The organism is Nostoc sp. JL33, assembly GCF_017114985.1.
Lineage (GTDB): Bacteria > Cyanobacteriota > Cyanobacteriia > Cyanobacteriales > Nostocaceae > Nostoc.
Genome location: NZ_JABXKP010000074.1, coordinates 1 through 57,671 on the forward strand (window position 1 = coordinate 1; position 57,671 = coordinate 57,671).

A 57,671-nucleotide genomic window follows, 5' to 3' on the forward strand; every position below is an offset into this window, starting at 1 on the left:
AATCAAGGTTAAAAACCATATCTTTCGTAAGGGCACAGCATTGCTGTGCCCCTACAGCATGATCTATTTACGTAGTTTACCGCCGTAGGCATCGCAGGATAATTAAGAAAAGCCTGAAAACTTCCTCAATAGAATTTATTGCAGATCACGATGCATTTGTAAAGTGCGTAAGTCCTAATTATTTACCATCCCTGGAGTTAGCATGTTAAATAGACAAATAGCGTATCTTGGGAATCTCTCTCCACATCATCTAAAAAGACTACTCAAAGAAGTTCAACTTAAATCCGAACCCTAACTATTGCTTATATAAATACAGTATTATTTATGTCTATGTGTACATAGTGTCAGCTAAATTTGACGATTTCTCTATAAAGGTATTAATTCTTAAGGATGAATTTGGTAAATATCTATTATTCTCTGTCCAAAAAGCATTAATTAATTGCTATAAATATTATTATGAGAAAGCTTTGAGCACAGAAATGAAATTTATGTCACTTAATTGACTTTGTTGATTAGAAGCCTAAGAGGTTATTTGAAAAGTATTATTGCTAACATCATCTAAGCCTCCCAAACCTAACACACTGAGACCCCCTTGCCTTGTACGAATGGGGGTTTAAAAGCCTCTCGACCTTTCTCTTAGACGAATGGAAGCGGGGTTCTTAGTATACTTTGCGACTTTTCTAACATCCTCTAAACGCAGTTATATGCCAGTTTTTTCTGTGAGAGCAGTTTATAGGCAATAGTTACTATCGACTAAGTAGGCGAGAATAAATCAAAGTAAGTTAAGTAATGTAAAAAATCTTGAGATTACTTCGTAGTGTTCGCGTAGCGTCTCGTAGAGAGGGCTTCAGCCCTGATTTTAGGACTAAAGTCCTGTTTACGATACGCTACGCGTAGCAAGATCCCCAAAGGGGTACACTACAAACCTTTAATTATTTACACCGCTCTACTTAGTCTCCCGCACAAGTAAGTAATTGCAATGCGTTAGAGCTTATTGATGAAATCTTCTATAAGTTTTACTAATTGTGGCTAAGAGTAGCTATAAGAATTTAACTTTAAATAGTGATAAGATCATATGGTTGAGCCTCAACAAGATCACATTTCAGTAGAAGCTAGTTCTCTTCCCCCTGTCCCCATTCAAGAAATCTCAGAGGATAGGGCATTAACAGAGACGGTACTTTTCCCAACGCCAAAACTGTTTCTAAAAATTTCTAAGTTAGAAATTCGCCAAAGTCTCAGGGCGTTAACTTATGAGAGTGTCTTTGCTGCGCTTTTTTATAGTATTATCGGTGGCGCATTGCTCAGTAATTTCTTGCTAGAGTTAGGTGCTGGCCCAGTAGAAATTGGTCTGCTTGCCGCTATTCCTCAGATAGTGAATCTGCTTCAACCACTGGGAGCGTATTTGGTAAACCGAAGTACGAGCTTCCGGTGGTATTTCATGTGTATTTTCACCCCATCGCGGCTGCTATGGTTGATTCTTCTGCCAGCGATTTGGTTGGTTAATTCATCTGATATCACTGGGCACCAAGTAGTACAGTTGACATTGGCAATTCTCTTAGTAGCTAATATCATCGAAGCTTTTGGTCGTGCGCCTTGGCTTGGGTGGTCAGCTGTGTTAGTACCTCAACAGTTGCGGGGGCGATATTTCGGCTTTCGCAATAGTATTCTCGGCTTAACTAACCTTGTTACTGTGCCCCTGCTAGGTTTAGCGGTATCAGCTTGGCCTGGTGGAACACTTCAAGGTTATGGTGCAGTCTTGGTTATAGGGATCATACTAGGGATAATCAGTATCGCCTCTCAGTTCTGGATGGCTGATGTAAACCCACAGCTTTTAAAAGTTGCAGATTCAGACACATCGCAGCCGCAGCCTCAGGGAATAGATTTTAGCTTGTTTAAAGATGCTAATTTTTTGAAGTTTGTGCTTTACCTGAGCATCTGGTGCTTTGCTGTTAACATCAGCGCTCCTTTCTTTAACCTCTATATGCTGGATAACCTGGATATAGATATTAGTGTGGTAACGATTTATCACGCCTTAGGAACTGGTGCGAATATGTTAATGCTGCTTTTGTGGGGCAAGCTGGCCGACCGGATTGGAAACCGTCCGCTACTACTATTAGTGGGAGTGTTAGTGGCGGTAACACCTCTACTGTGGCTGGCAGTTGGAAGCGATCAAATTTCTTTTTGGATCTGGTTACCCCTATTGCACGTACTAGCTGGCGGGACGTGGGCGGCAATTGATTTGTGTACTAACAATTTGATGATGGGAATAGCACCATTGCGTTATCAGTCGAATTATTTTGCGATCGCAGGTGCAGTTGCTGGTATAACTGGAGCAATGGGTATCAGTCTTGGTAGCTTTCTAGCAACTCTGCCTGGTGTTGCGGGTTTGCTAGGGCTGTTTGTTCTCTCAGGCTTATTACGAATGGCTGCACTTGTGTTTTTGGCTTTTGTTCAAGAGCCACGCTCAGTACCAGTGAGTCAGTTAATGCGAGTCCTGTTTCCCATCAGGCAGTCACCTAATTTGATTGAAGTAGAGGAATAAGTTTTTAACTAACTATTAATAGGGGCAGGGGTTGCCTTTCTTTACCTGCCTTTACCTGCCTCTAATATAGGACAATACCCTTGGGTTAAGCCTCAAATCCTTTGTAGAGACGTTGCAATGCAACGTCTCTACCATACCTAAATAGGACTTACGCAAAAACCCTCTCAAACTCTCATTCCTCCGTGACCTCTGCGCCCTCTGTGGTTCGTTTTCCGTTACCCGTGCGTAAGTCCTACTAAAATCAATACCAAAAATCTTTAACCCAAGCGTTTTGTAAACTACTAAGGTAACAGTGGTGCTATTTAAGGGAGCCATTGTAATCCCTTATTCTGTAATTTACGCTCGATATGCTGCATTTCCTGGATAGTTTCTCCAGTAACGATCGCATAAATATCTGTGTTGATTTTTCCGTATTTGATTTTCTCTAAAGCCGACAGAATGATTAAATTCTTGCGATCTAGTTCTGGTTTTAAGGCGACTAAAATTGAATCCAGCGTACCTTCCATGCGGTAGTCACTGGAATATTTAGCTACTCCCTTTCCAAGGGAGAGTAGGGTATTACGCTGCAAGCACAACGGAGTCGAGCCATTGACTCGGAAGTTGGCATCGATCGCATAAAATTGTCCGTCTTTATCTTCCAGCACATCAAAACCAATCACGCCGAAATAACCCTGTTTGTGAGCATACTGACCAAGGTTAGCAATCATCTCAAAGAACTTGCTCATGTCAGTGTTGCGGTAGTCAATCAGTCCCCCCAAATAGTTGCCTTCTGGAGTAACGAGTTGGCCGGTAGTGCCGATGAGGGTTATCTCTCCTAATTTGTTGACATAGAACTGTACGCAGTAATTCTGCACTTCATTCTTGACGAACTCCGAGACAATAATCGTATCGAGCAACTTAATATTGAGATATTTCCTAATTTCTTCAAGGCAGTAATTCAAATCGCTGGCGCTTTTGATGATGTAAGTGCCTTCTCCTGAGAGTCCGTGCGAGGTTTTAATTAAATATGGAAATTGTGGTAATTGAATGTCTTCGAGATTTACTTGGTGCAGATTATAGCTCTTGTATTTCGGACATTGCACCCCCAATTCGGCTAGGGTTACTTTGCTGAGTAAGCGGTAATGAGTGTCTGGATCAACAGCGTGTTTTTCTCTTTTGAGGTGATCAAAGGGAAATAAACTAATGAGTTTGTCAAAGCGTTCGCTGTGGCTGAGGTCATCCAGATAAGTCGAGCAATCCATCATTTCAATATTGGAGTGGCTGAAGCCAAAATGCTCTTGCCAATATTCAAGCAGCGACTTTGGCGGTTGTATAATCACAATTCCAGGAATGCGATCGCCTAATACAGCCAGATTTTTCCAAGGTTCCTTCTGACAAATCTTGTCGAAGGAGGTTTTGGTGGCTTCACTACTACCATCTTGAATAAAATATTTTTTCCGGTTAGGGTAAGCAGCCCAACTGGCAGTTGCAGGGTAATTTAAAATAAACCCATAACCAGAAGATGCATCTGTGATATCTTCAGCAAACAGATCAGAAAGAGTACTCCCTTGAAAATAATGAAAGTCGTATTTTGACATCTACTCCTCCGAGAAACCGCATCCACAAAGGAATGCGGTTGTTTATATTAAACAAGTTTTCTGAATTTCCAAGTAATATGATGTCCGGGCAATTAAGCATAATAAATACCCGGAACCCCAAAGAGCCAAAGCTACGCTTTAGCTCCCCTCCCCGCCTGCGGGGAGGGGTTGGGGGTGGGGTTCTTTTATTATGAGTAATTTGGCGGACATGACATAACACTAACTTGGAAAAACAAAGCTATATATTCAAACTTGAAAACTCAGATGTAATTTAGCTTCATTAATCACGCATTACCTTAGCGTAGCCCATTACGAATTGGTATGAGTTATTTCTTGGTAAAGACAGCTACCTTGTCTTGTCCTTCGGTCATATAAGCGCAAGCCATGTGTGATGAATTATACGCCCAGCCAACGCGTCCTTGACGGTCTATGAGGATGCACCCGGCTTCACCTTTCACCTTAGAAGCTAAAGTGTCAATTGCCATCTGTGCTGCTTCATCTGGGTGTCTGTCTTCACTTAAGAAATCGATCGCAGTTTTAGCCAAAACCACGGGGATAATTGACTCGCCATCACCTGTTGTTGAGCAACCGCCGAATTTATTATCAGCGTACAAGCCACAGCCAACAAGCGCAGTGTCACCAACGCGACCTTGTTGCTGCTTCGTAATGCCGCCAGTTGAAGTGCCAGCAGCTAAAATGCCGCTAGCGTCCAAAGCTACACAACCTACTGTGTTGGGGCGATCAATAACTTTTTGATCCTCCTTCCACTCCTGCCACTGTTCATCAGCTATCAAGTTTTCTTTTTTACACATTTCGGCTCCGCAGTCTACGGCAAAGCGTTCTGCGCCTCGCGCTACTAGCAGCCTGGGTTTTTCATCCATAATCTTCCGTGCCACTGAGATTGGATGACGGATGCCCTGAACTGCTGCAACTGCTCCCCAACATAATGAGCCTTCCATGATCGCCGCGTCTAACTCCACCTCTCCATCGCTGTTGAGAGTTGCACCAAGACCAGCATTAAATGTCTGGTCAGTTTCCAGAACTCGAATAGCTGCTTCAACAGCTTCTGCGGCTGTACCTCCACTGATTAGCACTGCCCAACCAGCTTCTGCTGCTGCTGTACAGCCTGCATTGTTGGCTGCAACTTTGTCGTCTGTGATCGTTTTTGCTCCACCGTGAACAATAATGGTTGGTGTCATATAATTTATTCTTGTTAGTATGAATTTTGTGGGACTGCGATCGCCTTAACTCTTTCGTCAATTAGTTGCAGCGATCGCATTTTTAAAGTCTCTAAACCCAAGCGCTGGCTTGCTGATATAAACACAGCTTCGGGATACTCTTGTTGAACTCTAGCCAGGGTTTCGCTATCTACTTGGTCAACCTTGTTAAAAGCAATCAAACTTTTTTCTGGAATCTCAGGCATTTCTTCGAGTATTTCCAGCACACTTGCAATATGGCTTTCCCAAGCTGGATGGGACAAATCCACAATATGAATCATGGCCGAAGCCTCAACTACTTCCTCCAATGTGGCGCGAAATGCATCCATCAGTGGTGGTGGGAGTTCGTGAATAAACCCTACAGTATCTGTGAGCAAAATCGACCTGCGTTGTTGTGTTTCTGGTTCTGTAATTACCACCTTGCGGGTTGTTGGGTCGAGGGTAGCAAATAGTTGGTCTGCGGTGTAAACTTCTGCATTAGTTAACACATTTAACAAGGTAGATTTTCCAGCATTGGTATAGCCAACTAATGCCAGAACCGGAATTTCTTGCTGTTGTCGTTGTTGTCTAATGCGGGCGCGATGTGCTTGTAATTGGTTTACTTCTTCCTGTAGTTGACCAATTCGCCGTTGAATTATTCGCCGTTCCGTCTCTAGTTTTGTTTCACCAGGGCCTCGCGTACCAATCCCCGCACCTAATCGAGACATTTCCTGACCGCGACCGCGCAGCCGAGGTAACATATATTCGAGTTGCGCCAGTTCTACTTGTAATTTACCTTCTTGAGTGCGAGCGCGTTGAGCGAAAATATCTAGAATTACTTCCGTGCGGTCTACAACTCGGATGCCAATTTCCTGTTCTAAGTTGCGGGCTTGAGATGCTGAAATATCTCGGTCAAAAACGATTAGATTAGCTCTTAGTTTTTGAGCCAAAAGGGTGATTTCTTCAATTTTTCCCTTACCAACTACTGTTTGGGGATGGATGCGCTCGCGCTTTTGCCGCATTATATCCAGTACAATACCCTTAGCGCTTTCCACCAAACGTACTAGTTCTGCCAGCCCATCTTCAAACCGTTGCACAGATACATCTTCTGTCTGCACTCCCACCAGCAGCACCCTATCTTGGTCAGAGACAATTTCTTGAGATAGGAATATCCCATCCCCAGCATCAGCAATTTCTCTCTCCCATTCGTGAACTAGATCATCAAATTCTTGTTCGGTTAAGTCATCCAAACTTAGAGGAGGTGAAATAACCCAAGGACTCTCTGGATCGGGGAAAAGGTAAGTTAGAAAAGCTTCTTTTACTTCGCTATCAGTTGCGGTTAATATTACAAGAGCATCTAAGCGCTGACGCATCATTGCAATTAACGATGCTTCATCAGGTGGTTGTGATTTCAATTGAGTAGCAACACAACGGATTCCGCTCAAGCGTTCGGCACTGCGGCGAGGTAATTCTTCAGGCGGAATTTGAGTTTGATTTGGTGTTCCTACAGCAATTCGGATAACTTGCCCACGCCGATTGATATAACAACAAATTGGGTGATGAATTTCTTTAGTAATTGCAGCTAAGGCTTGGGCAAATTCCGGCGTAATTAATCTATCTGCTGGTTGATTTTCCTCGTAAAGCCGTTGTAATTGTTTTATTTGGCTAGCTTTTATCCCTTGAGTATTGCCATAAATTTTTTGCATAAATTAACAGTTGCTAATTTGCTTTTTAGCTATCTCTCTTATATTCTGCCCTGTTAAATTTTAATTAACTCTATCAAACGAAATAAGCAAATTAGTTTATTTTTAATCTTAAAATAACGTTACTAATTCTATATAGAAGTGATCAACCAACATCCATAAAAATGTAAATTTGTAAATACCACTTTGGTTTAAATATTAAAACTATTTTTTCTGCCTGCTAGTGCGATCGCACTTTTAAAATATTCAAATAGCGGTTGTAAATAAGTATTTTTTTAAAATTACCATTAAGTAGGTGGGAAAATTTATAAGTATGTCAACTTACTTTTTGCTGTGCATCTACCGCGAATATAATAGTGAAAGCTTTTGTCTCTACCTATGTCTCTGTTGATGCCATTGCCAAGCATGAGTGAGGATTTCATAGGGTTTGGGATAGTGCGGACACCAACCTAAAACTTTAATTGCTTTGTCGCTGTTAGAGGATGTTTTAAAAGTCCTCTTCTGGGTAACAAAACGTTTTAGATCCCCCTAAATCCCCCGATAAATTGGGGGACTTTGATTCCGGTTCCCCCCTTTTTAAGGGGGGCTAGGGGGGATCAATAAGTGCCTAAAATCACAGCAAACTACTTTTAAAACATCCTCTCACCAACTAAAATAGATGGGTCAGTAAGTTGGCAATCGCTATTATCTACAACTTTTCCAGTATCCAGGTTCTCGACACAAAAATTATCAAAATTAAAACGCTTTAGACAGTCCTGCTTGTTTTAAAACTGCGTTAGCTGTATGGCGTGATTTGATATAACTATCTACTACAAAACGACGGTCTGTAATTGGACTATACCAAATTTCATGGTCTCCCTTACCTTGCCTTTCAAAGTAGCACCCAGCTTCCACAAGCATCTTTTTTAACTCAGGAGTAAAAGACACACTCATTTATGAAGCCACCTCTATCAATTCTTGTCGATGGCTGGTTAATTCAAAGCTGATAGAACCCACATAATCATAAGGCACAATTTGATTCAGAAAAAGGAGTTCTGGAATAATTTCTCTGAGCTTTTGCGTAAGAGACTCAATCGTAGAAGCTTCTGTTACCAATCCTGGCACGTTTTCACTAGTTGCTACCCAAACTTCTGCATCTTTATCCCAAAATGCATCAACCTTCAATGTGTTTTGTGTCATGATCGAGCGCTAAACACTAATTTACGATAGTAATTCAAGTTTAAAACAATAAACTGCGATTCAAAGGTGTTCCTCTAGCTTTTGTCAAAACATACTCAGTTGAACAGGCTCATGCTCATTATAACCATGAAGTATAACCAATCGCCTTGCTTCATAACGATTGCGTAATTCTTCCAAAGCTTGAGGGTTTGCACTGCGAATGTTTGGATCTCCGATAAAGCACTCGAAGTGTTCTTGATAAAACTTTTTCATAGGTTTGCTTATAAGTTCATGAGGGTTACAATTTCTTGCTGCAAGAACTTCTATTGCAGGAACAACAACAATACCCGATTGCTGAGAATAGAGAAAAACAAAGGAGGCTGAGGAATGTGATAACATCTTCTCACATTGTTCTTTAAGTCGAGAAAATTCTTCACTACTAAAAGTCTGACTTGGTTCAATACGCTTCGACTGGGCTAAAAATCCTTTTGCAATTCGATAACCCTCAACTGAAAGCTCCAATGCAGCTAAGAAGTCAGCACCAAATTCATTTTCTTGGCTTCCTCGTCCTCTATCTGTAAGTGTCTTAACAGTCCATCTCACTCCTGCTGTAGTTTTATCATTCAGTACATGCTCCATAACACCTAGTAGTCTGTCAGTAATTGCTGGCTCTTGTTCAATTCTTCCATCACGCATAGCTTCCAGAGTTTGTTTTTCTACTTTTCCAATATTAAAAACAAGATTAGTAATAAGCTTTTTATTAGCGAACATCAGGAGTAAATTTCAATGACGAGTTTTAATGTTTTAGCTTATCCTATTATTCCCAACTTCAGTGAAATATAACTCACAACTCAAGGATGAAACTATCCCGCAGATGAAAGTCAGCTTCCGCGCCTTGATGAGTTAACGCCCAATAAGTTACCTCACCATTTCTGTGTTTAATAACGGTAGTAATGCCAACTTCAATAGCTTGTTCTGCCGAGATGATTTTATCCAAATCTACATCCAACACAAGTGTTAAACCATCAGCTTGATTTTGAACATTAAACGGTAGGTTTTCAAAAGCTGTTTCCTCTTGCATTTGTTGACGGTATCCATCAAAGCGATAGACATTCCAGTGTCCGCCGGGGGAGAGGTTAAATTCCCAATACCGTGTAGAATCTTTGATGCCAACGAAGAACTCGAAGCAGGTGTCTTCCCAAAGTTGATGCTTGCGTGATGGAGTATTTGATGGTGGATCTATCGCAATTTCTTTGAAATCGCCCTCAAGCATATAGCGGATGGCAAGTTTATTACCATTTCTGGAAATATTACCTGAAATTTTCAAATTAGGCAGGAATTTTGTAGAAGGGAAGGGTTGCAGGCAAAATGTCTGGTCATTCATTTCATGCCTTTGATAATATTGCAAATCTGCGTTTTTTGAGATTCAATACTTTCGGTAAGCTTAAACTGGACGATCGCTCTTGCCAAGTTATGTTCTGAGTGCTTAACTTTGAAGTAGACATTCCCTGCTAAATAATCAGCAAAAAATCTCAGTCCTAGTTCAAAGGTGATGAGACGAATTGCATCGTATATATATGCATAGTCATTCTCAGTCAGAAATGCCTTGGCCACAGAGAGATAACCCTGTAGGATTTCCTGACACAAATCAGTGTCGAAATAAACACTTTCGCAATTTTCAGTTTCTTCTCCAGCCGGATTGCAACCCGATCGCAGGCAATCACCAATATCGTAATGTACCAGACCGGGTTTAACAGTGTCGAGGTCGATGACGCTGACGGCTTGCTGGGTAGCAGTGTCAAACATGACATTATTGATTTTTGGATCACCGTGCATCAGACGCAGGGGTAGTTTGCCTTCAGCTTTGGCATTTTCTAGGATATATGCAAAAGTTTGGCGATCGCTAACAAACTGCAAACAATAATTAACTTCCAAAGATTGACTAGCACTAGTTTTCGCCAACACTTCCTCGTAATGCTGAAGATAAAGCGGTGTAATATGGAACCCTTCAAGGGTGTCGGCGAGTTTTTCTGCTGGCAAATCGCTGATCAGATTGTGGAACATCCCCAAGGCATAACCGATTTCTTTCGCATATGAGCGATCGCGCATCGTATCAAAAGACTGGGAGGCTTCAATAAAGCTAATCGCCCGCCAAAAAGAGCCGTCTCCATCCCTCCAGTGATCTTGAGCATCCTTGGTTAATAGTACGCGTGGTACTTCCCAGCGACGATTCAGGGGTGTGTGCTGTAACCGTTTGTGAACATGCTCGGTGAGGGTACGCATATTTTGCATAATCAGTTGTGGCTGACGAAACACCTGCGTATTGATGCGTTGCAGGACAAAATGTTGTTCTTCTGAGCAATCCAGAGTTACTAAGAATGTGTCATTGATATTACCACTTCCAAATGGTTTAACGCCTGTAACCTTCCCCGATTGGGCAAATTGGTTAGCGATGGCTGCGCCCGCCGTTCGCGTAGCGTCTCGCAGAGAAGGCATCGTAACTAAATTTTCTGCCCCCTGTGTATTGAATTCTTCTGTCATGTTTGTGTTTGACCTCCTTACGTATATTGCACAAAGGCAATAGGGGATATCCTAGCGCAAGTGTCAAGATAATTCATAATTCGTAAATAAATATCACCTAATTGATTGTGATAAATGTAGTTTTTGAACACGGTTATAAATTTTTACCAGAAATTACGGTATGAATGGTATTTAGAGTAACTAGGATTTCTATCAAGTTCGCTTAAATTTGAGCATAATGCTAGAAAAACGTCTATGTAACCCACTGATGGGTCTTTTCGCTGTGGGATTAGTTCTACAACCGATTGCCACCCATTCCCAGATTGTGACAGATGCTTTCAAGAATGCACATTTATTCAAGTTGTCCTTAGTAATAAGTCAAGTTAGACCCGGTGGGAGTTGTGAAGCAAACGAAAACTTAAGTTTATTCGCTGATACTTTTATTAGTGCCTGCCGCAAAGCATCAATTAGACGTGAGTTTCCCAGCGAGTATTTAAACTCTTATTTAGAAGATATCAAAAACGACAGATCAGCCACCGGTAAAAGGGCTTGGAAGTTATTAAATGATGGTAGATTCAAGAAGTAATCTTGGAGAATATTGAATGAAACCTAAAAGTGCAGATAAAACAGAATCCTTTTACATTGCAGTAATTCTTTATGAATCATCCTCCAATGCACCGGATTATCAACCGTTGTATCAGGAGTGCTTTGTGCTGCTCAAAGCTAGTTCTTTAGAGAAAGCTCAAGAAAAGGCTATAAGTTATGCGAAAAAAGAACAAGTCAGCTATAAAAATGAGGATGGAGAAACTATTACCTGGTCTTTGAAACAGGTGATAGATGTGAATTCAGTATTGGATGATGACTTTGACTCAACTAGTGATGGTGTTGACTTATACGCTAGACATTTTCGTAATTATGAGGCTTACCACTCATTTGAACCATTCTTGTCTGAAGAGGAATTATAAACCAGTGCTATTTCATTCTCATCTAGCCCGCCTCAAAATGAATTCTGAGTCTAAATATATGTTGTTTAATGTGGGGATTGAATTATGGATGTTGAAGAATTGGTAGTTCGATACGATGAGGGAGAGCGGAACTTTGCTGGTGTTAGACTTTACGTTGGAGACAATAACCTCAAAGGGATCAATTTGCAAGGAATTAACGTGCGTGGTGCCGATCTCATTGATGCCAATCTCGCTGGTGTCGATCTCACTAGAGCCGATCTCACTGGAGCCATTTTGGAGGGAGCGAATTTGGAAGGTGCTATCCTCAGAAAAGCTGAATTGTATTCTGCTAACTTGTTCTGGTGTTGTTTGGTTGAAGCTGATTTGACTGATGCCGTCTTGACTCACATGAATGCTACTTGTGCCAATTTCCGAAGTTGTAAGCTGCCTAGTTTTGGTTTCTCCCATGCTATTTTGAAGAAAACTGACTTCCAAGATGTCAATATTTCCAGAGATGTTATCTGTCGCCACGGAAATTTGATTTGGAATACTATTATGCCCGATAGGACTATCGAAAAGGGTCCATATATTGGTAGCTTCCCCGGTCGTTGAAGCCTTAATGAATCAAGCATTTTGCAGAAAGTTAGTGGCTTCACCAGTACTAATGGAGCCGAAATACCTGCCTTCGATCCTGAAAGCGATCGCCTGTTTATCGTTGCTGACAGTATAGTTGAAATTTATAGTGTCAATAATACAGGTGCGCTGACCTTGGCTGGTTCTTTGATAACCGGATTTACCCCCCCCGGAGGAACATAAGCCATTCCCAACAGCGTTGCAGGTATTGAATGACAGATATTGACTTTTGTCAGTTGTTCGATGATCATAGTTGTATCACCACAGTGGAGAACTTACTATGTTGTCGCGTCAACTGGGAAAAAACGGTTCAACAATATCGGCAGTTGGGCTTGGCTGTATGGGCATGTCTGATGTTTATGGGCCAGCCGATCGCAAAGAAAGTATTGCAACGATTCATGCAGCGCTTGATGCAGGCATTAATTTACTTGATACAGGCGACTTTTACGGCATGGGGCACAATGAACTGCTGCTACACGAAGCTCTAGCAGGACGGCGGCGGGAAGATGTTTTTATTGCTGTTAAATTCGGGGCGCTGCGATCGCCTGACGGCAACTTTATTGGCTTCGATGGTCGTCCTGAAGCCGTGAAGACTTCACTTGCCTATACATTGAAACGACTGGGAACCGATTACATTGACCTTTACCAGCCAGCCCGGCTCGATCCGACAGTCCCCATTGAAGATACCGTTGGGGCGATTAGCGAAATGGTGAAAGCTGGATATGTTCGCCAGATTGGTTTATCTGAAGTGGGTGCAGATACAATTCGACGTGCTCATGCGATTCATCCGATCACCTGCCTTCAGATCGAATATTCGCTCCTGAGTCGTGGCATTGAGGATGACATTCTCCCAACAGTTCGTGAATTGGGCATTGCTGTCACCGCTTATGGAGTCCTCTCACGGGGGTTGTTGAGCGGTCACTGGTCGAAAGAACGCTCTGAGCAAGCGCAAGACTATCGAGGAAATCTGCCCCGCTTCTCTGGAGAAAATCTGGATCGGAATTTGTTGCTGGTCGAAGCCCTTCGCCTGATTGCCCAAGACCAGAATGCGACAGTTGCTCAAGTGGCAATTGCTTGGGTGCTGTCGCGGGGGAACGACATTGTGCCGTTGATTGGAGCGCGGCGTCGCGATCGCTTAAATGAAGCGCTGGGTGCGCTGGATCTACACTTAAGTCAGGATGATCTCACCCGGATTGAGGCAGCAGTGCCACTGAATGCCGTGGCTGGCGATCGCTATCATCCAGATCAAATGGCGATGTTGGATAGTGAAAAAAGGTAAAATACCCGTAGCATGAATGATTCAGCTTTGACACCGGAGCGGATTCTCGACGCTGCCGAAGAGGTTTTGCGTCGTTACGGTCTGGCAAAGGCAACAGTCGTGGATGTGGCTCGCTTTTTAGAGGTGAGCCACGGCACAATTTATCGGCATTTTCCCAGCAAGGTTGCCCTGCGCGATGCAGTAGCAGAACGGTGGCTGCATCGGGTTTCCACACCATTAGCAGCGATCGCCGAAGAACAGGGTTCCGCCGTTGAACGGTTGCGCCGATGGTTTGAGCAACTTATAACTCTGAAACGTCAAAAAGTCCTGGATGAGCCAGAGTTGTTTGCAACCTATTCTGCGATCGCCCAAGAGGCGCGAGGGGTAGTTCAAGCTCACATTGATCAACTGGTAAGGCAAGTTGCTGCGATCGTCGAGAGCGGTATTTCTAGTAACGAGTTTCGGGTAACAGATCCGCAGGTAGCGGCGAAGGCAGTCTTTCAAGCAACAGTTAGATTTCACCATCCAGCCCACGCATCCGAATGGAGTGATCCAGACATCGACATGGACTTTGCCGAAGTATGGCGCTTGATACTTGCTGGTCTTGTGGTGGGATGAGTTAATCGTTTAGTGGTTGTCAGTCTCCAGTTGCTCCCGTTGCTTACCATACTCCCGCAGCTGCTTCAAGAGGTCTTCTTGGGATGAATTAGGAATAGACAGACTGGGGGTTGGTTGAACGTTGGTGTCGGTACTGGCAAAATTAGCAGGTGAAGGATTAATTATGTAAACGGGTAGGGACTTGTCATTAGACATCGCCTGTTGGGTTGGCGCTGGGGTAGGAATTAGATTATTTGGTTTGCTCACAGCAGCTTTTACCGAATCTAGAGTACTAGCAACTTGCACTTGTTGCTGCATCTGTTGTGTAGAAGATACTAAACCACTTAGACCATTCACCAATCGTCGCAAATTTTGGCGGAAAGTCGGATCACCTGTTAATTCATCCAAATCAGATGTAATTTTTTGGCTATTTTCAAACGTTACTCGTGCTGAATCTAAAGTTTGTTGCAGCAGCACCAGATTCTTTGGATCATTTAAGCTTTTGGAAGCATCGCGTAAATTACCTGAGGCTTGGGCTGCATTTGCTGAAAGAGTTTCTAAATTGTTGAGTAATTGTCCTTGAGTCAATCGATTGACAGATGGTGATAAGCTACTGACTGTAACACGCAGTTGGTTGCTGGTTTCGGTGATATTGTTCAAAGCACCAACCAGCGCCGAACGATTTGTTGTCAACAGATTATCCAGGTTGTTCAACAAACGATTTGCTTGAGTTGCAGTTGTACCGAATTTATCTAAAGTTTGAGTTGTGGATGCATTAAGTTGGTTTGTCGCCCGTTGCACTGAATTAGCAGTGGCTGAAAAGGTATTAAGTTGTTGTCGTAAGCTTTTGGTCAAACCTCGGAGATCCTGACTTAGCTCACTAAAATTGGATGCTGCAACTGTTGTAGTTTCTAGAACCCTATTGACATTTCTATAAAATTTTGGGTCATTGTATGCAGAGGCTAGGTCAGTTGAACTGCGAATTAGTTCATCAACACTGATGCCAACCTGACCTTTTAACCGAGAGCCATTACAGATTATCAGACTGGGATCACAATTTTTATCTAGGGGTTTAGCAATCACAACCCCAGCAGGTAAGGTTGCTTTTGGTGTGATGTCGATAATACTTTCGCTAATTAACCCGCTTTGATTAGCTTCCACCACTACATTCCGGGGGATAATTAAGTCAGTTTTGGCAATTTCAACCTCTACATCAATGGCATTTGGCCCTGGTCGAATCTGGGAAATAGTTCCTACTTTAACGCCACGATAGCGAACTGCTGCTCCCTTTTGCATTCCGCCAGCGTTAGCAAATTCCACAATAGCTTTGTATGAACGACCAGCAGCAGTGAATCTATTTAACCACAGAAAGAGTAATCCAAATACCCCTAATCCTAGCAGGACTAATAATCCTACAGAGCCTTCTCTAAATGTTCGCCCAGACGCGAAGCTGCTTGTCATAAAACCTCGCATTTTTTTGCCTCCACCAACAACGAATTAGAAGTTATGAGTTATAAGTTATGAATTATGAGTTGAATTTAACTCCTCACTTCTCATTCTTAATTCCTCACTTCTCATTCTTAACTCCTCACTCCTGACTTTATAACTCTTCACTTTTAAGTTTCTAGGCGACGAATTGAATCGGCCCTTGCACACTTCCACTGATAAATTGTCTGATCAACGGATTTTCTGTGTTGTGTATTTCAGTAACTGTACCCTGCCACTGCACTTTACCTTCATAGAGAAATATAAGTCTATCAGCAGTACGGCGGGCAGTGCTAGCTTGGTGGGTAACAACGGCATAGGTACCACAATTTCCATGTGAACTTTGCAAATAACGGATTAAATCTTCGATTACTGTTGAGGCAATCGGATCAAGTCCGGCTGTCGGTTCGTCGTATAGTAGAACTTCTGGGCCTTCTGTGAGGCTATCGGGGTTAGACATAACTGCACGGGCAAAACTTACCCGTTTTCGCATTCCCCCTGAAAGTTCGGCTGGGTAGAGGTGGCCTATGCCTGGCAAACCTACCATATGCAATTTTTCTTCTACCAAATCTCGAATGCGCGATCGCGGTAGGTTTGAATTTTGATAAAGTAAAAATCCCACATTCTCCTCCACCGTCAGCGAATCAAATAGCGCCGCCTGCTGAAACACCATGCCAATGCCAACCTGCTGGGTACCATCCTCAATCAAACCCTCTCGCCGCACTCCTTGCACATAAATTTCTCCTTCATCGGGACTAAGCAACCCCGCCATTACCCGTAAAATTGTTGATTTACCAGTCCCTGATGGGCCAATAATCCCCAGTGCTTCTCCCCGGTAAATGGTCAAGTCTACATTATCTAGAACTTTATGGCTACCAAAGGACTTAGAAACACCTTTCAGTTCAATCAATGGTTCAGTCATTAGTTATTAGCCATTGGTAAGCCAGTGCCTTGGGCGGTTCCCCGATTTGTAGCCCTACAAGAGTGATGTCATAATTATTATATTCGTAGGGCATTGTGTAGTACATTATAAGTATATGATTACCATTCTGATTAGCAAACTTTATTTTTTTAACATAATATTTAGTTATTTGCGATGTTTAACGTCCCAGAATCCCCTCAACCCAAAGCTGACAAAGACACCGTAGTAATCTAACGTCTCAGTAAAGGTAAACTAAGATTCCGATTTTCTGTGGACATCAGTAAAGTTATATAATAGTATATCTATACTAATCGGTGCTATAACTCCTCAGAGAAAAGCTACGAAAATGAAAACTAATTAACAGGTTGATGCAATATCTAGCAATTCTATTTGATTTGTGAAAATCAAAAGGTTGAGATTCCCGACTTATATAAAAAGCCGGGAATATTGTTGTTCAGCAATGATTAAGTAGAGCTATAGAAATATTTAGTTTACTACCAATTCAAAGTTCTTGTAAGTAGCATTGGCAAGTGCTAAAATTCTTCACTAATATTGTAACAATTACTGAGAAAAATCTAATTAGAGATTATGAATAGTAACTCAGAGCAGTTTGCAAGTGATAATTCCTCTGGTATTTGCCCGGAGGCGCTGGAATATATGATTAGGGCAAATCAAGGTAGTGTTCCAGCTTATGGAAATGATCAATGGACTCAAAAAGCCACAGATTATTTTCGAGAACTCTTTGAAATTGATTGTGAAGTATTTTTTACCTTTAATGGTACAGCCGCAAATTCTTTATCTTTAGCTGCTCTTTGTCAATCATATCACAGCGTCATTTGTCATGAAACATCTCACATAGAAACAGATGAATGTGGCGCACCTGAATTTGCATCTAATGGTTCTAAACTGTTACTTGCTCAAGGTAAAAATGGTAAGTTAACATCAGAGGCGATAGAGGCAATTGTCACTAAACGTACTGACATTCATTATCCCAAATCTAAAGTTATTAGCGTCACACAATCAACTGAATTAGGGACTTTATATTCTATTGAAGAACTTCTGAAAATTAAAGAAGTTGCGAAAAAATATAACTTAAAGATTCACATGGATGGCGCTCGTTTTGCAAATGCAGTTGCGGCTATGAATAAAAGCCCTGCTGAAATTACTTGGAAAACTGGAGTGGATGTGTTGTGCTTTTGTGGTACAAAGAATGGAATGGCATTAGGTGAAGCGATTCTTTTCTTCAATAAAGAGCTAGCAGAGGATTTTGATTATCGATGCAAGCAAGCAGGTCAGCTAGCCTCAAAAATGCGGTTTATCTCTGCTCCCTGGTTGGGTTTATTGGAAACTGGTGCTTGGCTAAAAAATGCCAGACATGCTAATCAATGTGCTGAATACTTAGAAAATCAACTATTAAATATAGAAGGTGTTGACTTGATGTTTCCTAGAGAAGCCAACGCCGTGTTTGTTAAGCTACCGGAAGAAGTCATTCACGCTTTAAAAGCAAAAAAATGGCAGTTTTATACATTTATTGGTGTGGGAGGAGTACGTTTTATGTGTTCTTGGAACACAACAAAATCAAGGATTGATCAATTGATAGGTGATATTAAAAATGCAATTTACAAAGATTAAAGTATGAGAAACCTAAAATAATCGAATAAGTAATAAGGTTTGTAGTAAGGGCTGGAGCCGCTTACAATAAGCCAATTTAATTAATTTTACTTTGTTGTGATTAGTTTTTATAAATCTAGGCGTAGGTTTTTGGCGCTAACCCTTCAAAACTGTTTAGCAGCACAGATAGAACAGACTGCCCAGCGTTGGAGTTCGCCGGGTGGGGTGGGAGATTGACACTGGGGACAAAGGGGTAAGCCATGCGATCGCGATCGCATGATCTTAGTCCAATGTCCAAAAGCAGCATTTACATCATTAGTGGGTGTAGCATCAGGGCGGCTAATCTCATCACCAAGGTAACTGGGATGCTCATGGGGCGAAACCGTTTGTTGCTCTTTTCTGTCCACAGATGCATTTTGCCAGCTAGCAGTAGAGAAGCGAATATCAACCAAAGGTGTTGGCAGCTTTTTATTCAACTTTAAAAGCAGAGAGGAGCGACTAAAAGTTAGGTTTTGCGCCCAAGCAGCACTAGAAGTTGCTACCCACAAAACATCGCGCTGAATCGACAATGGGCGAGTATGTGCGGCAACTACTGGGCCAACAACTTCTGCCCAAAACTTGAGCAGGCGTTGAAATGGTTGCTCCTGCCATTTAGCCTGCTTTTCCAGAACACCTAAAATATCATTAATTGATTTCAACGACATCGTTAAAACTGGGGAGTGGGTGAATTGTATACCCATTTACTTCACTATTCATCTGTAAGGTGAACGATTGGCTCTAGGTTTAGACAATTGTATCGATTAAACTGCTCTTGTCTATCACTCCTGTAGCGAATTAGGCGATCGCTTTCAATTACTCGTACTTTGCGATCGCCTCATAGAAGATCCTTCGGCAACTTGACGCTGAACATTAACAGGTAGCCTGGAAACCACGTTTACCACCAGAACCGATGAAGTAGCTGTGGGAAGCACCTCAAAATAACGGCATAATAAAACCACAATAGAGCATAAAATATGCAAGTTAAATGAAATAGGACTACAAAGAAAATCAATGAGAGCAATCAAAATTATTGTTGAAAAACATAATGACGGTTACGTAGCCTATCCCTTGGGTATCAAGGGAGTTGTAGTTGGCGAAGGTGACACCTATGCAGAAGCACTAGCTGATGTTAAATCTGCTATCCACTGCCATATAGAGACATTTGGTCAAGAGGTTTTAGAAGAGGAATCACCAGTGTTAGAAGCTTTTGTGGCGGAAGCTGAGGTTCCTATTTAATGGTTAAATTTCCAGTAGATGCACCTAAAGCTAAAGTAATTAAAACATTGGAATTTCTTCGATTTACTATTATTAGGGAGCGAGAGCATATTGTTATGGAGCGAGAAAACGAAGATGGAACAAAAACTCCACTGACTATGCCTAACCACTGTCAAATTAAAGGTTCGACGTTGAGATCCATCTGTACTCAAGCGGGTATCTCAAGAGAGGATTTTTTGTCTGCTTATGAGCAAATCTGAAAGGCTGCATTCCCTTTTCACTAAAAACACTCTAAAAGATACAATCACAAGTGAAAACAAGATGATATGCGATCGCTGTGCAAACTTCTACTTTTTACCTCTGAACTCCAAACTTCAAGCTCAGAACTCGGAACTCCGAGATCAGAACTCGACACTTCAGTTTTATAGAGAGGATTGGGGTTTAGAGAAGAGTTTTACCTACTTTCTAGCATCTCACCAAAAGAATGGGTCTGAAGCCCCGTCCTTCTAGGACGGCTTTTTCTTAGACTTCAAGCCACGAATCAGCTCTCTCAAAACGTCCGTTTTTGTTCTGCCAACAGAGTTGCAATACTCTTCAAGGATCTCAAATTCAAACTCTTCAATCCTAAAATCTAATCGTTTCTTCATGTAACTATCCGGCTTTATGCTGTACAATAGTAGCATGAAAGCAAGATACCAGTACCGATTCTACCCAACAGATCAACAGCGACAGAGCCTAGCTCAGTTGTTTGGATGCGTTCGAGTTGTCTGGAATGATGCGTTGGCTATCTGCAAGCAAGCTGAGAAGCTTCCCAAAAACGGGGATCTTCAAAAAGCTGTCATTACCCAAGCAAAGAAAACTGATGAACGTTTATGGCTTGCTGGTGTGTCTGTAACTCCTTTGCAACAATCAGTTGCGGATTTAGGAATTGCCTACAAAAACTTTTTTGATTCCCGGAAAGGGAAGCGAAAAGGATCAAAAATGGGTTTGCCTAGATTTAAGAAAAAGCAGGGTAAGCAGTCAGCAAGATTTACGTTAAACAGTTTTTATATTAAAAGTGAATCTGTTTATCTCGCCAAGATTGGAGATGTGTCGCCTATCTGGTCTAGAGGATTGCCATCAAGCCCTAGTTCAGTAACGGTGGTCAAGGATGCAGCAAACCGCTATTTTTTAAGCTTTGTCGTAGAGATTGAGCCTGTTCAAGTTGATGCCAAAAACCAAAGCATCGGCATTGATTTAGGACTCAAAACATTCGCATTTATGAGCAATGGTGAAACGGCTAAAAGTCCTGACTACTCAAGGCTAGACAATCGCCTAAGACGCAAGCAAAAGCAACTTGCTCGTCAAGTCAAAGACTCTAAGCGGCGTGAAGTAACGCGATCGCAAATTGCCAAGTTGCACAATCAGATCTCAGATACTCGCAAAGATTTCTTGCACAAGCTATCGACCAAAGTGGTGAGAGAAAACCAATCCATCGTTTTGGAAGATTTGAATGTGTCAGGAATGGTCAAAAATCGCAAACTCTCTAGAGCAATCAGCTTGCAGGGGTGGCGAGAATTCAGGCAGTTGTGTGAGGCAAAGTCTGAAAAGTTTGGACGCAAGTTTATGGTCATCAACCGATGGGAACCAACTTCTCAAATCTGCTCTGATTGTGGTTTTAAGTGGGGCAAGCTTGATCTAAAAGTGAGAGCTGTAACTTGTGTGAGTTGTGGCTCAACTCACGACAGAGACGAGAATGCAGCTAAAAATATAAACAAAGTCGGCATCGGGCATGGGCACGACTCTAAACGGACACGGATCGACCGTAAGACTGCTTCGGCAGCAAGTTGAGATGATGTGTCAAGAATCTCCGTGCGTTCACGCCGGAGAGTATGTCAACTCATACCTCATGCCCGATTCCCAATTAATAATGAGTTGCCGATTTGCGATGATGTACAGCTGTAACGCCATCACTATCTAACAATTTGCCATTCTCCACAGTGGCATAAACTAGCCAGTGATCGCCAGATTCCATCCGGTTTTGTACGGAACATTCAAGATATGCTAGGGCATTTGTAAGTATGGGAGAACCGTTTTCAGCTTCTTCGGCGGCGACATCAGCAAATCTGTCTTGTCCTGGGCCAAAGGGTTTGAGGAAGTGCTTCATCAATCCCAAATGATTCCCTTCTTTGAGAATGTTAAGGACAAATTTGTTTCCCGTATGTGTCAGTGTTTCTACTGCGCGGTCTTTAGCTACAGCTATGGTTAAACCAGGGGGACTAAAGCTAGCCTGAGACACCCAAGAGGCTAACATGGCACTGGAGCGATCGCCTTCTTTTGCTGTGAGAACACAAAGAGAACCGACAATCCGACCAACCGCTTGTTCTACACTTGTTGCAGGTTGACTTGGCGAGCGCACTTTTCTAGCTTTCTTCAGTGCTTGGGCAAAGTCGGTTCCGGCTTCTTCACACAATTGTAGAGTAGCATCGTCGGGTTTGAATTTTACGCGGATGGTGCCAAAACCAAACCGATAGCCAGCATCTTTTAATCTACCCTCAATTAAATCAACCGCTTCCCCACTCCAGCCAAAGGAACCAAAAACACCAGCGAGTTTATTGTTAGTAGCGGTGGATAGCACAATTCCTAAAGCTGTTTGCACAGGTGTCGGTGCATGTCCGCCAAGGGTAGGAGAACCGATGATGAAACCACCAGCTTTTTCCACAGCAGCACGGATTTCTTCTGGTTCAGTAAATTCGCAGTTAATCGATTCTACGGCAACTCCAGCTTTTGTGATCCCACGAGCGATCGCTTGGGCTAATGTTGCCGTATTTCCATAGGCTGATGCATAAATCAACGCTACTGTCAAGTCAGCAGATGTTTGCTGTTGACTCCATTGGCGATAAGCTTTGGTTAGGTCGATTAAGCCATAGCGCACCAAAGGCCCATGTCCATTGGCATACATTCGCACGGGAAAATCAGCGAGTTTATCCAGCGCTGTTTCAACTTGACGGGCGTGGGGAGCCATGAGGCAATCAAAATAATAGCGCCGATCTTCGTTATATATTTCCCAGCCTTCATCAAATACCTGATCTCCGCAAACATGCGCCCCAAATAACTTATCTGTGTACAGAATTTCTGTTTGGGGATCGTAGGTGCAAAGTTGATCTGCATAGCGGGGGTTGGGTGTGGGAATAAATTGTAAATTATGCCCGTTGCCCAAATCTAGAGTTTCGTCGCCTCGCATGATCAGAATTTGCAAATCTGGGTTTTCCAGCGCCCCACGTAAATTTATCGCACCTGGATTAGAACAAACAAAAGTGATTTGCGGGGCAATTTTCAACAAAGCTTTTAAAGTTGCAGCGCGGTTAGGATTTACGTGCCCCAAAATTACATAATCTAACTCTTCGAGATGGAAACGCTGCTGCAAGGCTTTTAAATAAATTTCTGTAAACGTTTCCCCTGGAGGGTCAATAATGGCAGTTTTCTCGCTTTCGATTAAATAAGAATTAGCAGTTGTACCCTTAGCAAGGGCATATTCAATTTCAAATCTGAGCCTTGACCAACTGCGCGATCGCAGTATTCTTGTATTTGTAGCTATTGGATAAACTTGAACATCACGAGGTTTATTTTCTGGCATGGCTGAAACAATTTTAGATTTTAGATTTTACATTTTGGATTGTTAATTAAAGATCCAAATTCTGGATATTAAGTAGGCAGGGCTATACTACAGAAATGCTTTATTCAAAGGTTATGGATTTTGGATTATTAATCTAAAATCCAAAATCCAAAATCCAAAATTAGTAGTGGTTTCCAACTTTACGGTGATGCACAGCAGTCAAAGCTTCTGGTTTAGAAACTCGTCCAGCGTAGACGGTGCTGTATACTGCCCAATGGTCGCCACAATCCATTCTACTAACAACTTCGCACTCCATGTAAGCGAGGGCGTCGTTGAGGATGGGGGCACCATTTTCGGCTGGCTGGGTTCTCACACCTTCAAAGCGATCTGCACCAGGGGCGAACCGTTTCAAAAAGTGCTTCATTAGTGGTTGGAAATTGCCTTCTTCTAAGATGTTGAGAACAAAGCGATCGCCTACTTGCATGAGTGATTCAATTGCCCGATCTTTGGCTACTGCAATGGAAAATCCCAAGGGTTTGAAGCTGGCTTGAGCAACCCAGGAGGCTAACATCGCACTGGAAACATCGCCTTTTTTGGCAGTAATAATATATAGTCCGCCGCTAAGTCTACCTAATGCTTTATCTAAATCAGCACCAAGGGATTTCATGGCTTTGATGCTGCGATCGCGTGTTACCCATTGCCCTAAGTCTGTACCCGCTTCTTCACATAGCTTGTAAGTATTTTCTGTGGGTGTTTCTTTAATCCGAATCGCTGGAAAAACCGTTGCCAAACCCAAATTGCGGAATTTACTCACCAAAGGATCTATCGGTTCATCATCGCCACCGCCAGTTTCAAACACGCCGATAGCTTGCTTTTCTTTGGCAGATCCTAAAACTGTGCTGAGTGCAGATTGGATGCTCGCAGCGCCAGAAGCCGGAGGTAGACCAACGATTAGCCCAGCACAACGGCTAACTAGTTCCCGCAGTTCTTGTAAATCGACTTCAGATCCCAAATCGACAATTTCCACGGCAACACCAGTTTTACCGATGCCGTTGGCAATTGCTTGCACCAGGCGATCGCTATATCCGTATTCGGAAACGTAAAATATCCCAACTGCTGTTTCTGCCTTGGTTTGTGTTTGGCTCCAAGTGCGGTAACGTCCAACTAATTCCTCAACATTATGGGATAATAATGGCCCGTGTCCTGTGGCAATCATCCTGATGGTTTTTAGTTCCGCCATCCGCTTCAGGGCAGACAAAACAGACCGTGCATTCGGCCCCATCAAGCAATCGTAGTAGTAATGAAAGTCTTCTTCGATAGCTGCTAAGTCTTCATCAAAGGTGCTATCTGAGCAATAGTGCAACCCAAAGGCATCGCAGGTATAGAGAATTTGGGTTTTGTGGTCGAAGCTGAAAATGGTATCTGGCCAATGTAAATTTGGAGCAATCACGAATTCAAATTCATGACCATTGCCCAAATCTAAGCGATCGCCATTTTTCACAATCCGCCGTTTGAATGGCTGATGTACGAAATCCTCAAGAAACTGAATCGCCACTTTAGAGCCGACAACGGTAATTTCTGGAGCCATTTGCAACAAATCTTTAACTAAACCACTGTGGTCTGGCTCGGTGTGGCTGATAATCAAATAATCAATATCTGTTGGCTTGATTAGTCCGGTAAGCGTATCAAAATATAGTTCACGAAACTTTTCGTGGGAGGTATCAACTAAAGCAGTCTGCTCCCCACGGATGAGAAACGAGTTATAAGTAGTACCGTTTTGCAAACCAAACTCAATATCGAAGCGATCGCGATCCCAATCCAAAGAACGAATAGCCGTCGTCTCTTGAGCGATTTCCACCTGCTGTAGGGTGAGCCGTTTTTCAGTTTTTTCGGTGAGCGCTACCATAACCCCCCTCCTTAACACAATGAGTATTTGTTCCTCTAGTTTTATTGTGACACGGCTTGAATGTTAATTTTTATTAAAAAACCTATAGCTGACTTAAAAAAGTTAAAACAGTGAAACCGCAGAGGCACAGAGAGGAAATTTGGCTAGCGTTGGAAATTGGGAATTCCCGGCTGCATTGGGCGTTGTTTATTGGCGAGACGCTTTACTCAGCTTGGGATAGTGACTATCTTCCTGAGTCTGTTATACAACACCTGGCTGAATGTCAAACCCTGAATGATTTACTAGAGAAAATTTTTCCACAAGGTGAATCTCTAACAAACACTTTGCCCCTCTGTCCTCTCTTCGTCGCCTCTGTAGTTCCCAGTCAAACTGCTATTTGGCAAACTTACCCAAATACTCATGTTATTACATTAGACCAAGTGCCGCTAAAAGGTGTTTATCCCACACTAGGAATTGACCGCGCTTTAGCTTTGTGGGGTGCGGGAAAAACTTGGGGTTTTCCAATGTTGGTGATTGATGCTGGGACAGCGCTAACTTTTACGGCTGCGGATGCTAATCAGTGTCTAGTTGGAGGTGCAATTTTGCCGGGATTAGGTTTGCAATTTGCAACTCTCGGTCAAAAAACAGGACAATTACCATTAGTAGAAGTGCAAAATATTGCGTCTCTACCACCACGTTTTGCACTTAATACTACAGAAGCAATTCAAAGTGGAGTTATTTATACAATATTAGCTGGTATTAAAGATTTTATTGAAGCGTGGTTGCAGTTATTTCCTGATGGGAAGATTGCGATTAAAGGAGGCGATCGCACTTTATTAATTAACTATCTGCAAACCTTATATCCTGAAATTGCCGCACGATTAATTGTAGAACCAAATTTAATCTTTTGGGGAATGCGGGAAATAGTAAAACTGCTCTCAGTTATACCCAAAGAAGCTTAGATTTATTAAAACAAGTCGTAATTCATAATTAATAATTGAATTAGTTAAAGTATAAATCCCCAACTAATTCAATTACACCAATCTTATAATTTTGTGGGAGATTTAAACCCGAAAATTACGAATTACGTTAGCGTAGCGGGGCGTAGCCCATTACGAATTACGAATTAATTAATTAGTGGGTCGGAATTCAGCTTTTATCCTCTGGGCAATGGAAGTAGCTTCACGGCGAATCCTCTCAGGGTCAAGCGTGAGCATCTGACGTTTTTGCATTAGAACTTGCCCATTTACAATCACAGTATCAACATCTTGGGCATCTGCTGCATAAACCAGATGGGAAATGACATCGTAAAGCGGGAGCAAGTGTGGTTCTTTAAGCTGGACTTGAATTAGGTCTGCTTGAAGTCCCACCTTAATTGCACCAATTTTATTTGATAAGCCGAGTGCTTCTGCACCGCCAAGTGTTGCCATACGCAAAACTGTCTTAGCCGGTACAGCAGTGGGGTCAAGGGTAGTCCCTTTATGGATGAGGGCGGTGAGGCGAATTGCCTTCCACATATCAAGAGTGTTATTCGACGCCGCTCCATCCGTACCTAGACCAACCTTAATTCCGGCTTTCAGCATCGCCGGAATCGGCGCAAAGCCAGAAGCCAGTTTCAAATTCGAGTCAGGATTGTGGATAACACCAACACCGCGTTTGGCCAGCAGGGCGATTTCACTTGCGTTAGGCCAGACAACGTGTGCGGCAAATACACGCGGCTCCAGAAAACCCAGATTTTCTAGATGTTTTACTGGGGTTGCATTATAGCGCTGCTGCACATCTTTAACTTCAGTTTGTGTCTCTGCCAGGTGAATCGTCAACGGGACATCGTATTGACGCGCAGCCTGAATAGCCTGTCCCAGATGCTCTGGCGAGACGGTGTAGGGAGCGTGTGCAGCAATAGCTGGTACTATACGTTCGTTCTTGCCTTTCCAACGTTTCACAAAATTTATCGCCGAGGCAAAGGCATCATCCCATCCTTTGAAACCAGGGCTAGGAAAATCTATTGACGAGGGCGCAATAATGGCGCGTAAGCCGCATTCATTAACGACTTTGGCAGCGACATCCGGCTGAAAGTACATATCAACAAAGGTTGTTGTACCACCACGTATCATCTCCCAGCAAGCAAGCTGTTCGCCAACGCGGACAAAATTTTGATCAACGAATTTCCCTTCTGCTGGGAAGATGTAATTCTGAAGCCAATCCTCTAACGCTAAGTCGTCTGCAAGACCGCGAAACAGAACCATTGCTGAGTGAGAGTGACCATTGACAAGACCCGGCATCAACACCAGACCCTCGCCTGGAAGCGTCCTGTCGGCTCTGTAAGATGCCATGATTTTGTATTGTGTGTCTACCGCAACAATTTTGCCATCCCTAATGGCGACTGCCCCATTCTGAATGACGGGTTGTGCCTTGTTCATAGTAACGATGAAATCGCTACCCACAATCAGTTCTACTCTTTGCTGGCCTTGATTGCCGAAATTATAGTTACTCTGAGCAATAACTATCTGACCGAAAAAGACAAACAACGTCGTACAGACAAAAAGAACTAACAGCTTATAGGATTTTGTCAGATGATATTTCACTCTAAAATATCCTTGTTGGATTTTTCTGGTGACTTTATCATCCGTCTAATTGCTACCAATTTCACAATTAAAAATTGTGTTTTATACCAATCTATTTCTAAACATTCTTCACACTTGGTAGTCGTAAATAGGGCTATTTCATAACTCTCATCAGAGAAAAATCAAGGGCAAAATCTGAAAATAAAATCTCGAATCTCGATCGCCACAACCCCAGCACAAGATTCTGGTAAATCGTTTCCAGCATGGGCAATCATTTTCAACTCAACTTTCGGCATCAGTTGAGTATAAACCCGGCTCTTGGCTAAAGCATCGGGTGTATCTTGGCCACCTTGTAAAATCAAAACCGGGACATCTATCATGTAAAGCTGCTTTTGCACTAATTCCGCCTCAATTTCTGCTTGTCGCCGTTTGAAAAGTAACTGGCAACCTATGGGGTAACGCAACAACTCTTGACGTAATTGCAAGTCTTGGGCAATTTTTTCATGCCAACCCAGAATTTTACTGAAGGGAGTTAGCGATCGCAACAATTTTACTATTAGTGCTGGATAATTCAATAATCGCCGCATTTTCCGGCAATACTCTTCTTGTCCTGCTATCTCTACACCCTCTGGTGCTAGCAATACCACACCATCAACTTTTTCTGGATACTTTAAGGCATAACTAGCAGCAATCCAACCGCCAAGAGAATGCCCTACTAAATATACTTTTTCTAGCTTGACAGCTTGCACGAATTCAGCTAAACACTCTACTTGTAAATCTATCGAATGGTGGATATTCGGATTTTCTGATTCACCAAACCCTAACAAATCAGGTGCGAAGCAATGGAAATCCTGTGCAAGAGACTCCATCACAGATAACCATTGACTGCTCTCATTCCAAGCACCATGTAAAAAAATTATAGGAGTTTTTTCACCGACTTCACGCCAGAATATCAGCCCTTGAGAAAGCTTTCTCCGGGAGTTACGGAATAGTGTATCCATTTTAAATTACTAGTTAACTTTTAGCACCATAATAAATAGTCATTAGCATCTGACAAAAAACAAATCACTAATGACAAAATATTATTATGCCAATGTTGTCAAGCCCTTCAAGTAGTCTTGCAACTGCCGGGTATGGTCGTGAGACATCTGTCCTGAAGGTAGGAAATTCGGACAGAAAGCTTGGATTTCCATGACTTCCAAAGTATCCTTAATCTCCATTGTCCCATGCACCTCGGCTTCAACCACAATACAAATTGAATGGATTCTGGGATCGCGGTCTGGTGCGGAGTAAACTCCTACCAAACGATTAATTTTCACCACTTCTAACCCCGTTTCCTCCATCAATTCTCGGCGGACTGTGTTGGGAATATCTTCTCCCCAATCCACCATGCCTCCAGGCAATGCCCAAAGACCATCATCACGTCGCCGAATCAGTACTATCCGGCCATCGGGTAAAATTGGGATGATACTAGTGCCAGTAATGGGATGACGAAATATAATACCCAATACTGTTTGTCCAATACGCCATAAGCTACGTGTGGACTGGACAGCTGCCGGAAAAAAAGCAATAACGTTCAATCTTCAAAATTTATGTATTGTATTCCATAGTTCTCTACCACTTACATAGACTCAACTGATAAAATTTTTATTGAGTTTTGTTTTATACAAAGATGTTTGTGGGTTGAGATTTTATTCTCACGATTTACGTAGAATATTGTTAATTCTAACATCAAGTTTCAAGAGAAGCACTGTATTCATATATACATAATATTTTTTAAATCAGAAACCTTTTCAGTTTATAACTAACATTAGCCTTGCGTAAACCAGCTATCACTAATACTTTTTCAGCACACATTCAAAAAAGTAATCTGAATGATAAGCTATAATCCATAATTCAGAATTGAGAAGAGAAAATTAAGCGGAGTTTAAGACCGCCACCTAAATTCTTGATAATATGGATTGGTTTATTCCCAGAACAACAACTAGTTAGCTAATTTACCGAAATTAATGGGTTTAAAGCCCTGTCCTTCTAGGACGGCTTTTGTTCTATCAGTGATCGAAGAAACTCCCTGATAATATCTGTTTTGGTTCGCTTTGCTTTTTTTGCGTATCGCTCAATGGCTTTCATCTCTTAAGAGTGAAACTCTAACGTGCAACTGTTTTTCAAGCATTTAGTGTACTAATGTGCTACACTAATTATAGTGGAAAGGTAATCAACCACTTAAAAAACCTAGCTGTTGAAAGACAAAGCACGCTTACCTTGACAATTAAATCTATGCGGTTCTACTGCATTGTTCTAGTTTGTTCCTAGCAGTAAGTAAAAAATTTATAGGAGCTAGACGACTCAGATTTTTGAAACAAATAGTTTCAAACCTTCACAGGACTTGCACGGCAGTTGCTTGGCTGTCGGCATAGCCGCCCAACGCACTGCCTCAGCAATGCAACTAGGGTAGGGCATACCCAAAGTTAACGCTTGGGGAGAGTCCCACCTCTGGGCTAGGTAACGCAAGGAACCTAGTTTAAGTGGTCTCGTTGAACCAAGAATCCCCGTCCATTTATGGCGGGGAGTGTCAAATGTCTTTGATGGATTTGAATCTAAGAAAAGGTATTTTTCCTCTAGGTGGTGGGAATAATTATAAATTTTTATTGACACAATAAGGTTGAATGCGGTAGACTAGTACATTGTTTAAAGCGTATTGATTGCTGCACTAGGCTACAAATATCAATAACATTGGTAACTGATATTGCCTACGTGATGCCTAGTTGCTACTTTTTTGTTGTTTATTAATGAGGTGAACATGGCCAAGCGCCGTAACCCGAAAAAAGAAAAGGCGCTACGGAACCAGGCGTATGCCAGAAAGTTTCGTAAACGGACTACGACAGGAAGAATGCAGAGAAGGTTCCAACAAAGACCACCAAAGAGTGAGGAAGAAGAAGGCGCAGCAGCAGCTGACACTGAATAAGCTGCCTGCTTAAATCCTTGTTATTTGGTTTATTTAGTTTTTAGGGCGCACATTTGTACGCCCTTATTTATTACTCGACAGCGATTTGAGCGCGGGCGGTTATGAGTGCTTTGCTTACTTGTAGAAAGCCAGTACCACCGTAACTGTTGCGGGCTGCCACAACTTGACGAGGGGATATTGCCTGATAAATATCTGCTGCAAATGCCGGATGTATTTGTTGCCACTCCTCTAATTTCAAATCTTTCAGGAGTTTACCTGCGGCAATACTAGTTTTTACCACCTTACCCACAAGGTTGTAAGCTTCCCGGAAAGGGACACCCCGTGCTGCCAGATAATCTGCTACATCGGTAGCATTGGAAAAATCTTCCGTCACGGCTGATGCCAAGCGCTGGGTACGAAATTCCAAGCCTTCCCTAAGCAAAATCGTCATCGCTTCTAGAGAGGCTTTGATTGTGTTGACGCTATCAAATAGACCTTCTTTATCTTCTTGTAGGTCTTTGTTATATGCCAGGGGTAGCCCCTTCATAATTACTAACATCGCTTGGAGATGACCGAATACACGTCCTGTTTTCCCCCGCACCAATTCTGGTACGTCGGGGTTTTTCTTTTGGGGCATGATACTGGAACCCGTGGCACAGCTATCTTTGAGGGTGACAAAACGGAACTCTTCAGATGACCAAAGAATGACTTCTTCTGCAAGACGGCTGAGGTGAACCATAATCAAGCTAGCAGCACACAAGAATTCGATCGCAAAATCGCGATCGCTGACTCCATCAAGGCTGTTAGCATAAATATCGTCAAAATTCAAGAGTTTGGCTGTGTAGTGGCGGTCAATGGGGAAAGTCGTTCCCGCTAAAGCACCGCATCCCAAAGGTGAGATATTGACGCGGCGAGAAACATCTCCTAAGCGTTCCCAGTCGCGTTGCGCCATTTGAAAGTATGCCAAGAGGTGATGAGCTAAACTCAGGGGTTGGGCGCGTTGTAGGTGAGTATAGCCAGGAATCAGGGTTTCAACGTGCTTTTCGGCTATATCTAATAAAACGCCTTGAAATTCTCGCAATTCGCTTTTGATTTGCTGGATTTGGTCGCGGAGGTAGAGTCTGGTATCGGTGCCAACTTGGTCATTACGCGATCGCGCCGTATGCAGCTTTTTACCGACATCGCCGACAATTTCTGTCAGTCGTCGTTCAACTGCAAAATGTACATCTTCAGCATCAACACCAGGCTGAAATTTACGCTGGCGGTACTCTTGGCGAATTTGCTCCAAACCGGCAACCAGTTGTTCTCCTTCTTGTTGGGAGATAATGCCCGTGTGAGCGAGCATTTTAGCATGAGCTTGAGAACCCGTGAGGTCATATTCTATTAATTCAATATCAAAACCTATACTGGCATTAAAACGAGCGATCGCTGGATGCAACGCTGATTCAAATCGCTGGCTCCAAGTTTCTTCTTTGGTCATAAATATTATGAGGGGAGTGGGGAGTGGGGAGTGGGGAATGGGAAATGATGATTTAGGAAGAAGAGGAAGACAATTTTCCTGATTTCCCTACTCCCTACTCCCTATTCCCCACTCCCCCCTAGATTTAACCGTAGCTAGTTAGATTCCGAATCATATAGCCAATGACTAAACCAATCAACAATGCCCAGACTTGACCTGTCTGTATAAAGTGGCTCCAAGCTTTTTGAATCTGACCCATAACGTCTGGATCAGTAATTGTTTGTGCTAGTGCTGTCAAATTTACAGGCAACTGCCAAAATAACTGAGATATCAAATCGCTGTAATGGCTCATATTTGGTGATTAAGAAGTTGGGGGTGGCAAATTTCAGTATCAGTTGATTTTTTACAGTCATTACTGACAGTGTACTGAAACTTGCAGTATAACTTTAATGTCTTAACTCAAGATGCAGCCGATGCCAACCGCAATTTCTCGGCAGTCCGCAAAATTTGCCCCGCCAAAACTGCTGCACCAAAACCATTATCGATATTTACTACGCCTACTCCCGCAGCACAAGAGTTAAGCATTGTCAATAAAGGTGCTAAACCGCCAAAACTTGCGCCATAACCGATGCTGGTGGGTACGGCAATCACAGGACAACTCGCTAAACCCGCAACAACGCTCGGTAAAGCGCCTTCCATCCCCGCCACGACAATCAACACTGATGCTGACTCAATCAGGTGGCGGTTACTTAATAAGCGGTGAATCCCAGCAACGCCAACATCCCAGAGGCGCTTGACGCGCAAACCAGAAAGTTCAGCAGTTACAGCGGCTTCTTCAGCAACGGGTAAATCGGCCGTACCAGCAGAAAGAATGCCAATTTCACCTGCAAATTGTGGTTCGATGGTAGGGGGAGCGATCGCACAAATTCGCGCCGATTCGTAATATTGCAAACCGCTAACTTTTGATTGCAGTGCGGCATAAACTGCTGGTTCAATGCGGGTTGCCATCACCACCGGATTACGGAGGCGCATCACCTCGATAATTTGAGCAATTTGATCGGGAGTTTTACCAGGGCCCCAAATCACCTCTGGGAAACCTGTTCTTAGCTGGCGATGGTGGTCAATTTTGGCAAACTCGCCCACAGATTCATAAGTTAAATCTTTGAGTGAGTCTAATGCCGTATCTGGCGTAACTTTACCATTGGCAACCGCTTCGAGGAGCGATCGCAAACTTTTTTCATCGGTCATTTGTCATTTTTCCTGATATTTTTAGTGATGACTAATGCCTAATCGGTTACTTTCAGTTCGTAAAGATTCCAGAATGGGCCACCAAGAGCAGTATATTGAATTCCTTGAAAGCGATCGCGCACTGCTTGCAGATTCAACCTCTCAACTAAATGAATAAACGGCAACTGTTCTGAGGCGATGCGCTGATATTCGTAATAAATTTCCTTGCGCTTGTTTTCATCCAATACCTGTGCGCCTTTAATGTAAAGGCTGTCAATTTCCTTTTCCCAGTCGGAAACTACCCAGCCAGTTATGGGTGGATCTCCCGCTTGTGGCCCCAAATTAAATGCGTGGGACGCACCAGCAATCCTCCAGATATTGCTAGCGCCGTGGGGTTCAATACCGCCTCCAGCAAATCCTCCCAGGTAACAATCCCAATTCTGCGTAACTTTAAGTTTTTCTAGATAGGAATTGAAGCTGAGAATTTGCAAATCTACTTGAATCCCAATATTAGCGAGATCCCGCCTGATTTGAGATGCCATATCTCCTCTAACTTTTCTTTCCGAATTCGTTAAGAGTGTAAACCTGACTCGGTTGCCATCAGCATCTACAAGCTGATTTTGAGCGTTATATTTGAACCCAGATTGTAACAGTAATTTTTTAGATTTATCTGGCTCATAATTATAGACCTTTAACCCTTTTTCGGGAGGGAGGAAGTAGGGACTTTTGACATAAACAAATGAATTTTGTAGCTCACCAAGTCCCCGGTAAGCATTTGTTTTCATTGTTTCGCGGTCGAGTGCATAGGCTATAGCCTGCCTGAATTCCTTTTTATTAAACCAGCTAGATTTAATTGGGTCTACTAAAAGTTTACCCTGAGAATTCTTAGCTTTACTAAGATTGAAAGCAATAAAAGTCGTACTTGTGTCTGGCCCGCCGTTATAAATTTCAAACTTCGCCCGTTTTTCTTCTCGCTTCAGCAAACTAAAACCTTCAGGAGGAACTTCTAAATCATCCAATTGCCCAGAGCGAAAACTAATCAACTGGTTTTCAGTAGATTCAATAATTTGCCAAACAATGCGCTCAATATAAGGCTGAGGATTACCTTGAGCATCTTTGCGCCAGTAGTATGGATTACGGCGAAATATAACTCGCTGACTGGAAACGTAACTTTCCATCACATAGGGGCCGTTACCAACAATTTGTTTAGGGTCGGTGCCTGTTCCCCACATTGAGAGGAACTTAGGATTTCCACCAGATCCATTTGTGCGAATAGCTTCCTGTAGAGCATGGGCTGGCATAATTGGGATGCCGCCTACATATCTTAAAAAAGGAGCAAACGGTTCCTGTATGGTAAATTCAACCCGACGCTCATCGATTTTTTTAACCTTTGGCAAACTACCCTTGTCACCAATTCTGAGGGCATCTTTGGTAGAAGTGGGAATTTTGGGATTCAGGTAGATTTCGTTATAAGTAAAGACAACATCATCAGCAGTCATTGGCTGACCATCTGACCATTTAATTCCTGATCGCAGGGTGATCACAATTCGCTGACCATCTTTAGAAACTTCCCAGGCTTCTGCTAAAGCAGGCTCTAGTTTTGTGGTTATGGGATTCTCATTAATTAATGAATCATAGAGGAAGCCAAAAACGCTATATGCTGATTCATTCAGAGCATAATTAAAAGTTGAAGGCTCACTCAAAACTGCGGTGACGACTTGCGGCACTTGAGCAGCTGCGCTTTTGAAGTTAGCTGGGTTGCAGGCGGTAAGTGTAAGTGCTGTTGCTGTCAGAATTATTGGCAACCAAAAATGTTTAATTGCCAGAAATATTTTCCTAAAAGATTTCATAGTTCAATATGTGAATAGTGTAATTAATTTGATTGAGATTGTAGCCAACCAAGGAAGTTTTGGGTTTTATTGAAATACTGAATGCCATTCTCTCGTAAAACCTCTATAACTTCACGTCTGCCAAATTCTTTAGAATTAGCGCTTAAAAATAATTTATTTTCATTAGGATGTAAGCCAGCATGAAAAATTATACACTCCAAGATCACTCTATCTATAATGTGCTTATCAAAAATTTCTCTATTTAACGTTTCTTGAAAAATACCCGTACTTAATGTAATCATTTCTGATTTGCTGACAAGCTGATTAAAAGCTACATCAAAACGTTCTTTAACTTCGTTATTTCGTTCAAGAAAGCTAGTTCTTGATTGCTCTAGGAGAGACAGTAGTAATCGTGCATTATCTGAATTATCTCGCTCTGCTTGATTAATTTGTATATCTAACTTCCTGAGGAAATCTAGATTATATTTTTCTTCTTGTTCCAATGTTGTCAATGATTCTACAAAACAAATACTTGGCACTACTAGACGTAAACAAGAGGGTGTATTTTGCAGTAATTCTTGTGCTTGTGAATCTTGCCCTTTAGCAATACTCATCAACAAATTATTTTCAACGTAAATTATCACTGCTATCCTCGTGAGTCTTCGATATTTTTACCGATTGTTTCAAATAAATGTTACTCTGAAGCTACTAGTAAAACAACAGCATAAGCACATATACCTTCTTCGCGTCCAACGGGGCCTAATTTTTCGTTGGTGGTAGCTTTAATGCCAATTTGATTTGGTTCTAATTCTAAAACCGCCGCTAGTTTGTCGCGCATATTGTGAATATGCGGTTTTAATTTCGGACGTTCTGCTACTACCACCGAGTCAATATTTCCCACTTGCCAGCCTTGATCCCGAATTAGCTGATGTACTTGAGCTAATAGTACTAAACTATCTGCTCCCGCCCATTTGGGATCGCTAGGCGGAAAATAATGACCAATATCTCCTAAGGATAACGCCCCAAGCATGGCATCCATAATCGCGTGGGTTAGCACATCAGCGTCACTGTGACCCAATAAACCCAGTTCATGGGGAATTTGAATTCCACCTAAAATTAAAGCGCGATCGCTCACCAGTTGGTGAATATCGTAGCCGTTACCAATACGAATTTTTGTCATTTGTTCAGTTGTCATTTGTCATTTGTCAGGAGTTAGGAATTATTATTCTCAAGAGTGCTAGTCTACATTGCCAGTACAACTGCTTGAGGCTTTGTCAGGTGCTTTATTTTTTCTCTGACTTTTCAAGTCCAATCTCTTAATTCCTCAATTTTTCCTAGCTGCATTTAGCCTCCTGCACACCTGAATACTTAACAATATTTACCCTGGTATTTCTGCTTCCCCCCATGTCATAAGTATTTTACCCACTTATCCGCCCCTTTTTTTAATACCTACCCTTGAAAGAGGGGAGTAGGGGGAGAGAAGAAAGACAAGGGGAACAAGGGAGACATTTTCCCTAGAATCACTCAGCTGACGTTAAAATGAGTCCTACAGTTAAAGAAAGATTATTGCTAAATGTTTACCATCGACTTAAGCATCAAAAACACTGCTTTCCCGATCTCAGTACAACGTAAGTCAACAGAGGATGCTGAGGCTGTCTATCAGCTAATTTTGGCAGCAATGCGTTCAGGAAATCCTGACATTGTGGAACTCAAGTGCGAGGGCAAGACAGAGAAGAAAATTGCTGTCCGCGCTAGTGAAATTTCTGGGGTGCAGATTGTTCAGAAAGATGGTACAACCGCAGGTGGTGCCAGACCACCTGGCTTTTTCGCTGTAGCTGCTGAGTAACCAAGGTTGACAAATGGCTCAAGTGGGCATTGAGGTCAAAGATCTAAATTTTAGCTGGCCTAATGGAGAGAAAGTTCTCAAATCTTGCTCTTTAGAAGTACCCAAGGGTGAATTTTGGATGCTCTTGGGTACAAACGGCAGTGGGAAATCAACCTTACTTAGACTGTTAGCGGGACTATTAGCTCCTGAATCTGGCGCAATTCGGATTTTACGCCCCGTTGGCTTTGTCTTCCAAAATCCTGATCATCAACTGGTAATGCCAACGGTTGGTGCTGATGTGGCTTTTGGATTAGTAGAAGAAAAGTTGCCACCTGCTGCCACCAGAGCAAGGGTTGAGGAGGCGCTAGGGGCGGTGAATTTGCTTACCTTCCAACGACGCCCTATCTATGCACTTTCTGGGGGACAGAAACAGCGAGTCGCGATCGCTGGTGCGATCGCCCGTCGCTGTGAAGTCTTATTATTAGATGAACCCACTGCCTTACTAGATCCAGATAGCCAGCTAGATTTAGTTGCTGGTGTCCGCCGCCTCGTCAAAAGCCGAGGTATTACAGCCCTGTGGGTGACACATCGATTAGACGAGTTAAATTACTGTGACGGCGCTTTCTTACTAGAAAAAGGTTCTCTTGTTGATCAGGGTGAAGCCCAGCGCCTTAAACAACGTCTGATGGAGTAGTACTAAATTGTTCAAAACTGAGTAAGAAGTAATACTTATGAATCTTTTGACTCAGCACTGACTACTCGAAACAGATTTGTGTCGAGATTGCAAGCTATCTCGACACAAACCTTAATATTCTCCATACCTAAACGCCCCGAAGAAATCTAACAGCACTGTTTCGGTAAAAAGTACTCAGGACTTTCACACCCGGTACATGCTCCGCCCTTTATGGGTAGTCTTATTAACTCAGCACTCTTCATCCTCACTACTACTGAAAAAGAACTGCAATGCGCCTTGGTTTAAAAGGCGCATTTTAGTTGGTACGTCTGTCTTAAGTTTGAGTTTTGTGAGGCTGCTGTATTTTTTGTTTTGTGTAGCATAGTGTTACACACAAAGCATCAATTATTATAAAACTTATGAATGAATTTTGTAAACTCTAGAAAATTGTGATTAAAAACCATGTCTCGTTCTTTACTCCAAGCCGTTTTGTTGGTGGACGGCTACAATATAATTGGCGCTTGGCCTTGCCTTAAAAAGACGCGTGATCGTGTTGGACTAGAGGCAGCACGGGGCGAACTTGTGGAAGCGATGACTGGTTATAGTGCGTTTCAAGGTTATACAACTCAAATAGTTTTTGATGCCCAATATCAGAACTGCTCTAGTAATAAAGAAATTATTACTGAGCTTTTATCAGTTTATTACACTGATTTTGGGCAGACAGCAGATACTTATATTGAAAAATCTTGTGCGTCTTTTCGCCACGAAATAGCCCAATCTTTGATTTCTCGTGTGATTGTTGCTACATCAGATCGGGCACAGCAGTTGATGATACAGGGGTATGGGGCTGAATGGTTGTCGGCACAACAACTCTGTGGGGAAGTGGAAGCTACCGTCTGCCGGATGCGACAGAAATATCATACGCGCAAACAATCTAAGAGTAGGTTTTTAGCTAATGCCATTGATGCGAAGGCGCGGCAGCGTCTGGTTGAATTACGAATGGGATTACAGTAGATATTGGTATCCAGAAGTCTCTGCTTAAGTTCCTGAATGGATTTTGGCTGCAAAATTTCTATAATTAAGCATCTAAAAAAAAATATTGGCGAAAGTACTTGCCAAATCTTATTTTTAGCCCTAAGATTATAAATCGTGAGTGATCCTCAGTAGCTCAGTGGTAGAGCGATCGACTGTTAATCGATTGGTCGCTGGTTCGAATCCAGCCTGGGGAGTTTAGCAAGTTTAAATTTTAGATTTTGGATTCTAGATTATCCGTTGATAATCTATGGTCGCTTGATCCAGATGTGACGTTTCTGAATCATGGGTCTTTTGGTGCTTGTCCTAAACAAGTGCTGGAATTTCAACAAAGACTGCGTAGACGCATACTCCTAGGTCGAAGCAAGCTACGCAAAGCGTCTCGTAGAGAAGCGGCTTGTCGTTAGACATCGCAGTTGGAACAGGAACCCTTACGCTTTTTTGGTAGGGAGTGGGAACCCCTGCTAGACGATGCCAGAAGTAAACTGGTGGCGTTTGTGGGTGCTGATGTCCAGGATTACCTCACCCTCAATCCCTCTCCTTATAAAGGAGAGGGAAGCTAGATACAGGATGAAGTTTTGCATTTTATTTAACGGGTCGCGGAAGTCCCAATCTTCTCTACGAGACGCTACGCGAACAAGGTATTCCTAAGATGGGGATTGTGAGCGGGTGATAAGGATTGCATCTGGGATTGATTTTTTACTTTGTAAAAAATCAATCCCAGATGTATGACGAGTCACCAAAATTTTCTGGTAAGCTAAATAGTATCTTGACCATCAATGCCATAAGCGAAAACCAAGCTAACAGGTATATGTTGCAAGAAGAACATTTGGGTCTTGGGAACCAGGACTTCTGCCCTTGGAGGGAATGTTAGACTTTCTAGTACTACGGAGTTCTGGAGGCTATTCCCGATGAATTGGGAAGCTCCGTCCGTCTTACGGCGGAGTAGTTCACTTCACGTTCCTTAAGGGAAGTGGCGATCGCATTAACGGTCTGTTCTGCACTTGTAGCAGTGAACATTGGCCCATTTGCCAAATAAATATTTTTATCAGATATCAAGTTTAAGACGATAAAGACATTAGCCAGTAGAGAACTTCTGCGATATCTATGAACCAATTGCTGTAGATGAAATTATCCAACTTACTTCGACGTTTAATCCACGGGGAAACTCCCACACAGCAAGACAAAGGCGTTGTCCGCAAACTAGCGCGAAAAGAGATTTTGACTCCAGAAGGCAATGCCTTTCAAGTGCCTTTGGTGCAAAAATATATAGAACAGTTGCTAGAAGAAGAATAAGCGATCGCTACACTAGTACAGCACGCCCGAAATCCAGCTACTATCTTAATTAACAAGGCTTGGGGCTTAGAGGATGTTTGAAAAGTATGGGGCGAATAGAATAGAGCCTCCGGCACGCTGACGCGTAGCTTGCTTCTCCGTAGGAGTACGCTACTACACAAACAAAGTCCACCTCCGTGGACTAATACAAAATCAAGGGTTTTTAACCTGCGGAGGCAGGTTTTGTCTGTATAGCCGCGACTTCTAGTCGCCCGGTGAGTAATAAATTAGACTTTTCAAACAACCTCTTAAGCCTTTTGTTAATTTGTTCATAAGCTAATCGGCATTTAAGTTGCATGATCAGGGCGGGCGAGACGCCCACCCCACAAGATATTGAGAAAATTTTAATATGCTTTCTTAGATGTGTTTTAGCTTAACATCACGATGTTTGGGCTTAACATCACGATGTTTGGGCTTAACATCACGATGTTTGGACTTAAGATCATGATGTTTGGACTTAAGATCACGATGTTTGGACTTAAGATCACGATGTTTGGACTTAAGATCACGATGTTTGGGCTTAACATCACGATGTTTGTTACAAATCTCGTGACTTTGCGCTGTAGTAGCTTTCTAAATTGAACTTAACTATGAAATATCACAGCCACTAGAGGCAATAACGCCAAAAGAAAACCATGCCAGGACTGCAATTGAGGTTCTTGGGTTGCTTTTGGTGGCGCTAATAAAGCTTCTATTCTCTGTTCTAAGCGATCGCCTGCACCAGAGGAACCCAATGCAGCACAGCAAATTTCTGATAGTACTGGGCTGGTACTGACCACTAATAAAAGTGATTCCGCTAATACCAGAGGGTCTACCTGTAATGCTGCATAACCGTCGGCACGCAGTTCGCGCAAAGATAACAGTTCTTCCCACAAAGGCTCTGTATTCGGCAACCATGCAGTACAGGAACGCACCCAACCCAGCCAAAAAAACCAGAATGTATCCCTATAATATTGATGCCCTTGCTCATGCGCTAAGACGCTTTCTAAATGAGCGGGTGAGAGAGTTTGCAGTAATCCCTGACTAATCACTAATTCTGGTTGCCAAAAACCAATTTGACCCGCAAACAAAGCGCCCGTTTGCAGTAACCTGGCTCGTTTATCCCCCAAATTCACCAGAGGACAGTTACGGGCAGATTCCACAGACTGCCAACCCTGAAAGGCCAGTTTAATGCATGAAATGGCAAAAAATGCCATATAAATTAATGCCACTACATAGCTGACGGAGCCTGTGTACATCCCGCCCATTTGTCCTTGAGGCCCCATAAACAGCACAGCGATCGCAGTCATGAAAATTAGCAAGGGGGGGAAGAGGAACAAAAATAGCGATCGCCGCCACCGCAAACTCCAACTACCTTGGTGTTGATTCCAAGCGGATCTTAACCACCAGGCAACTGCCAAAGCATTCAAAATCATGATCAGATGCATCATTGTTCCTCCCTGGCTTGGCGTGCAGATTGAATACGTTTGGCGATCGCTGCTATTTGCTCACTAGCTGCTTCATCTAGGCTATCGGCAAAGGCAGCAACAACATCGGGATTCCCCACCGCTAGAAATCGCTGTAACTGCTCGTGAGCTTTGATCACATCTGATTGCTGCTTACTCAGCATTGGTCGCCAATAGAATGCTCGCTCTTTCTTATCGCAGGCCAGCCAACCTTTATCAGTGAGGCGACGTAAGACGGTGGTGACAGAAGTATACGCTAATTCGCGGTTGGGATCAGCGAGAATGCGATCGTGTACATCCTTTACTGTGGCTGAACCAAGTTCCCAGATGATATTTAAAATTTCCGCTTCCAATGGCCCTAAAGATAGTTGTTTAGGGCGGTAATCGGGTAAAGGTGCCATAGCGATTTCGATGGGGAGTCGAGAATGAGTGAATATCCGTCGGTTTGTGCTGTAATCTTGAAGCTGTAACTTTTCCCCTTTTGGAATGTGGGTTCTTGTTTTAGATTACAAGATAGTGCTGCAAGTCTGAAAGCCTAAAATCATAAAAATGGGCTTTTTGAGTATTTATTAGGGATTAAGGACTCTTAAGATTTAGTTAAAATCCGTAGTAGGTTTCTTCCCCACTTGCTACTCCCCACTGCTATTTATGTATTGAATGACATACATCGTGCATTTTGATGGTAAAAAATGCTTTGGGAGTAATTGTGACTATAGTTAGTGACACCAAGTAGGTAGAATGTTATTTGCGGCAGTAGTATTAAAGCAGGTGTATCCAGCGCGTGAAGCTATTCGTATACCACACTCCTGAATTGACTCCAACGGATGAAGCGCCAGAATGTGCGATCGCAGTCGATGTCTTGCGAGCCACTAGCACAATTGCGACAGTTTTGGCAGCTGGAGGCGAAGCTGTACAAGTATTCAGCGATTTAGATCAGTTAATTGAAGTTAGCGAAAAATGGCCTGCTGAAAAACGTCTGCGGGCTGGAGAACGCGGCGGCGCGAAAGTAGCTGGCTTTGAGTTGGGTAACTCTCCCCTCGACTGCACACCTGAATTGGTGCAGGGGCGGCGCTTGTTTATCAGTACCACAAATGGCACTCGTGCTTTACAACGGGTGCAAGACTCCCCAAATGTCTTAGCAGCAGCCTTGATTAACCGGGCGGCGGTGGTGCAATTTCTCCAAGAGTTGCAACCGAAGACAGTGTGGATTGTCGGTTCAGGTTGGGAAGGCAGTTTTTCCTTAGAGGATACAGTTTGTGCAGGTGCGATCGCTCATAGTCTTTTACAACAAACCAAGTTGTCAGCAGAAGAACTAGCTGGTAACGATGAAGTAATTAGTGCGATCGCTCTTTACTCTCAATGGCAAAATAACTTATTGGGATTACTTCACCAAGCTAGTCACGGTCAACGATTGTTGCGTCTTGACTGTCAAGAAGATTTAAAATATTGTTCCCAAACTGATATTTTGGATGTCTTGCCCATACAACATGAAACGGGAGTTTTAAAAAGTCAAAGGAAATAGAGAATGGGGATGAGGGAGATGAGGGAGATGAGGAGAAGAGTTTTTCCCTCAGCAAGAGCAGCACCCCGCCCCTGGAGCCTCTTTTCAATGTCCCATCCCCTATGCCCTATGCCCAATTTTCAAATCTGTGAGCATTTGTCGAAGTCTTTGTCGCCAATGAGGAGGATAAGTCCCTAGAATTGCGGAAATTTTTCCACAACTAAGGACGGAATAGGGAGGGCGACGGGCTGGTGTAGGATATTTGGCAGTTGTAATCGGGACAATACGTTCAACTTTCAAAGGGAAGCCTAGCTGTTGGGCTTCTTCAAAAATGGCAACGGCAAAATCATACCAGCTAGCAACGCCGCTATTAGTGTAGTGATAAGTGCCGCTAATTTCTGGGGTTAACTGGGGAATCATCTGGCCTATGACTGCGCCTATATCTTGCGCCCAAGTGGGGCTACCAATTTGATCGGCGACGACACGGATTTCTTGGCGTTCTGCACCTAGTCGCAGCATGGTTTTGACAAAGTTACTTTTGCCAAAGGTTCCATAAACCCAAGCAGTGCGGAGGATGAGGTGATGGGCGCAAGTTTCCCGAATAGCTTCTTCTCCAGCGAGTTTGGTTTTACCATAAACACTCAAGGGGTTAGTCGCATAGCTTTCCTGGTAAGGGCTACACCCATTGCCATCAAAAACGTAATCCGTCGAAATATGAATTAGAAAAGCTCCTAATTTTTGGCTTTCTTCGGCAATAATTAGGGGTGCGATCGCATTAATAGCACTAGCAAGTTCGGGTTCGCTTTCTGCTTTGTCTACAGCTGTGTAAGCTGCGGCGTTAATGATGATTTGCGGCTGTTTTGATCTGATAACGTTGCGGAGGGTATCAGGTTGAACAAGGTCTATTGTCGGGCGTGCTACTGAGATAATATCGCCATAGTCTGGGAGTATTTGTTGTAGTTCTTTACCCACTTGACCGTTGCTACCAATCAGCAAAATTGATTGACTCATCCTAATTATTTCTTGAACCTAATGCAATCATCAAGCTTAATCAAATATTTCAGCAGTTCTCAAAGGTTTACCGGCTTGGTCTTTAGCTGATAATATCGGTGGCGCACTCAGAGGCCAATCTATAGCTAAATCTGGATCGTTCCATAAGATTGTGCGATCGCTTTGGGGTGCGTAGTAATCTGTAGTTTTGTAGAGAACTTCAGCTATTTCTGAAAGTACGAGAAAGCCGTGAGCAAAGCCTGGTGGTATCCACAGTAGGCGTTTGTTCTCAGCACTGAGTTCAGAACCCACCCATTTTCCAAATGTAGGAGAGCTTTTTCTAATGTCTACGGCTACGTCAAAAATAGTACCGACAACAGCACGGATGAGTTTACCTTGGGGTTGTTGGATTTGGTAGTGCAATCCACGCAGGACGTTTTGTTTGGAATAAGAGTGGTTATCTTGGACAAAGTTCGTAACAATACCTGTATCTTGAGCAAATTTTTGGTGGTTATACCCTTCAAAAAAGAAACCGCGATCGTCTGCAAATACTTGAGGTTGAAGTTGTAGAACTTCGGCAATTTTGGTATGTACAATGCTCATTAATATTATTTATAGGATCTGCCACGGTGTTCTGATTGTCACATGAATTTCGCATTTATATTTTACAGGCACTATACTCAACCTTTGACGATCGCTTGTCCTCTTTTTAATCAGTAAATCACGTTAGTTCAATTTGACAGTCATCACCAATCAGAAATCGCAAGGCTTTGGGGCGACGGGGTGCAATACTCAATTGTGCCCGTTGTCCAATCACGCTATCAATAATACGCTGATGAATTCCGGCAATTTTAGCACTTTCTAAAATAACACTGTTTTCTAAATCAGTATCAATGAGTGTGGCATTGTTAGCAATACTACTATAAGGGCCAATAAAGCAGTTTTCTAAATGACAATTGCTACCAATGACTACTGGCCCCCGAATTGTGCAATTAATTACTTGAGATTTTGCACCGATTTGGACTCGTCCAATAATCTGACTTTGGGCATCGACTTCGCCGAAAATTGATCTTGTCAGATAGGTGTCGAGAATTAATCGGTTAGCTTCTAACAAGTCATCTTTTTTACCAGTATCTAGCCACCAACCTTGGAGATTGTAGGCTAAAACTTGCTTTTCCTGATTAATCAGATATTGAATAGCATCAGTGATTTCTAGTTCGCCTCTGCTGGAAGGTTGGATATTTGCGATCGCATCAAAAATGATATGAGAAAAGAAATAAACTCCTACCAATGCCAAATCTGAAGGAGGAACTTTCGGTTTTTCAATTAACCGTAATACCCGTCCTGTATCATCTACCTCAGCCACACCAAAGGCGCTAGGGTTGGCAACCGAACGCAAGAGAATCAAAGCATCTGGCTGTTGTTGGCTAAATTGTTCCAGAAAGTAACGTAACTCACCTAGTTGAATCAGGTTATCGCCCAAGTACATCACAAAGGGAGAATCTCCTAAAAAGGGACGGGCGACTTGGACGGCGTGGGCAAGTCCAAGTGGCTGGTCTTGTATGATGTAGGTGATGTTCGCTCGAAAGTATTCTCCATTTCCGGTTTTCGCTTGGACTTCTGCCCCAGTTTCCGGGCTGATGATGATGCCAATATCAGTAATACCAGCAGCAACCATTTCTTCAATGCCATACCATAAAACAGGTTTATTAGCAACTGGTACGAGTTGTTTTGCTCCGCTATAAGTGAGAGGACGTAAGCGTGTACCTTTCCCGCCAGAGAGAATTAGTGCTTTCATGAGAATTGAGGATTAATCATAAGTCATTAGTCAAGATAATCTGAAATCTTGATAAAATCCCTAATTCTGGCGTTATTTTATTTTTTATAAATAACGGGACAAAACTTCGACGGTTGCTTTTCCTGTTTTTTCCCAACTGAATTGTTGGGAGTGGGTGATACCTTGGCTAGAAAGGCGCGATCGCAACCCCAAATCAGTTGCAATAACCTGCATCGCCTCTGTAATTTCTTCAGTGTTGTAGGGATTGATCAGAATCGCCGCATCGCCAGCCACTTCTGGTAAGGAGGAGAGATTGGAAGTAATCACCGGAGTACCACAAGCCATTGCTTCCAGGACAGGTAAACCAAAACCTTCCCAGAGACTGGGGAAAACGAGTGCGATCGCTTGATTGATGATTTTTGGTAATTCGCCATAGGGTACATAGTCGAGGAACTTTACCTGATTAGTTATACCTAGTTCTGCAACTTGCACTTTTAAAGTAGGGGTGTAACGCGAATCAATTGGCCCTACTAACCATAGTTCATAGTCTTTGCAGTTAGGTAACGCCGCAAAAGCACTGATAAGTCGCTGGATGTTTTTGTATGGATCTTGGCGGCCAATGTAGAGAAAGTAGTTGCTAGTGGGGAGGTTGAGATGATGGAAGTGAGTGCGATCGTGCGCTAAAGGAATCGGAGTAATTTTGCTAGCGGGAATTTGGTAAAAATCGGTAATGTCTTTAGCCGTAGTCTGGGAGATGCAAATAATGTGTTCTGCTTGCTTAAGGACTTGGGGAGTGTAGTAACGGTGGTAGGGTGTGAGTGGTGAGAACCGTTTGCCAAAGCGCAACGGTATCATGTCAAAAGATGTGACGACAAAACGACAGTCAGTATAAAGGGGTGCTTCCGGTAGGGGGGAGAATAAGAGACTCGATTTCAGGTTTTTATAGATTTTTGGTAGTTGAAATTGTGTCCAAAGGAGGCGGTCAAAATGACCTTTTGTGCCGTGGTCTGGCGTTAAGTTTGACGGGATTGGATAGCAGTCAAAATCAGGATATTTCTGCGCTACTAATAGAGTGGGTTGCAAAGATTTTAAATAAGGAAAAAGGTTTTTAGCATAGTTGCCTATACCTGTTGGTTGAGACAAGAGAATAGATAAGTTAATAATTAATTGTTTGGCAGAGGTATTATCTACTATTTTCATTAAATAAGGGTTCTGTAAGCGTTTAATGTTTCTTTTGCCGTTCTTTCCCAGGAAAATAATTTTGCTCTGGCTTTACCTTTATTAATTAATTCTTGGCGTAACTCGGAATCACTGATTACTTTCAGTATGGCTTCGGCTAGTTGAACAGGGTTATTAGGGTCAACCAGTATAGCTGCATCTCCTGTAACTTCTGGAATTGAGGAAGTATTGGAACTGATCACAGGAGCGCCTAGAGTCATTGCTTCCAATACGGGTAAACCAAACCCTTCGTAATGAGATGGATAAACGAAGACATCAGCTTTTGAGTAAAATAATGCAACTAATTCATTAGATAGGTAATTAAGATGATGAATTTGGTTTCCCCAAGGGGAATTTTCAATAGCTGCAAATACTGGCTGGTAATTCCATCCTTTCTTACCAATCAATATTAATTGATGTTCAATTTTGTACTTTTCTTTTAAAAAATTAAAGGCTGTGATTATAGTATTAATATTTTTTCTTGGCTCTATTGTGCTGACAAAAAGTAGATATGGTTTGGAAAAATCATAATTAGCTTGCTTTTCTAGCCTCTGGGCAATTTCCTCAGATAAGTAATTAGGAGAGTAGCGACTAGCTAAAGGTGTGACATAGACTTTTTTCGGGTCTACTTCCAAATATTCAATAATATCTTTTTTAGAGCTTTCTGAAATTGTTAAAACTAAATCTGTCCACTGTAAACATCGCTTTACCCTTTCTGTATATGTTTTTACCATTGAATCTATATAGTTAGGATATTTGATAAAAGTCAGATCATATATATTCATTACCTTTAAACTATTTCGACAGGGATAAACTGAGTAATTTGTACCATGTAATATATCTGGAAAACCAAAATATTTTTCAAAGTAAGATAAACTAGGTTTAAAGGCTAAAGCTAATAATAAATCTGAAATTCTTACAGGTAAAGGCAGGAGATACTGTTGAGAATAATGTTTAAGGGATTCAGGAAAACTGAAATCACCCCGAAGCCAATTTTTTAACCTTGGTTGATAGACTACTCCTAACTGAAAATTTTCCTCTTTTTGTAATACATCAAGAGCGGATATTAAATTAGCAACATAAAAGCCAACCCCACTGGGTTTTGAATCCACTGGGGTGGCATCAACTACAACTTTTAGCATTAGAATATTTAAGCTCCGCCGATGCTCAACTTTTTTAGATCATAATCAACCATTAACTCAACCAATTGCTCAAAGGAATGCTGAGGCTGCCAACCTAACTCAGTTTTAATTTTATTAATAGAACCAACTAACTGCACTGGTTCATCAGAGCGATAAAAAGCAGGGTCAACTGAGACATAATCTTGCCAGTTTAGACCAACGCAGTTAAAAGCACACTCAACGAGTTCTCTGACAGAGTGAGTTTCACCACTAGCGATGATATAGTCATCAGGTTGTGCTTGCTGCAACATCAACCACATAGCGTAAACAGCATCTTTGGCATAGCACCAATCACGACGGGCATCTAGGTTGCCTAATTTTAGTTCATTTGCCAAACCTAATTTAATTTGGGCAGCTGCATGAGTGATTTTGCGAAATACAAATTCTGTCCCGCGTCGAGGCGATTCGTGAGTATAAGTAATACCACAGGAGTTATAAAGGTTGTATTTCTGCCGATAGTTGACAGTCATCCAATGAGCATAAGCTTTGGCAACACCATAAGGGTTGCGCGGACGAAAGGCAGTGCGTTCGGTTTGGGGCGATTCGTCAGGTTGACCAAAAACTTCACTACTAGATGCTTGGTAGAATCGAGCATCCGGTTTGCAGCGCCGGATAGATTCTAAAAGGCGAGAAACACCAAGGGCTGTGTACTCAGCAGTCAGGGCTGGTTGTGTCCAAGAGAGAGGAACGTAGCTTTGCGAGGCAAGATTATAAATTTCGTCGGGTTGACACTCGCTAACCACATCCATTAAAGAAGATTGGTCTAAAAGGTCGCCAGATACAATTTGAACATTGCCTGTGAGGTGGTTGATGCGCTCTAGGTTACTTGTGCTGGAGCGGCGGACTAAGCCAAAAACTTCGTAGCCTTTAGCGAGAAGAAGTTCAGCCAGATAAGAGCCGTCTTGTCCTGTTAAACCTGTGATTAGGGCTTTTTTAGTCATGTGCTACAACAAAATTATCAAGATTGTGGAGATGTTATTTATGAGGTATAAAAATTAGTAGGATAGCAATAGACATCTCTGGTTAAAAGTATCATGTCTGCTAGCACGACTTGATCGATTGTTGCAAATTCGATAAATTACAAAGCTGAAGCAATGCGTATTGTAAATGTAGTTAAATTAAATTTTTAGATATCGCCTGCAAATCCATCTTAATCTTTTTGAAAACATTAAGCGTTGTGTATTGTTAAAATTAGTTACTATATCACAAGGGTAGCGATCGCCTGGAAAAATTATCCTATCTATACAATCACATTTGCAATTAATTCAGTAATTCTAAATAATCCTTCTCTATCTTCGACCACATATAATTTCTTTCAACAAATCTTTTTCCCTGCAAACCTAGTTGATATCTAATTTGCTTATCCAGTTTTTCTATAGCCACCTGAAACTCATCTGTATTGGTATACCAAACTCCAGCTTGGGCCCTCAAACATTGTCCCACCAAAACATCACATTTTCCGTTGACTATAACAGGCTTGCCCATTATCCAAGCTTCCAACAACACCATAGAAAGACTTTCATAAGGTGAGGGCATTACCAGCAAATCACAAGCTTCTAACGCATCCCACTTAGTCTGCTCATCTACAAAACCCAGCGCCACAATATCAGGATGGCGGGGAATTGGCATTGTTGCCTTACCTAGCAATACTAACTTTCTTGAAACAGATTCCTGCTTTCGCAACTGTATAAAGTAGTCAAAAAGCTCTTGACACCCTTTAGAGGGGTCTATTCTACCAATATAAAGCAGAAAAGGTTCATTAATGTTATGTTTTTGCCTGAATTTTTTTGCGTTAAGCGTTGATGGTGGATCTATCGCTACACCAGCAACGGGCCCCTCAAAGTTTATTTTGGGAAAACGTGTCTTGAGAAAATCTCGTTCTTCTATCGTGTTGAAGATAAATCCACGAGGTTTTTCAAAGAATTTATCCCACATACTCATATAAATGGGCCATTCGTTATGAGCTAAAGGAGCTAAATAAGCTTTTTCTGCTACAGATGGTAAAATGAAATAAGTCGTCGCATACAAATAAGTAAAAAAAATAAATGCGTCGTATTCGTGCTGTTTCTGTTTGACGTAAGCAATCAAGTCAGGAGAAATTGGCCCTTGCGATCGCATCCATGCTTCTTGTTCTTTGATAGATACTTTATTGAAATAATGGCAAATTTTTTCAGACAAATAATTGAATTCTGTGATATTACGTGGTTGTGCCACCCGGAAACGCTGCACTTTAACACCGGAAACTTCTGCTAACCCTGGTGAATAGTAGTTTTTCCAAGTTATATAGTCTAATGCACAGGTTGTCAGTATTTCTGTATCCCAATAATTAGACATATGCTGGGCAATTTTAAGACAGTGGGTTTCGGCTCCACCGTTAACTTCTAATCCACAGCGCTGAACTACGAAAGCTACTCGCATAACATTAATTATAAAAACCTTTAATTTTTGATTTCGTGAAACGTATATGATCTACGATCGCTTGATTTTCTTTGGGATTAGGATTTTTGGAAAAAACGTAATATGACTTTCTTGCTATTGATATTTTGTTCATGCTATTGTCATATTTTTCATGCAGTACTTTTTCAATCTCTACTTGCCTATAAAAATTGTGTTTTTCAAATTGTTTTACCCACCATTGAGTATCAGCCCAAATGATATGCCCATGCATTGGATATCCATCTTTGTCTACATGCAGCTTGGAAAAATTTCTTCCCTGTATAATGTCTTCCTGCCAACCTTGAATATAAATGGGGAAAATTAAACCAAAAATACTATCTTCATCGAATGCTGGAATATTACAAAATAAATAGCCGTTGTCACTTAATATCTTGGCTATTTTAGCAATGTAATCGTCAAGTTTATTAACATTCAAATGTTCAAAAATATCTAATCCAAAAACTAAATTATATGTTCCTAAATTTTCTAAATTTAATAAGTCTCCCCTATGAATATTTTTCTTAATGTCAGGAAAAGCCTTATTTATTGCCATTTGACTAATTTCAACCCCTTCACACAATATATTAAGTTCATGAAGGCATTGTAAAATTGTGCCACTAGCACAGCCTATTTCTAAGGCTCTCTCAGGCTGAAAAAGTGAGATAATTTCTGCCATTATTTTTTTATCTATATCAATATTTAAACTCCATACGCCGGGTTTTTCATAATAACCATGTTCCAAAATCATTGCTTCTAGCCAATCAAAATCATCTTGACTATTGGCATTAAAAACGAGAATTTTATTAATTTGTGAAATGTCATCTACTAATTCATAACTCGATGGCCTTAACTCTCTTAAATTTTGGATCTGATAATTTTCTTGTAGAACTTTGTTAATAAACTCATCTGATTTCACCAGGCTTATAAGAACGTCTGTTCGACTATATGCAGAGTTGAGAAGATTTGTATAATGATTTAACCCACCTGGGTCTATATCTCGACCCAAAATCTCTTTATACGCATGTTCTAAAAAACTCTGATCAGATTCGGATGTAGAAATATTCTTCCAATTATGGTTATTTTTTTGTCTGACTCTATTTAAGAAATATAATAATTTATTTACATAGTTCACTGCGTTATTCCTCCATCCTTAAAATTACATTATTTAATTTTTCAACTACTGCTGTCGTTAAAAATTTTTCTCTCCTTTTCCTCTGTGCAGAAATTACCTTTGATATTAGTGATTTATCATATATCAGTAACTTTGCCAAGGCTGCAACCTGAACTAAATCGTCCTTACTATTAAACATCAGCGCTGCTTCACCTAATGTTTCTGGTACAGCAGTACTCTTGTAAGCCAAAATAGGAACATCAAACCACATTGCTTCAACCAGTGGTACACAAAAACCTTCATGCTCACTCATTGACCAAAATAAGTGTGCAGTTTGATAAAATGCTAACAATTGGGCATCATTTACTTGCCCTGGAAGCATTACAAAATTTGTCAGGTTGAACTTTTCAATAGTATTGATTAGGTGGCAGTAGTACGGATCGTTTATCTCACCAAAACCAACTAAAATTAGCCGCGCCTCTCGATCCATTGTTAAGTAGTGGGCAAATGCTTCTATAAGTTGATCTTGGCGCTTATTTGGTGATAAACGACCAACAAAAAGCAAATTAGCCTTACCATCTTGCAATTGCTGCATTAATTCAGCATCCGCAGGCATATCCCATTTACTAGGGTTAGTAGCGATTGGTAATACCCCTGGTTCATGAAAACCAGACGCTGCAAGTTCCTCTGCATTGTAAGCAGAATCTCCAACTGATATTGGAAAGTATTGGGCTAGTTGTTTTAGTTCATTGCGACCTTTTTCTAGAATCTTGGCAAACTCCGGTCGATAAGGCAAAAAAAACTCAGCCGGCGTGATGTTGTGATAAATTAAGCATTTTACACCAGGATGAGCGATCGCATAATCTGTAAGCTCAGAACCAATTGAATGATGGTAAATTAATCCGGCTTGAGGGTTGATATATTTTGATTGAAATACTGTTACTTCATGAGCAACTCGCTCATCTACATACCTAACAAAAATATCAGATTTATATCCCCAGTCGCGGAGATAATTTCTGATTGCTAGTGCGTGATTGGAAATAGCATCACCATAAGCAAGATTTGGTAGAAGTTGATGGATTTCTCGAAGTTTTCCTAAGTTAGACTTAGTTGTTACTGGTGCTGATTGTTTAGATAGTCCAAATACAGCTTCATAACGTTGAATAATATTATCCCATACAGCATTTTCATTTGCATAAACTTGACCATTTGCTCCATATTCTGTTAATTTTTCCTTTTCTATTTGGTCAATTTTAGCGAATAATTCTGTCCATTCAATTTCTGTATCTGCTAGCCAACCACCTTTGGCAGACTCGACAGCCATTGCAGTAGCCAAACACTTCCGATGAGCAACAGTAGGTTTTTTATAGAACCAAGCTTCCATAATGACGCGGGAATAACTTTCGTTCTGACTAGGTTGAAATAAAGCTAAACAGTTAGCTAATAATGCTTCTTTTTCGCTTTCTGCAACTAAACCTAAATCAATTAAACCCGGCACAGAAGTAAGAAAAGATGGATTTCCAGTACCAGCCGAAACTAATTTTAGATTAGAATCTGGGTACTTTTGCTTGAAATTTATATAAGCTTTAACTAATAAATCTGTATTTTTTGTTGAATCTCGGCGACCTAGACAAAGAATAAACCGCTTTTGTTTGATTTGAAAATCTTTTATTTTAATAATTTCTGTATTGTTATAAACGCCCGCTTCTATTCCTGCACCTGCTACAAGGCTTTTACCAATAATACCAGGGCCATATAATTTTATTGCTAGTTGAGCTTCACCCTCACTGATGAATAATAATCCTTTTGCTAAATGAAAAATCTTCGCAATTTGTGGCAAGTAAGCATAAGCCTCATCGTGCAAGCAAGGCTGTAAAAAAGCATGACTGGCTACAATCTCCAAACCATTTAAAACAATTCCATAAAGATAAGGTAAAAATAAAAATGCTTGATACTGGTCTTGATATTTTTTGAGATAATTTAGTAAATCGCTAGAATTAATATTCTCAGAACAAAATATAGCTGCATTTTTTAAATTTACAGGGCTGACTCCCGGCTTTAAATCCGACGATGGTAAGCTTAATATCAAAGCGTTAACATCGTCAAAACTAGCGCGATCGCGGCAATCAACTTTAAAGCGGCGAATCTTTAAACCTTGTTCTTGGCTCAATCCAGATTTCAGATGATTGACTGACCAATCCTCCTCAAAAGAGCGACAGCAAGTTGTTAAAACCTCAATTTCATGTCCTCGTCGTGCCAAGCGTGTCGCCACTTGCCAAGCTTGTTGTTCTGCGCCTCCTTTTAAATCCTCACCAAACCAAGGGGTAACTATAGCTATTGGTTTCATTTTTTATATCCAATTACTGCATAATCGCGGGAACCAAAGAACCAGTTCTTAAGAGTTAGACTTGCTATATCTGGTTTGTCAAATGGGCTATCCTCTACTGGGTTTAAATACATTAATTGAACATTTGATAAGCCTTTAAAGCTCAGACAGAACTGAATTGTCTCAGGAAAAACTGGATTGCGGTGAGTTGGATCTGAATAAAAATTGCAAGCCCCAACTACTAAATTTTTGGGATTTGGCGTTTCAAAAATAGCTATTCCCTCTGGTTTAAGTACTCTTACTACTTCTTCTAATAACTTGATTAACACCGGAAATTCTAAATGTTCAATGATGTGAAAACCGGTTACTGCACCTAAGCTATCATCTGGTAGGGATTGCAAGTATGTAATTACATCAGATTCCAGTACATCAAGTTTTCTGGCTTGACATTGTTCTTGCATCACCCTGTTGATATCTATACCCTTTGCTGTGTAACCAGACTCTCGCAGTAACTCTAGCCATTCACCCCGTCCACAACCCACATCTAAAATAGGGGAGTTTGGCGTACCGATTTTTGCTTCTTCAATCAAAGGTAGATATACTTTCAACCTATTACCAATTTGCTCGCGGCTACCTCGAAACTGGTCTTCAAAAGCAACGTAGAAGGCATCTAATAAATGTTGCTCTTCATTGATAAAAGTTTGTACTTGCTGTTGATTGAATGGTTCTGGCAAACGCCGCCGTGCTTCTTCTAAAAATAAGGCAATTATGCGCTTCTGCTGTATTAGATCATTTTTGAGATAATTGTCGTTTCTGATATGACGCTCATCCATTCCTTGAATATAAGTCTTAAAATTGTTTAACTTTTCTTCAATATCAGTGATCGAATTATTTACAGATCCATTAATGGTATTCAAACTATCATCTATACCTTGCAAACGAAGATCCATAACATCTAAGTACTGATCTATATCTTGGAAGTGACTATCAACGGTACTCAGGCGCTGATCGATTCCTTGAAAGTGAGTATCAACAGTACTCAGGCGCTGATCTATTCCTTGAAAGTGAGTATCAACAGTACTCAGGCGCTGATCGATTCCTTGAAAGTGAGTATCAACAGTACTCAGGCGCTGATCTATTCCTTGAAAGTGAGTATCAACAGTACTCAGGCGCTGATCGATTCCTTGAAAGTGAGTATCAACAGTACTCAGGCGCTGATCGATTCCCTGGAAGTGACTATCAACAGTACTCAGGCGCTCATTTATTTGCGTCTTTAAAGTATTGATTTGTTCTATTAGCTGTCCATTCACTGTTACAGACGCTTTTAAGGCAAGAATTAAATTGAAATTGACTTCTCTTTGGTCTTTAAAGAAAAAATTAATAAGTTTTAGAATAAATTTTTGTAATTTTGAGCTTAAGTTAAAAGGAAAGCGATTAAGCTTATCAGGCCACTTTGTGCGTGCATAAGCTCTAGATTCTGCATTTATAAGTAAAGATTCAATATAGCCAATCTTTGACGTTAAGCCTGTTATATCTCCTATATGTGCATTATTTTTTGTAGCTAATGGTTGAGAATATCCTGGGCGTTTAGCAACCTCTTCGCGGATCTTTTGCATTAACTCATCGATATTAATTTCAGGGTTATGGGAATCAAACATAGTTTAATTTACACACTATTACATTTATTAACTAAAATTCAATTGTTATGAATCTATTTATTCCAAATTACCAATCTTAAACTCATGTAAAAATCAGTTTTTTTACAATTTAGCCCCAATTGTGTGATCTGCTGGAATATTATATTCGACAGTCGAGCGCAAATCTACTAAGCCATCACAAGAAATAGCGTTATTGACTTCAAATACTACTAGTTCATCGACCCAATCATAACTTAATCCTTCTTCAGAATGTATTCCTAGTGTAACTGTGTAAACTCCTCTATTCATATAACAGGGGATTTTAAACAATATTGTTAATTCCTGATTTTCCTTTAGTTCTGGTAGTTTAATGTTTAGTAAATGAGTATTAATTCCATATATTACCAAACCCATTAAATTCCTAATTGAGATACCCACAATTAAGTCGGATAGTTCTGCTTTTGCTTGCAATACTACACTGATTTGGAATCTTTGTCCCGTTTCTAATTTTGCTATTTTATTACCTTTTAAATCAATAAGTTGAACACTTTTAATAATAGCTAGTTTATTACCATGCCTATGTAAACTACTCTCTTGATTATTTTTGACAAAATCATCCTTTAATTCAATATTATTTTGTTGAACTAAGGTCATCTCTTCAGATTTTTTATTTTCACTTTCTACTTGATTATTGTCTGAGCTTAATAAAGCAATATAATGATTTACAACCTCTTTAGGTTCACCTATTTCTAACATTTTTCCATGATTCATCAATATTGCGCTGTTACACAACATTTTGACGCTGCCAGAATCATGAGAAACAAATAAGATAGTCACACCTTGTTCTTTCATCTGGCGAATCCGCTTCATACAGCGAGCTTGAAATTTTGCATCCCCTACTGCTAAAGCTTCATCTACAATTAAAATACTCGGTTCCGTATTGGCAACGACTGCAAATGCTAGTCTTACTACCATGCCACTGGAATAAGTTTTAACTGGATGCTCTATAAAATCTCCTATCTCTGCGAAGGCGGCAATATCATCAAACTTAGCTTCTATTTCGTCTCGACTTAACCCTAAAATTTGTCCATTAAAAAATACATTTTGCCTTCCAGTAAATTCGGGATTAAATCCGCTACCTAGTTCTAGTAAAGCTGAAACTCTGCCGTTAACCCATACCTCTCCTGTAGTTGGTGTTAAGGTTCCAGCAATGATTTGTAGTAATGTACTTTTACCAGAACCATTCTGACCAATAATTCCTAATGTCTCTCTTTTAGGAATTTCCAAGTTAATATCGCGTAATGCCCAAAACTCTTGAGCGTGGCTCCTACTAGGTAGTAAAATTTCTTTGAGCCTATCTACTGGACGAGCATATCGTTTGTAGCACTTTGAGATATTCTTTAGCGAAATTGCTATCTCCTCACCCATAACACCGCATACTCAAATTACTAAAAAATTTAACATGTACAACTTTATCAATTAACAATTAATTACGTCAGTAAAATTTTGGCTTTTTGTCGAATCATATCGTTATCTACTATACAGGTAACAGCAGTATAATAATGAAAATTAAAATTGGCTACAACACATCTGCAAAAGCTGGGCGTAAACGCTTGTACACTGTAATACCAAAACAAAATATAATTGTTGCTACCATGCAAGCAACTCCCCATTCACCCCAATGCTTCACCTCCCCAACTAAAACTATGTCGCGATAAACTTCAGCGATCGCTGCCATTGGATTTAACCAGAATACCAAAGTCTGCCATTGCTCTGGAATTGCTGATGCTGGATAGACTAGCGGTGTCGCATAAAACCAAATATTTAAAACCACTACTAAAGTCTGCGGAATATCTCGCAAAAACACCGTTAGTCCTGCTGTTAAATAGCCCAACCCTGCTGTTAGCAATAGCTGTGTTAGCCAGACCAAGGGTAATAGCGCCAAGGTAGTATGTAAAGTATGAGAAGTTACCGCCACGAAAAAAATCAATGCCATTAAACCAAAGGAACTCTCAATGAATGTTGACAAAACTGGCACTAGAGGTAACAACGCTAGAGGAAACACCACCTTCTTGACTAAATTCGGTTGTCCTAGTACCGAATTAGCGGACTGCATTAGACCACCCGTAAAAGCAATCCAAGGAAGTAACCCTGCAAATAGCCACAAACCAAAGGTGAAATCATTTGCTGGTAAACCCTTGAGGGTAGTCAGCTTCACCTTCAGCACAGTAGAAAACACATAAGTATAAATCAGTAACTGTGATAGCTGATTTAGCAAAGG

Annotated in this window: 56 protein-coding genes, 1 tRNA gene and 1 pseudogene (1 of these 58 running past the window's edge); 20 read left to right on the plus strand and 38 right to left on the minus strand. The window is 41.5% G+C overall.

From position 1 onward, the window contains the following. Nucleotides 1-1,075 precede the first annotated feature (1,075 nt). The gene (locus tag HWQ23_RS20570; protein ID WP_292832021.1) at nt 1,076-2,542 is read left to right on the plus strand and encodes an MFS transporter; all 1,467 of its coding nucleotides are present in this window, start codon (nt 1,076-1,078) and stop codon (nt 2,540-2,542) included. A gap of 302 nt (nt 2,543-2,844) precedes the next feature. On the opposite strand, the gene HWQ23_RS20575 is transcribed toward HWQ23_RS20570, so the two are convergent. From HWQ23_RS20575 to HWQ23_RS20615, 8 genes are all read right to left on the minus strand, one after another. Beyond that, the gene (locus HWQ23_RS20575; protein WP_292832024.1) at nt 2,845-4,119 is read right to left on the minus strand and encodes an ATP-grasp domain-containing protein; all 1,275 of its coding nucleotides are present in this window, start codon (nt 4,117-4,119) and stop codon (nt 2,845-2,847) included. Nucleotides 4,120-4,445: 326 nt separating this feature from the next. Beyond that, complete coding sequence (locus HWQ23_RS20580) at nt 4,446-5,318, minus strand: isoaspartyl peptidase/L-asparaginase family protein (protein ID WP_292832026.1); 873 nt, start codon at nt 5,316-5,318, stop codon at nt 4,446-4,448. Between the two features lie 14 nt (nt 5,319-5,332). Continuing rightward, nucleotides 5,333-7,021, minus strand: a complete 1,689-nt coding sequence (gene hflX, locus HWQ23_RS20585; protein WP_292832029.1) for a GTPase HflX — start codon at nt 7,019-7,021, stop codon at nt 5,333-5,335. A 732-nt stretch (nt 7,022-7,753) separates the two neighbouring features. After that, nucleotides 7,754-7,951, minus strand: coding sequence for a type II toxin-antitoxin system HicA family toxin (locus HWQ23_RS20595; protein ID WP_292832032.1), 198 nt, complete (start codon nt 7,949-7,951; stop codon nt 7,754-7,756). Then, a complete protein-coding gene (locus tag HWQ23_RS20600; RefSeq protein ID WP_292832035.1) occupies nt 7,952-8,197 on the minus strand; it encodes a DUF1902 domain-containing protein in 246 nt (81 codons plus the stop codon). An 84-nt stretch (nt 8,198-8,281) separates the two neighbouring features. Next, nucleotides 8,282-8,947, minus strand: coding sequence for a hypothetical protein (locus tag HWQ23_RS20605; protein WP_292832038.1), 666 nt, complete (start codon nt 8,945-8,947; stop codon nt 8,282-8,284). A gap of 73 nt (nt 8,948-9,020) precedes the next feature. Further along, a complete protein-coding gene (locus HWQ23_RS20610) occupies nt 9,021-9,560 on the minus strand; it encodes a DOMON-like domain-containing protein (RefSeq protein WP_292832041.1) in 540 nt (179 codons plus the stop codon). Further along, complete coding sequence (locus tag HWQ23_RS20615; RefSeq protein ID WP_292832044.1) at nt 9,557-10,717, minus strand: phosphotransferase enzyme family protein; 1,161 nt, start codon at nt 10,715-10,717, stop codon at nt 9,557-9,559. Before HWQ23_RS20615 ends, HWQ23_RS20610 begins: the two co-directional genes overlap by 4 nt. A 217-nt stretch (nt 10,718-10,934) precedes the next feature. Here HWQ23_RS20615 and HWQ23_RS20620 point away from each other — a divergent pair, with 217 nt between their 5' ends. The 6 genes from HWQ23_RS20620 to HWQ23_RS20645 all read left to right on the plus strand — a co-directional run bounded on the left by HWQ23_RS20620 (nt 10,935) and on the right by HWQ23_RS20645 (nt 14,149). Next, nucleotides 10,935-11,282 carry a hypothetical protein gene (locus tag HWQ23_RS20620; RefSeq protein ID WP_292832047.1) on the plus strand — a complete coding sequence of 116 codons (348 nt, stop codon included), beginning with the start codon at nt 10,935-10,937 and terminating at the stop codon, nt 11,280-11,282. A 16-nt stretch (nt 11,283-11,298) separates the two neighbouring features. Then, nucleotides 11,299-11,661, plus strand: coding sequence for a DUF4288 domain-containing protein (locus HWQ23_RS20625; protein WP_292832050.1), 363 nt, complete (start codon nt 11,299-11,301; stop codon nt 11,659-11,661). 84 nt (nt 11,662-11,745) lie between these two features. Next, nucleotides 11,746-12,252, plus strand: coding sequence for a pentapeptide repeat-containing protein (locus HWQ23_RS20630; protein ID WP_292832053.1), 507 nt, complete (start codon nt 11,746-11,748; stop codon nt 12,250-12,252). A gap of 21 nt (nt 12,253-12,273) precedes the next feature. Beyond that, nucleotides 12,274-12,456: a hypothetical protein gene (locus tag HWQ23_RS20635; protein ID WP_292832055.1), complete on the plus strand. Its 183-nt coding sequence runs from the start codon at nt 12,274-12,276 to the stop codon at nt 12,454-12,456. A 97-nt stretch (nt 12,457-12,553) separates the two neighbouring features. Further along, nucleotides 12,554-13,552: an aldo/keto reductase gene (locus tag HWQ23_RS20640; protein WP_292832058.1), complete on the plus strand. Its 999-nt coding sequence runs from the start codon at nt 12,554-12,556 to the stop codon at nt 13,550-13,552. Between the two features lie 12 nt (nt 13,553-13,564). After that, nucleotides 13,565-14,149 carry a TetR/AcrR family transcriptional regulator gene (locus HWQ23_RS20645; RefSeq protein WP_292832061.1) on the plus strand — a complete coding sequence of 195 codons (585 nt, stop codon included), beginning with the start codon at nt 13,565-13,567 and terminating at the stop codon, nt 14,147-14,149. 9 nt (nt 14,150-14,158) lie between these two features. Here the strand turns inward: HWQ23_RS20645 and HWQ23_RS20650 are convergent, their stop codons facing one another. Together HWQ23_RS20650 and HWQ23_RS20655 are read right to left on the minus strand one after the other, a co-directional pair. Beyond that, nucleotides 14,159-15,601: an MlaD family protein gene (locus tag HWQ23_RS20650; protein WP_292832064.1), complete on the minus strand. Its 1,443-nt coding sequence runs from the start codon at nt 15,599-15,601 to the stop codon at nt 14,159-14,161. Between the two features lie 151 nt (nt 15,602-15,752). Beyond that, nucleotides 15,753-16,535: an ABC transporter ATP-binding protein gene (locus HWQ23_RS20655; RefSeq protein ID WP_292832066.1), complete on the minus strand. Its 783-nt coding sequence runs from the start codon at nt 16,533-16,535 to the stop codon at nt 15,753-15,755. Nucleotides 16,536-17,123: 588 nt separating this feature from the next. On the opposite strand from HWQ23_RS20655, the gene HWQ23_RS20660 reads away from it, so the two are divergent. Then, a complete protein-coding gene (locus HWQ23_RS20660) occupies nt 17,124-18,167 on the plus strand; it encodes a threonine aldolase family protein (RefSeq protein ID WP_292832069.1) in 1,044 nt (347 codons plus the stop codon). Nucleotides 18,168-18,310: 143 nt separating this feature from the next. On the opposite strand, the gene HWQ23_RS20665 is transcribed toward HWQ23_RS20660, so the two are convergent. Next, nucleotides 18,311-18,850, minus strand: coding sequence for a DciA family protein (locus HWQ23_RS20665; RefSeq protein WP_292832419.1), 540 nt, complete (start codon nt 18,848-18,850; stop codon nt 18,311-18,313). 144 nt (nt 18,851-18,994) lie between these two features. Further along, nucleotides 18,995-19,144, minus strand: a complete 150-nt coding sequence (locus HWQ23_RS20670) for a hypothetical protein (RefSeq protein WP_292832072.1) — start codon at nt 19,142-19,144, stop codon at nt 18,995-18,997. Between the two features lie 52 nt (nt 19,145-19,196). Between HWQ23_RS20670 and HWQ23_RS20675 the strand changes: the two genes are divergently transcribed. From HWQ23_RS20675 to HWQ23_RS20685, 3 genes are all read left to right on the plus strand, one after another. Continuing rightward, nucleotides 19,197-19,421, plus strand: coding sequence for a type II toxin-antitoxin system HicB family antitoxin (locus HWQ23_RS20675; RefSeq protein WP_292832075.1), 225 nt, complete (start codon nt 19,197-19,199; stop codon nt 19,419-19,421). After that, nucleotides 19,421-19,660: a type II toxin-antitoxin system HicA family toxin gene (locus tag HWQ23_RS20680; RefSeq protein WP_292832078.1), complete on the plus strand. Its 240-nt coding sequence runs from the start codon at nt 19,421-19,423 to the stop codon at nt 19,658-19,660. Before HWQ23_RS20675 ends, HWQ23_RS20680 begins: the two co-directional genes overlap by 1 nt. A 421-nt stretch (nt 19,661-20,081) precedes the next feature. After that, nucleotides 20,082-21,230 carry an RNA-guided endonuclease InsQ/TnpB family protein gene (locus tag HWQ23_RS20685; RefSeq protein WP_292832081.1) on the plus strand — a complete coding sequence of 383 codons (1,149 nt, stop codon included), beginning with the start codon at nt 20,082-20,084 and terminating at the stop codon, nt 21,228-21,230. 73 nt (nt 21,231-21,303) lie between these two features. On the opposite strand, the gene HWQ23_RS20690 is transcribed toward HWQ23_RS20685, so the two are convergent. Both HWQ23_RS20690 and HWQ23_RS20695 read right to left on the minus strand, forming a co-directional pair. Beyond that, on the minus strand, nt 21,304-23,016 hold the full coding sequence (locus HWQ23_RS20690; protein ID WP_292832087.1) for a diflavin flavoprotein: 1,713 nt from the start codon (nt 23,014-23,016) through the stop codon (nt 21,304-21,306). Between the two features lie 160 nt (nt 23,017-23,176). After that, the gene (locus tag HWQ23_RS20695; protein ID WP_292832090.1) at nt 23,177-24,901 is read right to left on the minus strand and encodes a diflavin flavoprotein; all 1,725 of its coding nucleotides are present in this window, start codon (nt 24,899-24,901) and stop codon (nt 23,177-23,179) included. 110 nt (nt 24,902-25,011) lie between these two features. Here HWQ23_RS20695 and HWQ23_RS20700 point away from each other — a divergent pair, with 110 nt between their 5' ends. Then, the gene (locus HWQ23_RS20700; protein ID WP_292832093.1) at nt 25,012-25,842 is read left to right on the plus strand and encodes a pantothenate kinase; all 831 of its coding nucleotides are present in this window, start codon (nt 25,012-25,014) and stop codon (nt 25,840-25,842) included. A gap of 168 nt (nt 25,843-26,010) precedes the next feature. On the opposite strand, the gene HWQ23_RS20705 is transcribed toward HWQ23_RS20700, so the two are convergent. From HWQ23_RS20705 to HWQ23_RS20715, 3 genes are all read right to left on the minus strand, one after another. Continuing rightward, a complete protein-coding gene (locus HWQ23_RS20705) occupies nt 26,011-27,465 on the minus strand; it encodes an amidohydrolase (protein WP_292832096.1) in 1,455 nt (484 codons plus the stop codon). 161 nt (nt 27,466-27,626) lie between these two features. Then, nucleotides 27,627-28,445 (minus strand): alpha/beta fold hydrolase, encoded by an 819-nt coding sequence (locus tag HWQ23_RS20710; protein ID WP_292832099.1) that lies wholly within the window; start codon nt 28,443-28,445, stop codon nt 27,627-27,629. Between the two features lie 84 nt (nt 28,446-28,529). After that, a complete protein-coding gene (locus HWQ23_RS20715; RefSeq protein ID WP_292832102.1) occupies nt 28,530-29,024 on the minus strand; it encodes an NUDIX hydrolase in 495 nt (164 codons plus the stop codon). Between the two features lie 1,220 nt (nt 29,025-30,244). Here HWQ23_RS20715 and HWQ23_RS20720 point away from each other — a divergent pair. Then, nucleotides 30,245-30,409 (plus strand): hypothetical protein, encoded by a 165-nt coding sequence (locus HWQ23_RS20720; protein WP_167407613.1) that lies wholly within the window; start codon nt 30,245-30,247, stop codon nt 30,407-30,409. Between the two features lie 70 nt (nt 30,410-30,479). Here HWQ23_RS20720 and argH read toward each other — a convergent pair whose 3' ends face one another. From argH to ispF, 6 genes are all read right to left on the minus strand, one after another. Continuing rightward, nucleotides 30,480-31,868, minus strand: a complete 1,389-nt coding sequence (gene argH, locus HWQ23_RS20725) for an argininosuccinate lyase (protein WP_292832105.1) — start codon at nt 31,866-31,868, stop codon at nt 30,480-30,482. A gap of 124 nt (nt 31,869-31,992) precedes the next feature. Then, nucleotides 31,993-32,199 (minus strand): hypothetical protein, encoded by a 207-nt coding sequence (locus tag HWQ23_RS20730; protein WP_292832108.1) that lies wholly within the window; start codon nt 32,197-32,199, stop codon nt 31,993-31,995. Nucleotides 32,200-32,306: 107 nt separating this feature from the next. Further along, entirely contained in the window at nt 32,307-33,095 is a 789-nt protein-coding gene (larB, locus tag HWQ23_RS20735; protein ID WP_292832111.1) for a nickel pincer cofactor biosynthesis protein LarB, read from the minus strand. 38 nt (nt 33,096-33,133) lie between these two features. Further along, nucleotides 33,134-34,924, minus strand: coding sequence for an ABC transporter substrate-binding protein (locus HWQ23_RS20740; protein ID WP_292832114.1), 1,791 nt, complete (start codon nt 34,922-34,924; stop codon nt 33,134-33,136). Between the two features lie 23 nt (nt 34,925-34,947). Next, entirely contained in the window at nt 34,948-35,547 is a 600-nt protein-coding gene (locus HWQ23_RS20745; RefSeq protein WP_292832117.1) for a PIN domain-containing protein, read from the minus strand. Nucleotides 35,548-35,597: 50 nt separating this feature from the next. Further along, the gene (gene ispF / locus HWQ23_RS20750) at nt 35,598-36,083 is read right to left on the minus strand and encodes a 2-C-methyl-D-erythritol 2,4-cyclodiphosphate synthase (protein ID WP_292832422.1); all 486 of its coding nucleotides are present in this window, start codon (nt 36,081-36,083) and stop codon (nt 35,598-35,600) included. Nucleotides 36,084-36,476: 393 nt separating this feature from the next. Here ispF and HWQ23_RS20755 point away from each other — a divergent pair, with 393 nt between their 5' ends. The 5 genes and pseudogenes from HWQ23_RS20755 to HWQ23_RS20775 form a co-directional block, all read left to right on the plus strand. After that, a complete protein-coding gene (locus HWQ23_RS20755) occupies nt 36,477-36,749 on the plus strand; it encodes a UPF0367 protein family (protein WP_292832120.1) in 273 nt (90 codons plus the stop codon). A gap of 13 nt (nt 36,750-36,762) precedes the next feature. Beyond that, the gene (locus tag HWQ23_RS20760; protein WP_292832123.1) at nt 36,763-37,422 is read left to right on the plus strand and encodes an ABC transporter ATP-binding protein; all 660 of its coding nucleotides are present in this window, start codon (nt 36,763-36,765) and stop codon (nt 37,420-37,422) included. 441 nt (nt 37,423-37,863) lie between these two features. After that, nucleotides 37,864-38,415 carry an NYN domain-containing protein gene (locus HWQ23_RS20765; RefSeq protein WP_292832126.1) on the plus strand — a complete coding sequence of 184 codons (552 nt, stop codon included), beginning with the start codon at nt 37,864-37,866 and terminating at the stop codon, nt 38,413-38,415. 143 nt (nt 38,416-38,558) lie between these two features. After that, a tRNA-Asn gene (locus tag HWQ23_RS20770) sits at nt 38,559-38,630 on the plus strand. A 24-nt stretch (nt 38,631-38,654) separates the two neighbouring features. Beyond that, nucleotides 38,655-38,951, plus strand: a pseudogene (locus HWQ23_RS20775) (hypothetical protein); the annotation flags it as partial. A gap of 367 nt (nt 38,952-39,318) precedes the next feature. Here the strand turns inward: HWQ23_RS20775 and HWQ23_RS20780 are convergent. After that, nucleotides 39,319-39,549 (minus strand): hypothetical protein, encoded by a 231-nt coding sequence (locus HWQ23_RS20780; protein WP_292832129.1) that lies wholly within the window; start codon nt 39,547-39,549, stop codon nt 39,319-39,321. A 9-nt stretch (nt 39,550-39,558) separates the two neighbouring features. Between HWQ23_RS20780 and HWQ23_RS20785 the strand changes: the two genes are divergently transcribed. Continuing rightward, nucleotides 39,559-39,729: a hypothetical protein gene (locus HWQ23_RS20785; RefSeq protein WP_292832132.1), complete on the plus strand. Its 171-nt coding sequence runs from the start codon at nt 39,559-39,561 to the stop codon at nt 39,727-39,729. Nucleotides 39,730-40,352: 623 nt separating this feature from the next. On the opposite strand, the gene HWQ23_RS20790 is transcribed toward HWQ23_RS20785, so the two are convergent. Next, on the minus strand, nt 40,353-41,195 hold the full coding sequence (locus tag HWQ23_RS20790) for a M56 family metallopeptidase (RefSeq protein WP_292832425.1): 843 nt from the start codon (nt 41,193-41,195) through the stop codon (nt 40,353-40,355). After that, nucleotides 41,195-41,614, minus strand: coding sequence for a BlaI/MecI/CopY family transcriptional regulator (locus tag HWQ23_RS20795; protein WP_099102645.1), 420 nt, complete (start codon nt 41,612-41,614; stop codon nt 41,195-41,197). Before HWQ23_RS20795 ends, HWQ23_RS20790 begins: the two co-directional genes overlap by 1 nt. Nucleotides 41,615-41,994: 380 nt before the next feature. Here HWQ23_RS20795 and HWQ23_RS20800 point away from each other — a divergent pair, with 380 nt between their 5' ends. After that, nucleotides 41,995-42,735, plus strand: coding sequence for a 2-phosphosulfolactate phosphatase family protein (locus HWQ23_RS20800; protein WP_292832135.1), 741 nt, complete (start codon nt 41,995-41,997; stop codon nt 42,733-42,735). A 99-nt stretch (nt 42,736-42,834) separates the two neighbouring features. Here the strand turns inward: HWQ23_RS20800 and rfbD are convergent, their stop codons facing one another. From rfbD to HWQ23_RS20860, 12 genes are all read right to left on the minus strand, one after another. Further along, nucleotides 42,835-43,725 carry a dTDP-4-dehydrorhamnose reductase gene (gene rfbD, locus HWQ23_RS20805; protein ID WP_292832138.1) on the minus strand — a complete coding sequence of 297 codons (891 nt, stop codon included), beginning with the start codon at nt 43,723-43,725 and terminating at the stop codon, nt 42,835-42,837. Nucleotides 43,726-43,761: 36 nt separating this feature from the next. Then, nucleotides 43,762-44,307: a dTDP-4-dehydrorhamnose 3,5-epimerase gene (rfbC, locus tag HWQ23_RS20810; protein ID WP_292832141.1), complete on the minus strand. Its 546-nt coding sequence runs from the start codon at nt 44,305-44,307 to the stop codon at nt 43,762-43,764. A gap of 118 nt (nt 44,308-44,425) precedes the next feature. Next, entirely contained in the window at nt 44,426-45,502 is a 1,077-nt protein-coding gene (locus tag HWQ23_RS20815; RefSeq protein WP_292832144.1) for a glucose-1-phosphate thymidylyltransferase, read from the minus strand. A gap of 84 nt (nt 45,503-45,586) precedes the next feature. Beyond that, complete coding sequence (locus HWQ23_RS20820; RefSeq protein ID WP_292832147.1) at nt 45,587-46,681, minus strand: glycosyltransferase family 4 protein; 1,095 nt, start codon at nt 46,679-46,681, stop codon at nt 45,587-45,589. Then, nucleotides 46,681-47,841 carry a glycosyltransferase family 4 protein gene (locus HWQ23_RS20825; protein WP_292832151.1) on the minus strand — a complete coding sequence of 387 codons (1,161 nt, stop codon included), beginning with the start codon at nt 47,839-47,841 and terminating at the stop codon, nt 46,681-46,683. Before HWQ23_RS20825 ends, HWQ23_RS20820 begins: the two co-directional genes overlap by 1 nt. A gap of 8 nt (nt 47,842-47,849) precedes the next feature. Further along, nucleotides 47,850-48,821 carry a GDP-mannose 4,6-dehydratase gene (locus HWQ23_RS20830; RefSeq protein ID WP_292832154.1) on the minus strand — a complete coding sequence of 324 codons (972 nt, stop codon included), beginning with the start codon at nt 48,819-48,821 and terminating at the stop codon, nt 47,850-47,852. A 319-nt stretch (nt 48,822-49,140) separates the two neighbouring features. Beyond that, nucleotides 49,141-50,298 (minus strand): glycosyltransferase family 4 protein, encoded by a 1,158-nt coding sequence (locus HWQ23_RS20835; protein ID WP_292832157.1) that lies wholly within the window; start codon nt 50,296-50,298, stop codon nt 49,141-49,143. Nucleotides 50,299-50,302: 4 nt separating this feature from the next. Then, on the minus strand, nt 50,303-51,448 hold the full coding sequence (locus tag HWQ23_RS20840) for a DUF4214 domain-containing protein (RefSeq protein WP_292832159.1): 1,146 nt from the start codon (nt 51,446-51,448) through the stop codon (nt 50,303-50,305). A 4-nt stretch (nt 51,449-51,452) separates the two neighbouring features. After that, the gene (locus tag HWQ23_RS20845) at nt 51,453-53,774 is read right to left on the minus strand and encodes a glycosyltransferase family 4 protein (RefSeq protein ID WP_292832161.1); all 2,322 of its coding nucleotides are present in this window, start codon (nt 53,772-53,774) and stop codon (nt 51,453-51,455) included. Next, the gene (locus tag HWQ23_RS20850) at nt 53,771-55,411 is read right to left on the minus strand and encodes a class I SAM-dependent methyltransferase (RefSeq protein ID WP_292832163.1); all 1,641 of its coding nucleotides are present in this window, start codon (nt 55,409-55,411) and stop codon (nt 53,771-53,773) included. The genes HWQ23_RS20845 and HWQ23_RS20850 overlap by 4 nt, the downstream gene beginning before the upstream one ends. Before the next feature lie 102 nt (nt 55,412-55,513). Next, nucleotides 55,514-56,818, minus strand: a complete 1,305-nt coding sequence (locus HWQ23_RS20855) for an ABC transporter ATP-binding protein (RefSeq protein ID WP_292832165.1) — start codon at nt 56,816-56,818, stop codon at nt 55,514-55,516. Nucleotides 56,819-56,969: 151 nt separating this feature from the next. Then, on the minus strand, nt 56,970-57,671 hold the 3' portion of the coding sequence (locus HWQ23_RS20860) for an ABC transporter permease (RefSeq protein ID WP_292832428.1). The gene runs 147 nt beyond the window's last position; only the last 702 of its 849 coding nucleotides appear in the window; its start codon lies beyond the right edge, outside the window; the stop codon is at nt 56,970-56,972.

Excerpts from the sequence above, each read along its gene's own strand:
- HWQ23_RS20570 (WP_292832021.1), top strand. The coding sequence starts at position 1,076 with ATGGTTGAGCCTCAACAAGATCACATTTCAGTAGAAGCTAGTTCTCTT.
- HWQ23_RS20575 (WP_292832024.1), bottom strand. The coding sequence starts at position 4,119 with ATGTCAAAATACGACTTTCATTATTTTCAAGGGAGTACTCTTTCTGAT.
- HWQ23_RS20580 (WP_292832026.1), bottom strand. The coding sequence starts at position 5,318 with ATGACACCAACCATTATTGTTCACGGTGGAGCAAAAACGATCACAGAC.
- hflX (WP_292832029.1), bottom strand. The coding sequence starts at position 7,021 with ATGCAAAAAATTTATGGCAATACTCAAGGGATAAAAGCTAGCCAAATA.
- HWQ23_RS20595 (WP_292832032.1), bottom strand. The coding sequence starts at position 7,951 with ATGAGTGTGTCTTTTACTCCTGAGTTAAAAAAGATGCTTGTGGAAGCT.
- HWQ23_RS20600 (WP_292832035.1), bottom strand. The coding sequence starts at position 8,197 with ATGACACAAAACACATTGAAGGTTGATGCATTTTGGGATAAAGATGCA.
- HWQ23_RS20605 (WP_292832038.1), bottom strand. The coding sequence starts at position 8,947 with ATGTTCGCTAATAAAAAGCTTATTACTAATCTTGTTTTTAATATTGGA.
- HWQ23_RS20610 (WP_292832041.1), bottom strand. The coding sequence starts at position 9,560 with ATGAATGACCAGACATTTTGCCTGCAACCCTTCCCTTCTACAAAATTC.
- HWQ23_RS20615 (WP_292832044.1), bottom strand. The coding sequence starts at position 10,717 with ATGACAGAAGAATTCAATACACAGGGGGCAGAAAATTTAGTTACGATG.
- HWQ23_RS20620 (WP_292832047.1), top strand. The coding sequence starts at position 10,935 with ATGCTAGAAAAACGTCTATGTAACCCACTGATGGGTCTTTTCGCTGTG.
- HWQ23_RS20625 (WP_292832050.1), top strand. The coding sequence starts at position 11,299 with ATGAAACCTAAAAGTGCAGATAAAACAGAATCCTTTTACATTGCAGTA.
- HWQ23_RS20630 (WP_292832053.1), top strand. The coding sequence starts at position 11,746 with ATGGATGTTGAAGAATTGGTAGTTCGATACGATGAGGGAGAGCGGAAC.
- HWQ23_RS20640 (WP_292832058.1), top strand. The coding sequence starts at position 12,554 with ATGTTGTCGCGTCAACTGGGAAAAAACGGTTCAACAATATCGGCAGTT.
- HWQ23_RS20645 (WP_292832061.1), top strand. The coding sequence starts at position 13,565 with ATGAATGATTCAGCTTTGACACCGGAGCGGATTCTCGACGCTGCCGAA.
- HWQ23_RS20650 (WP_292832064.1), bottom strand. The coding sequence starts at position 15,601 with ATGCGAGGTTTTATGACAAGCAGCTTCGCGTCTGGGCGAACATTTAGA.
- HWQ23_RS20655 (WP_292832066.1), bottom strand. The coding sequence starts at position 16,535 with ATGACTGAACCATTGATTGAACTGAAAGGTGTTTCTAAGTCCTTTGGT.
- HWQ23_RS20660 (WP_292832069.1), top strand. The coding sequence starts at position 17,124 with ATGAATAGTAACTCAGAGCAGTTTGCAAGTGATAATTCCTCTGGTATT.
- HWQ23_RS20665 (WP_292832419.1), bottom strand. The coding sequence starts at position 18,850 with ATGTCGTTGAAATCAATTAATGATATTTTAGGTGTTCTGGAAAAGCAG.
- HWQ23_RS20675 (WP_292832075.1), top strand. The coding sequence starts at position 19,197 with ATGAGAGCAATCAAAATTATTGTTGAAAAACATAATGACGGTTACGTA.
- HWQ23_RS20680 (WP_292832078.1), top strand. The coding sequence starts at position 19,421 with ATGGTTAAATTTCCAGTAGATGCACCTAAAGCTAAAGTAATTAAAACA.
- HWQ23_RS20685 (WP_292832081.1), top strand. The coding sequence starts at position 20,082 with ATGAAAGCAAGATACCAGTACCGATTCTACCCAACAGATCAACAGCGA.
- HWQ23_RS20690 (WP_292832087.1), bottom strand. The coding sequence starts at position 23,016 with ATGCCAGAAAATAAACCTCGTGATGTTCAAGTTTATCCAATAGCTACA.
- HWQ23_RS20695 (WP_292832090.1), bottom strand. The coding sequence starts at position 24,901 with ATGGTAGCGCTCACCGAAAAAACTGAAAAACGGCTCACCCTACAGCAG.
- HWQ23_RS20710 (WP_292832099.1), bottom strand. The coding sequence starts at position 28,445 with ATGGATACACTATTCCGTAACTCCCGGAGAAAGCTTTCTCAAGGGCTG.
- HWQ23_RS20720 (WP_167407613.1), top strand. The coding sequence starts at position 30,245 with ATGGCCAAGCGCCGTAACCCGAAAAAAGAAAAGGCGCTACGGAACCAG.
- argH (WP_292832105.1), bottom strand. The coding sequence starts at position 31,868 with ATGACCAAAGAAGAAACTTGGAGCCAGCGATTTGAATCAGCGTTGCAT.
- HWQ23_RS20730 (WP_292832108.1), bottom strand. The coding sequence starts at position 32,199 with ATGAGCCATTACAGCGATTTGATATCTCAGTTATTTTGGCAGTTGCCT.
- larB (WP_292832111.1), bottom strand. The coding sequence starts at position 33,095 with ATGACCGATGAAAAAAGTTTGCGATCGCTCCTCGAAGCGGTTGCCAAT.
- HWQ23_RS20740 (WP_292832114.1), bottom strand. The coding sequence starts at position 34,924 with ATGAAATCTTTTAGGAAAATATTTCTGGCAATTAAACATTTTTGGTTG.
- ispF (WP_292832422.1), bottom strand. The coding sequence starts at position 36,083 with ATGACAAAAATTCGTATTGGTAACGGCTACGATATTCACCAACTGGTG.
- HWQ23_RS20755 (WP_292832120.1), top strand. The coding sequence starts at position 36,477 with ATGTTTACCATCGACTTAAGCATCAAAAACACTGCTTTCCCGATCTCA.
- HWQ23_RS20760 (WP_292832123.1), top strand. The coding sequence starts at position 36,763 with ATGGCTCAAGTGGGCATTGAGGTCAAAGATCTAAATTTTAGCTGGCCT.
- HWQ23_RS20765 (WP_292832126.1), top strand. The coding sequence starts at position 37,864 with ATGTCTCGTTCTTTACTCCAAGCCGTTTTGTTGGTGGACGGCTACAAT.
- HWQ23_RS20785 (WP_292832132.1), top strand. The coding sequence starts at position 39,559 with ATGAAATTATCCAACTTACTTCGACGTTTAATCCACGGGGAAACTCCC.
- HWQ23_RS20790 (WP_292832425.1), bottom strand. The coding sequence starts at position 41,195 with ATGCATCTGATCATGATTTTGAATGCTTTGGCAGTTGCCTGGTGGTTA.
- HWQ23_RS20795 (WP_099102645.1), bottom strand. The coding sequence starts at position 41,614 with ATGGCACCTTTACCCGATTACCGCCCTAAACAACTATCTTTAGGGCCA.
- rfbD (WP_292832138.1), bottom strand. The coding sequence starts at position 43,725 with ATGAGTCAATCAATTTTGCTGATTGGTAGCAACGGTCAAGTGGGTAAA.
- rfbC (WP_292832141.1), bottom strand. The coding sequence starts at position 44,307 with ATGAGCATTGTACATACCAAAATTGCCGAAGTTCTACAACTTCAACCT.
- HWQ23_RS20815 (WP_292832144.1), bottom strand. The coding sequence starts at position 45,502 with ATGAAAGCACTAATTCTCTCTGGCGGGAAAGGTACACGCTTACGTCCT.
- HWQ23_RS20820 (WP_292832147.1), bottom strand. The coding sequence starts at position 46,681 with ATGAAAATAGTAGATAATACCTCTGCCAAACAATTAATTATTAACTTA.
- HWQ23_RS20825 (WP_292832151.1), bottom strand. The coding sequence starts at position 47,841 with ATGCTAAAAGTTGTAGTTGATGCCACCCCAGTGGATTCAAAACCCAGT.
- HWQ23_RS20830 (WP_292832154.1), bottom strand. The coding sequence starts at position 48,821 with ATGACTAAAAAAGCCCTAATCACAGGTTTAACAGGACAAGACGGCTCT.
- HWQ23_RS20835 (WP_292832157.1), bottom strand. The coding sequence starts at position 50,298 with ATGCGAGTAGCTTTCGTAGTTCAGCGCTGTGGATTAGAAGTTAACGGT.
- HWQ23_RS20845 (WP_292832161.1), bottom strand. The coding sequence starts at position 53,774 with ATGAAACCAATAGCTATAGTTACCCCTTGGTTTGGTGAGGATTTAAAA.
- HWQ23_RS20850 (WP_292832163.1), bottom strand. The coding sequence starts at position 55,411 with ATGTTTGATTCCCATAACCCTGAAATTAATATCGATGAGTTAATGCAA.
- HWQ23_RS20855 (WP_292832165.1), bottom strand. The coding sequence starts at position 56,818 with ATGGGTGAGGAGATAGCAATTTCGCTAAAGAATATCTCAAAGTGCTAC.